Below are 56,839 nucleotides of genomic sequence, written 5' to 3'. Positions count from 1 at the left end.
CGCCGCCTGCCGCGCCGCGCCGATCGCCGCGTAGTCCGCGGGCTGCGGCACCACGACCTGCGTCCCGAACAGCATCGGCGCCACGGCCTGCACCGTGTGCAGCTCGGCGGCGGCGCCGAGCAGGAAGACCCGCCGGATCTCGACGCCCCGCCCGCGCAGCACGTCCATGGCGTCGGCCAGAGCGCACACCATGCCCTCGAAGGCGGCCCGCGCGAGATGCTCGGGCCGCATGGACTCCCGGCGCAGCCCGCTCAGCGTCCCGGCGGTATGAGGCAGATTGGGCGTCTTCTCGCCCTCCAGATACGGCAGGAGTACGAGTCCGTGGGCGCCCGGCGTCGACTTCATGGCCAGTTCGGACAGCTCCTCGAGACCGCCGTCCAGCCCCAGCATCTCGGCGGTGCCGCGCAGCGCCCGCACGGCGTTCGACGTATGGACCACCGGCAGATGCAGGCCCGTCGCGTCGGCGAGCGAGGTGATGGCACCACTGGAATCGACGAGCGCCTCGTGGTGCACGGCCATCACGGACCCGGAGGCGCCGAGCGACACCACGGCGTCCCCGGCCCGCATCCCGAGCCCGAACGCGGCGGCCATCGTCTCGCCGGTCCCGGCCGAGATGATCAGCCCCTCCGGCGTCGTCCCCGCCGCGTCACCCGGGCCGAGGACCTCGGGCAGCATCGCCTGGCGGCCGAGGGCCAGCTCCACGAGGTCGGGCCGCCAGGAACCGGTGGCGGCGGACCAGTACCCGGTCCCGGAGGCGCCGCCCCGGTCCGTCGTCCGCCGCGCGGGGCGCCCGAGAAGCTGCCACACCAGCCAGTCGTGGGCCTGCATGAGCAGCGCCACCCGCTGGGCGTTCTCCGGCTCGGTGCGCGCCAGCCACCGCAACTTGGCCACCGGCTGCGCCGCCTGCGGTACGCATCCGACGGCGTCGGCCCACGCCTCGCGCGAGCCGAGCCGGTCGATCAGGTCCGCGGCGGCGGCCTGCGCCCGCTTGTCGCCGCCGACCAGGGCGGGGCGCACCGTGTTGCCCTGGTGGTCCAGTGGCACGAGCGCGTTCTGCTGCGCGGAGACCCCGATGGCCTGCACGCCTTCGAGCAGCCCGCCGCCCGCGGCCTCGCCCAGCGACAGCAGCCAGGCCTGGGGGTCGACGTCGGAAGGGCGCCCGCCGCCCTCCACCGGGTCCAGCGGATGCGGGGCGTACCCCTGCCGCAGTACGGCCCCGGTGTCGGAGTCACAAACCACAATGCGCGTGAAATCGGGCGAACTGTCCAGCCCGGCGACTATCCCCATGCCGGAAATTCTGCCGCACCGCCGGCCCCACCCGTACCGCGGCGTCCGCCACGGCGGGTGGGGCCGGCTTCGTCACGTGTTGCTGGTGCCCCAGTCGTCGCTCCCGCCCGTGCCGCCGCGCTCGCGCAGCGAGCGGACCCGGCCGGCCACCGACTCCGGCACCCGGTGCTCGACCTTCTCGCTCACCGTGTGGAGGGCCTTGCCCGCGTAGGTCCGCGTCTGCTGCGCCGCGGACTCCGCGGTGTTGCGCACGGCGGGGTTCTGGGCAACCTCACGAGCGGCCTTCTTCAGCTTCTCGTACCTCTCGCGCCCGGCGCGCGTTCCCAGCACGTAACCGAGGGCCAGACCGGCGATGAATGTGAGCCGGTAGCGCATGACGGCCACCCTTCCGTAGCTAGTCGTGATCACTGAGGGGATACCGATTGGCGGAGCACCCCCCTGCTTGCGCTAATGTATGTGTCGCAGCGAGCGCCCGCCGCCTGGCAAGTACCCAGGTGGGTTCGTTCGAAGCAAACGAAGCAATCCCCTGTAGCTCAATTGGCAGAGCAGCCGGCTGTTAACCGGCAGGTTACTGGTTCGAGTCCAGTCGGGGGAGCTCGATCTCCTGTAGCTCAATTGGCAGAGCAGCCGGCTGTTAACCGGCAGGTTACTGGTTCGAGTCCAGTCGGGAGAGCCACGGAACAAGCCCTTCGGAGACCCCTCCGGAGGGCTTTTTCGTACGGGGTTCGTGCCTGGTGGAACCGCGTGCGCGCCCGCGGAGTCCTCAAGGTCGTGCAGAGCCGGACCATTCGAGGCAGGAGATCGTATGAGCGGCTATGCTGCGGCAGAAGGCGCGCACATTTGTGCGCGGCACGCCGTACGGGGCGGTAGCTCAGCCGGTTAGAGCAGCGGACTCATAATCCGTCGGCCGTGGGTTCGAGTCCCACCCGCCCCACCACAGCAGAAACGTCGTGACCTGCGGAAACGCCATTTTGAAGCTAGCTGGACACTACCCTTCGCTGCACGAACGCTGCACCGACTCGTCGTAGTCTCCTTCATATGGCTTACGTCAGGGCCAACGAACGGCTCAGCGGCGACCCCTCCTACACGGTGATGTGGCGGACTGGTGGCTCCCGAAAGGGACAGACCCAGCGCGAGACCTTCGACGACGAAGAGGCGGCGAAACGTTTCCGCGACCTGGTGAACGGTCACGGACAGCAATGGCCGCCGGGGTGGTTCAAGGGCGAGGGCTTCGTCAAGCCGGGCGAGCCTGAGATGCCGGACTCAGAGAAGTTCTCTGTCTACGCGCACGCCTACGTGGGGCTGCTGACAGACGGCCGCGCGGAGGGCGACGATGACGGCGCGGATCGCGCACGCCACCGCCATCGCCCCCAGACCAACGGCGGCCATCCAAAGACCAGTGGAGTGCGGACACCGCGACATACGGGCGTAGCGGCGAGTCCATCGGCACGCCATGCCGAGCGCGTACATGAGGTACAGGCCCGCGCCGCCGTAGAAGAACGCGATCTGCGGCGTTGTCATGTCGGCCGTGCTGAAGGAGCCGGCGAACGTCTCGTGAGGCACCGATTCGGCCGCCACGGTGATCGCCACCGCGACGACCGCGACCAGGAGGCCTTCCTTGCGGGCCCTGCGCCGACCGGCTTCCTCGTCCGCGGCGGAGTAGAGGTAGAAGCACATCAAGAAGTACACCGCGAGAAGCAGCAGCACGTTCTGGATCAGCTTCGCCGTCCCGTGGCCGGCGACAGTGTCGACGCCCGATGCGCCGCCGGGCATCGCTACGGGGTACGAGAGCGCAGCGCAGAGCAGGCAGAGGGTGACGGAGCGAAGAGGTCCGTCGTGCGGGCTTCGCTTCCACTGGTAGAGCTTCCAGACCAGAGCGGCCAGGAGCCCCAGAAGCAGGAGTTCCACGTTCTACAGCCATCCTCGCCGGTCGCCGAGAGCTGCCTCGACCCGCCGCAGAGCGGGATCATCGGCCGGAGGAGTGGAAGACGCGAGCAGAGCCGACCATTCCAGGATGATGGTGGCCACGAGCTCGACGGAGCACTCTTCGCCGTCGTCGTATGAGCAGCGGTGAGCGATGCGCTTGACCGCCTCGGTGCCGAAGACCGGCATCATGGCGGCCCACCCCTCGACGTCGACGGCCCCCGCGTCATCTACATCTGGCGTCCGCGTCTCCACCTGGTGGGCGGTGTCCTCGGCTGCCCTCTCGTTCTCCGCCACGAGGATGTGCCCGACCTCGTGCAGGATGATCCCGTCCTGATGCAGGTCTGTGTCGTCTCCTGCTGGTACAGGATCACGTCGTAGGTGTCGTACTCCGCCCACATGCCCGAGGGGCCGGGCTTAGGCAGCGGGGCCGCGCGCAGAAACAGGGGGCGCCGGCGCCGTCGGCTCAGCCTCTCGCAGAGGTCGTGAACGTCGAGCGGGGGAGTGACCCCGAGATCTTGCAGCTCACGCCGAATCAGTCGGTGCAGATCCTTCTCCACCGTCCGGGCCGCGGCTGAGCGCCAGCGCCCAAGACGTCGGCGATCGGCTCCGCCTTGAACAGGAATCTCAGCCTCCGCCGCGTTTCGACCACTCTTATCCGACCACACTGAGTAATCCCTCCAACCGGCAGGTGATGGCTCCCCCGGCGAATCCCGGGTAGCGGTGTGCCAGGTTGACGGTGGCCGCTGGGCCACGCTCGAAGGCGTGGCGGAGGTGCACACGGATGACGTTGCCGTGCAGGATGCGGTTGTCCGTTACGGAGCGCGATATGGGCGCACGCCTGCCCCGGACCCCGAGCGGGTGGTCATCTGGATCTCGGTCGACCGGGCCCTTGGCCAGACCGTGGGGAGCCGACCGCGAACGGCGCAGGCCGCTGCGTAGTCGCAGGCGCTACGGGTGGGCAGCGGTCCCCGCGGGTGCGGGGTGCAGATCCTTTACGCGTCAGGTCTGTCGTAGTCGTCGGGACCATCCCCGCGGGTGCGGGGAGCAGCCTGACAGGTAGCGGCGGCGGCTCGCGGTGCCGGGACCATCCCCGCGGGTGCGGGGAGCAGACGTCGACGTTCGCCGTCCGCCCATCCAGGGCGGGACCATCCCCGCGGGTGCGGGGAGCAGGGCGCGCACGTTGAGGGCGAGTGCGCGGAGGAGGGACCATCCCCGCGGGTGCGGGGAGCAGGACCACGCCACGCGCGCAGGCTTTCACGCCGCGGGACCATCCCCGCGGGTGCGGGGAGCAGCGCGCGAGGATCGCCTTGATCGCGTCGATGATGGGACCATCCCCGCGGGTGCGGGGAGCAGACGCGCTGACATTCCGGTCCGGGAACAGCTGAGGGACCATCCCCGCGGGTGCGGGGAGCAGGTTCTTGAACAACTCGCGCGCGGCGCCCCGGGGGGACCATCCCCGCGGGTGCGGGGAGCAGAACGGCCGCCTGCGCCTGGAAGCAGCCGCCGCGGGACCATCCCCGCGGGTGCGGGGAGCAGGCGGGACTCCTTCGGTTAAGCGGCGTCGGCGAGGGACCATCCCCGCGGGTGCGGGGAGCAGCTGCCGCTTGTCGTTGTAGACGCGCCGGACCAGGGACCATCCTCGCGGGTGCGGGGAGCAGTCGTCGGCCGGGCTGTCCTCGTCGGGCTGGTGGGGACCATCCCCGCGGGTGCGGGGAGCAGGACTTCACCCAACGCCCGGTCGGCAACGCCCCGGGACCATCCCCGCGGGTGCGGGGAGCAGGCTGCGCCCGGTCATGCCGCCTGCTGTTCGGGGGGACCATCCCCGCGGGTGCGGGGAGCAGTCCCGCTACATCTCCGGGCCCCTCGGCCGGTCGGGACCATCCCCGCGGGTGCGGGGAGCAGGCCGTCTTGTTCCAGACGGGGACGATGCCCTTGGGACCATCCCCGCGGGTGCGGGGAGCAGGCGGCGAGGTAGAGGGCGACGCGCTGGCTGGAGGGACCATCCCCGCGGGTGCGGGGAGCAGGACCGTGGGGATCGCCGCAGTGAGCGGCTGCGGGGACCATCCCCGCGGGTGCGGGGAGCAGAAGAACGGCATCGGCCACGGAGCCGTGTCCATGGGACCATCCCCGCGGGTGCGGGGAGCAGACGGACCCGTACGGGGCGGCCTCGACGCTGCGGGGGCCATCCCCGCGGGTGCGGGGAGCAGGCCGAGCCGCGTGCGCCCGACCACGTGACGCCGGGACCATCCCCGCGGGTGCGGGGAGCAGGGCGCGGATGCGGCAAATCACGAGACCTTCTTGGGACCATCCCCGCGGGTGCGGGGAGCAGCGACGAGGTCACCGCGAAACTTGCTGCGATCGAGGGACCATCCCCGCGGGTGCGGGGAGCAGACGGGAAGGGAGCCATGCCCCGCTCAGGCACCGGGACCATCCCCGCGGGTGCGGGGAGCAGGGTGACCTCCGCGCACATCACCTGAGCCATGCGGGACCATCCCCGCGGGTGCGGGGAGCAGAATTCCCGGCTGAGGGCGAGATCCGCGCGGACGGGACCATCCCCGCGGGTGCGGGGAGCAGCCGGATCAACTCCATGGAGTTGCCCCGGAGTTGGGACCATCCCCGCGGGTGCGGGGAGCAGTACCTGGCCGATCCCCGCATCGCGGCCAGCGAGGGACCATCCCCGCGGGTGCGGGGAGCAGGCTGGGGAAGAACAGGGCGGCCGGCATCGCGGGGGACCACCCCCGCGGGTGCGGGGAGCAGCCTTGGCAGTGTGGGTAACACTGTCGGGCGCCGGGACCATCCCCGCGGGTGCGGGGAGCAGAATTCCCGGCTGAGGGCGAGATCCGCGCGGACGGGACCATCCCCGCGGGTGCGGGGAGCAGCTCTGGGCCCTGCTGTGCGTCATGGCGGGCCCGGGACCATCCCCGCGGGTGCGGGGAGCAGCTGACGCATGACACAGAAGAGTACTGATCTCTGGGACCATCCCCGCGGGTGCGGGGAGCAGGCCGCCTGTGCGCACCCCGGGGTGTCGGACCCGGGACCATCCCCGCGGGTGCGGGGAGCAGAGTCGGCGTCAACTGCCGTAGCAGTAAGGCCAGGGACCATCCCCGCGGGTGCGGGGAGCAGGCCCTGCCGGGGCCTTCGCGCCCCGGCACCCGGGGACCATCCCCGCGGGTGCGGGGAGCAGACTCGCCACCGCCACCACGGCCTCCGCCGCGAGGGACCATCCCCGCGGGTGCGGGGAGCAGACTGCGTGAGCTGCGGGTTTAGGCGGCGCGGGACGGAGTTTCGCGCGCTTTCCTAGATTCGGTCATAGCTCCCATAAGCCCACGTTATTCCGTTCCGAGCGACGTGAATGCGTGGATCCCCGCACCTTAGCGTTGCGCCGGATAGGCCGTGTGGGAGCAAAGCCGAGCGAGGATGGGGCTGTTTAGTCGTTTTGGTCTGGCAGGCGCGGTTGCCGTGATAGTTACTCTGCATGATCGGTGGGGGTGCCGGGCAGACACTGCTGTCACGGCTGAGTGGCTTAGCACGGTCGGTGTGGGCGAAGCATGACCGCGACAGTGACGGCTGGATGCCGTTGTGGCGGCACATGGAGGACAGTGCCGCTGTCGCGGGTCTGCTGTGGGATGAATGGCTGCCTGCGAGTGTGCGTCGAGTAATTGCCGCTGCTTTGCCGGGTGGTGAGGCGGACGGGCGAGCGTTGGTGGTGTGGCTGGCGGGGGTGCATGACATCGGTAAGGCCACGCCGGCGTTCGCCTGCCAGGTGGAGCTGTTGGCCGATGCGATGCGGGCTGCAGGGCTGGAGATGCGCTCGCGGCAGGCGATGGGGTCCGACAGGCGAGTGGCGCCGCATGGGCTGGCCGGACAGCTGTTGCTGGGGGAGTGGTTGGAGGAGCGGTGCGGCTGGCCGGCGCGGCAGGCGGGACAGTTTGCGGTGGTGGTGGGCGGCCATCACGGGGTGCCGCCGGAGCCTGGTCAGGTCAAGGCACTGTTCGAGCATGAGGAGTTGCTGCGGACACCAGGTGCGAGCAGCGAGTTGTGGCGGCGGGTGCAGACGGAGCTACTGGATGCGTGCGCGGAGCGGTTCGAGGTCGGAAGACGGCTGGCCGAGTGGCAGGGGGTCAGGCTGTCGCAGCCAGCGCAAGTGCTGCTGATGTCGGTGGTGATCGTTGCGGACTGGATCGCCAGCAACCCGGAGCTGTTCCCGTACTTTCCTGAGGCTGCGGCGCAGAGCGGCCAGCAACGGTTGTCGGCGGCCTGGCGGGGGCTGGATCTACCGGCGCCTTGGTCGGCGCGGGAGCCGGCCGAGCCGGTGAAGGAGCTGTTCGCAGCCCGATTCCATCTGCCTGAGGGGGCTGCAGTGAGGCCCGTACAGGCGGCCGCGCTGGAGCTGGCCCGGCAGATGCCGGTGCCGGGACTGATGATCGTCGAGGCGCCTATGGGGGAGGGGAAGACGGAGGCGGCGCTGGCAGTGGCAGAGGTGTTCGCGGCGCGCTCGGGTGCGGGCGGGGTGTTCTTCGCGCTACCGACGATGGCCACAGGCAACGCGATGTGGCCGCGTCTATTGGACTGGATCAAGCAGCTCCCCGGCGCGGACCAGGCACGTCATTCGGTGCAGCTGGCGCATTCCAAGGCCGCGTTGAACGAGGAGTTCGCACCGCTGCTGGCCCGCAGCGGATCTATCGCTGCCATCGAGGTGGATGGTGCCGTCGCCGCGCCGAGCCGATCACGCGGTGCCGCGGTGGGCGCGGGCGAGATGGTGGCCCATGCGTGGCTGCGCGGCCGAAAGCGGGCGATGCTGGCCTCGTTCGTCGCAGGAACCATTGATCAACTGCTGTTCGCCGGGCTGAAGAGTCGGCATCTGGCGCTGCGCCACCTGGCAGTGGCGGGCAAGGTGATCGTGATCGACGAGGCGCACGCCTACGACACCTACATGAGTGCGTATCTGGACCGGGTGTTGGGCTGGCTGGGCGCCTACCAGGTGCCGGTGATCGTGTTGTCGGCGACGCTGCCCGCCGGGCGGCGTCGGGAGTTGCTAACGGCGTACGCGGGCGGTGAGGTCGTGCACAGCGGCGACGAGGTGGTGCACGCGGGCGCGTACCCGGTGTTGACGGCCGTCGTGCCGGGCGGCACCCCGGTGGTGCGGTGCCCCGAGCCTTCGGGCCGGGGCACGGACGTGTACGTGGAGCAGCTCGCCGACGACGTCGATTGTCTCGCCCGGCGGCTGGAGCGGGAGGGTGCGGACGGCGGCTGCATTTTGGTGGTCCGCAACACGGTCCGGCGGGTGCTGGAAACCGCTCGGGTGCTGCGCGCGCGGTTTGGCAACGACGCTGTCACGGTGGCGCATTCCGCGTTCGTCGATGTGGACCGCGCGGCGAAGGACCGCGATCTGCTGCGCCGCTTCGGGCCGCCCGGCAAAGCGACGGACCGCCCGGATGGTTTGCACATTGTGGTGGCCAGCCAGGTGGCCGAGCAGTCCCTGGACGTGGACTTCGACCTGCTGATCAGCGATGTGTGCCCGATCGACTTGCTCCTGCAGCGAATGGGCCGACTGCACCGACACCAACGCGGCACGGGTCAGGAGATGCGGCCGAAGCGACTGCGGCGTGCGCGGTGCCTGCTGACCGGAATGGACTGGGAGGCACCGGTGCCCCTCCCGGTGCGGGGGTCAGTCGCCGTCTATGGGACGTACGCGCTGCTGCGGTCGGCGGCGGTCCTGCTGCCGCACCTGGAGGGCGGGCGGCGGCCGGTGCGACTGCCGGCCGACATCAGCCCGCTGGTCCAGGGCGCCTACAACGCGGACCCAGTGGGGCCTGCGTCTTGGCAGTCGGCGATCGAGGAGGCGAAGGGACGGTTTGAGGCGTATCAGGCGGACCAGGCCGAGCGGGCGGCGGCATTCCGACTAGGCGAAGTGGGCCGCGCGGGTAGGCCGTTGCTCGGGTGGGTGGCGGCTGGAATCGGCGACGTGGACGACACCCGGGTGGGGCGGGCGCAGGTCCGCGACAGCCGGGAGGGCCTGGAGGTCGTGGTCGTGCAACGGCGCGCGGACGGTGTGCTAGTGACCCTGCCGTGGCTGCCCAAGGACCAAAAGGGCCGCCAGCGCGGCGGCCTCGTCCTGCCCCAGGACCAGCCGCCGCCACCGTTCACGGGCCGGGTGGCGGTCAGTTGCGGGCTGCGACTGCCGCTGCAGTTCTCCTACGCCAAGACGCTGGACGCAGCGATCGCGGAACTGGAGCAACTGTATGTGCCCGCCTGGCAAGGCAAGAACAGCCCTTGGCTGTCCGACCAGCTCATTCTCGCGCTCGATGAGGACTGTCAGACCCAACTGGCAGGCTACGGACTTCACTACAGCCCCGAGAACGGCTTGGAGGTGACTCGTGGCGAAGAACGTCCCTGACGGGGCATTGAATGCCCCGTCAGGTGTGTCCCCGCAGGAGCGGGGAGCAAGGTGCTACGTCCCGTCAAATCGGGACCATCCCCGCAGTCGCGGGGAGAAGGACCTCGGTCTCGCTGCACTTATCTTGCACATCGCTGATCCGGCCCGTGAACGTAGCCGAGTCGCTTCGCAGTTACTCAGTCTGCAGCATCGTGTGGATCCCTGGGCGGGTGAGGCTCCCTGCTCGCCCAGCGAGCCATCGGCAGGCACACAAAGGCGGAGACCGAGCCCGCCAGAGTCGCGCTGTCCTCCGGGCCCACCAGTGGCAGCCATCGCCCCATCAAGAGGACCAACGCGAACGTCGCTACAACGGCGACGGTCCCTAACGCCCATCGTAACCATCCAGACACTCAACTCGCGCCCCGTTAAATCGTTTCGGCGTCCTAGAAGGTACTCTGGAGACGTCAGGGAAGGGTGTCAAACGCTGCTGCTCACAGCGAAGTTGACCTTGCGCGGCCGGGCTGGAGGAGCCAGCTGCCGTCGTGGGGCGCAGGTGTCTACGAGCCCGGGGAGACCGTGTGACTGAATTGGATGAGAACCACAACCCCGGGTCCTTCGATCTGACACGCCAGCGTTGGATCGGCGCTATGGCGTGCGACGGCGCGCAGAAGAACCTGTCCTTGGCCGAAGTATTCGTGCAGGCAGGCGGATTGCGCCGGATCGTCGGAGATTTGCCGACGCAGGAGTTCGCGCTGCTGCGCCTGTTGCTGGCCGTCGCCCATGACGCGCTGGACGGGCCCGGGGACATTGACGACTGGGTGGACTTGTGGGAAGACCCGGAGTGCTTCGCGCCGGTAGGCCGTTACTTGGAAGCCCATCGTGAGCGCTTCAACTTGCTGCACCCGGTTACCCCGTTTCTCCAGACGGCGGGGCTGCGGACGGCACGGGACGAGGTGTTCTCGTTGAACCGGATCGTGGCTGATGTGCCCAATGGGGAGGCGTTCTTCACTGCGCGGATGCCGGAGGTGGAGCGGCTGTCGTTCGCGGAGGCGGCCCGATGGGTGGTGCACGCACACGCCTATGACACCTCCGGGATCAAGACCGGCATGGTGGGTGATGCCCGGGTCAAGGGCGGCAAGGTGTATCCGCTGGGTACCGGCTGGGCCGGGGCGCTCGGCGGGGTGTTCGTGGAGGGGCATACCCTGCGCGAGACATTGCTGCTGAACCTGATCGCAGCCGACACGGACAGCCTGGACTTTCCGGCTGCCGACCGGCCGGCTTGGCGGCGTGAGCCGTGCGGACCGCAGGGCGGCGAGCGCACCCCGGATGGAGTGCGGGATCTGTACACCTGGCAGACGCGGCGGCTGCGGCTGCAACACGACGGTGAGGGCGTCACCGGCGTCGTGCTGGGCTATGGGGATCCGCTTCCGGCCCGCAACCAGCACCGCCGCGAGCCGATGACTGCCTGGCGACGCAGCCAGGCGCAGGAGAAGAAGCTAGGCCGCTCACCCGTCTATCTGCCGCTCGAACATGATCCGGCGCGGGCGGCCTGGCGCGGGGCAGAGTCACTGCTGGCCGATAGGCCGGTGCCCGGCCAAGGAGCGGAGGCGGCCGCGCGGCTGCGACCCGGGGTGCTGGAGTGGATCGCCCGGCTAGTCACCGACGGCGCGTTGCCGCGCCATTTCCTCGTCCGGGCACGGGTGATCGGCGCGGTGTACGGCACGCAGCAGTCCGTCATCGACGACGTAGTCGACGACCACCTGGCGATGCCGGTGGTGCTGCTGCACCGACGAGAGCGTGCCTATGGCCAGCAGGCGATCGATGCGGCCAGGGATGCCGACGAAGCCGTGCGCGCGCTGGGCGATCTCGCCACCGACCTGGCCCGGGCATCCGGCTCGGACGGGGCTGGGGCGCGCACCGCTGCACGGGAGACGGGCTTCACCGCTCTGGAGAATCCCTACCGGCTATGGCTCGCGAGTCTGGCAGAGACCGGGGATCCGTTCGCGCAGCGCGAAGCCTGGCAGACGGACGTGCACCACCTGGTCGTGCGGCTCGGACAGCATCTGATCGCGCAGGCGGGCCCGGCCGCATGGCAGGGCCGTACCGTGACCGCGAAGACAGGCACGCTGTGGCTCAACGCCGGCCTGGCCGAACGATGGTTCCGCGCCCGTCTGGCCACCGCGCTGGGTCAGACCACCGAAGCAGTCCCACAGCAACAGGCCGTCAGCGGCGCACCGGCAGAGCCGGACTCCCCACCATCCGTCACCGATCTGGAGGTGCCCGCATGACGAGTGCCACCGACACCCCGAAGGTTCGCGAGCAGGTGGCCAGCCTCGCGGCTTCTCACATCGTCTCCTGGCAGTGGGGCTACCTGCAGGACAAGTCCAAGGACGTGGCGGCGCTGGCCCGGCTGCGCCGTGGCGCGGGCCGCAGCGCCGGAGCCCTGCCGGACCTGTGGACGCTGATCGACACCAGCGTGCTGCACACCCAGCCGGAGGGCGCTCGCCCGTTGCGCGAAGGCGAACTAGTGCGCGCGGAAGACGCGTTGCACACGGCGATCACCTTGTGGGCGTTGCACCAGCAGTCCCGGCCCTCCGGCATGCACCGCCGCACAGAAGCCCGCCGCCCCACCGGCCTGGGCGCTGCGGTACGGCGACTGATGCCGCCCGGTGAGATCGACGACGCCGTGCGCAAGCGCTTGGTGCGCGCGGGCAGTGCGCCCGACCTGACCGCCCTCGCCCAGCGGTTGCGGGACCTGGTCGTGCTGTTGCGCCGCAAGGATGTCCCGCTCGACTACGGCCAGCTCGCCGGGCAGTTGTATGCCTGGCAATGGCCCGGTGGCGCGGATCAGGTCCGCACCGAGTGGGGCCGTTCCTTCCACGCCTGGCAGGAGCCCGCCGCCAACGCCACTATTCCCGCCGGCCCGACCGCGGAACCCACCTCCGCCGCCCCTACCGCCCTCGCCCCCTCGGACAGCGACAAGGACATGCTGTGAGCCGCATCTTTCTGGACGTGCACGCCCTGCAGACCGTCCCGCCCAGCAACCTCAACCGGGACGACACCGGCGCCCCTAAGACGGCCGTTTACGGCGGCGTCCCCCGCGCCCGGGTCTCCAGCCAAGCGTGGAAGCGGGCCACCCGCACCTACTTCAGCGACGAGGAACTGCTGAGCCCCAGCGAACTTGGTGTACGCACAAAAAAGATCGTCGAGCTGATCGCCGGGCAGATCACCGCCCTCGACAACACGGTCGCTGAGGAGCAGGCCCTGGTGCTGGCGGATGAGACGGTCAAGGCCGCCGGGCTGAAGACCGAGGTGCCCAAGCGGAAGGCGGACGCTGCCAAGGAGACCGGCACCGCGGCCGCTCCCGAGGCGAAATACCTGGTCTTCCTCAGCGCCCGACAGATTGACGGCCTGGCCCGCCTCGCCCTGGAAGGCGCCGACGACATCACCGCCTATCTCAAAGACAAGAAGCACAAGGAGCAGGTCAAGGAGATCGCCGACAGCCGGCACTCGGTCGACATCGCCCTGTTCGGCCGGATGGTCGCGGACGCCGCGGATTTCAACGTCGACGCGGCCGTCCAAGTCGCACATGCCCTCAGCGTGCACCGGGCGGACAACGAATCCGATTACTACACGGCTGTTGACGACGAGAACCGGGAGGAGGAGACCGGCGCCGGAATGATCGGCACCATCGACTTCAACTCCGCCACCCTCTACCGCTACGCCGCCTTGGGAGTGCACCAGCTCGCCGCCAACCTCGGCCACGGCCTGCGCGAGGACGAACCCGCCAGCCAGCCGGTGCGCCGGGCGGTAGAGGCGTTCCTGCACGGCTTCATCGCCTCCCTGCCCACCGGAAAGATCAACACGTTCGGGCACCACACCCTGCCCGACGCCGTCATCGTCAAGCTGCGCACCACCCGCCCCATCAGCTTCGTCGCCGCCTTCGAAGACCCGGTCCGCGCCGAGGACGGCGGCCACCTGCGCGAGGCCGCCGACCGGCTCGCCGCCTACGTCCCCGACCTCGAACGCGCCTACGGCCAGCCGGACACCACCCAGACCTGGGTACTGCGTGTGGGCCCGCACACCCGGCCGCTGGCGGACCTGGGTTCCGAGTCCGACACTCTGGCCGGCCTCGTCACCGCGGTCGGGCAGGCGGTGGCCGACCGGATGGAGCGGGGCGCATGAGCGTACTCGCCCTGCGGCTGGCCGGCCCCCTGCAGTCCTGGGGAGCCTCCTCCCGCTTCACCCGCCGTACCACTGAGTCCGCCCCCACCAAGAGTGGTGTCGTCGGCCTGCTCGCCGCCGCCTGTGGTATCGACCGCGGCGACGATTCCCGCCTGGCGCCGCTCGCCGCGCTGCGCTTCGGGGTGCGCGTTGACCAGCCTGGCACCCGCATCCGTGACTTCCACACCGCTCACCACGCCGTCAGCGGCAAGTCGATGCCCCTCTCGGAGCGCTTCTACCTCGCCGACGCAGTCTTCGTCGCCGCCCTCGAAGGCCCGCCCGCGCTGTTGGCCGAGGTCGACCAGGCGGTGCGCACCCCGGTGTATCCGCCGTTCCTGGGACGCCGCTCGTGCCCGCCCGCCCTCCCGCTCGAACTGGGCATACACGAGGGAACGTTGACGTCCGTCCTGGAGCAGTTGCCCTGGCAGGCGGCCGCCTGGTTCCGCAGGCAGCAAAACACCGGCCGGTCGCAGGAGCAGGGGCGGCTGACCGTGCTGCACGAAGCAACCGCCGGTGAGCAGCACTCCTCCGACAGTTTGCGCGACCAGCCGGTCAGCTTCAGCGCGGCCCACCGCCGCCACGCGCTGCGCACCGTCGTCACCACCACGGTGCCCCGGCCCCCGCAAACGGCCTCCGTACATGACCCGTTCGAGGCGCTGGCCGCCGACCCCAACGACGAGAGCGCTTGATGTACCTCACCCGCTTCCGCCTCAACACCGCCCGCCCCGGGTCCCGCCGTTTGCTGGCCTCACCGCAGGCCATGCACGCGGCTGTCCTGTCCGCCTATCCCGACCTCATGCCCGGCGACAGCCCGGCTCCGGGCGCACCCCGGGTGCTATGGCGGCTGGATCAGCAGGCCCGCGCCCAGGTTCTTCTGTACGTTGTCAGCCCCACCGCACCGGACTTCACTCACCTGGTGGAGCAGGCCGGCTGGCCAGCCGCGGCCGCCGCAGATCCAGACAACCCCGGCTGGCAGACCCGCCTCTACACGCCTCTCCTCGAGCGCCTGACCGCCGGGCAGCAGTGGTCCTTCCGGCTCACCGCCAACCCCGTGCACACCATCCGCCGCACTAAGGACGAGCCCCGCAAGATCACCGCCCACCTCACCCCCGTGCACCAGAAGGGCTGGTTGCTCGACGAGCAGCGTCAGCAACGCGGCGGTTTTCGGATCATCGAAAAGCCCGCAGAGGCCCGCCTCCTGCCCGACGGCACTACTCATCAAGGCCGCCCGCACTCGGGGGACCGCTACGAGCTCGCGGTCACCGACACCCGTACCCTCTCCTTCGCCAAATCCCGCGAGGCGAAAGGCAGTCGCCAGGGCAAACCCGTAACGGTAGTGACCGCCACCTTCGACGGACGCTTGGAGGTCACCGACCCCACGGCGTTGCGCCGCACCCTCACCCAGGGGATCGGCAAAGCCCGGGCCTACGGTTGCGGCTTGCTCACTCTGGCTCCGCTCGCCCCCGCCCGTGAGGCGACGGCATGACGTCGGTCGCCAAGCGAGCGGCCCTCACCCCGCGCCAGCTCACCCGCGCCAGCGACCGCCTGTCCTTCCTCTATCTGGAGCGCTGCCTGGTGCACCGCGACGCCAACGCCATCACGGCCCAGGACGCGGATGGCACCACTCACATCCCGGCGGCCACCATCGGCACCCTCTTGCTCGGCCCCGGCACCCGCGTCACCCACCAGGCCATGTCCGTGCTGGGCGAAGTGGGCGCTGCCGTTTGCTGGGTCGGCGAACACGGCGTGCGCTACTACGCCTCCGGCCGGGCCCTCAGCCGCTCCTCGGCGCTGATGGAGGCACAGGCGAGGCAGTGGGTCAACCCCCGCAGCCGCCTGGGAGTGGCCCGCGCGATGTACCGACTGCGCTTTCCCGACGAGGACCCCGACGGGCTCACCCGCCAGGAACTCCTGGGCCGGGAGGGGCGACGCGTCAAGGACTGCTATCGGGCCCAGGCCGCCCGCACCGGCCTTCGCTGGCGCGGCCGCCGCTACACGCCCGGCGACTTCGCCAGCGGCGACGCCGTAAACCAGGCCATCACCGCCGCCGCCCAGTGCATGTACGGCATCGCCCACGCCGTTGTCACCTCCCTGGGCTGCAGTCCGGCCCTCGGCTTCGTCCACTCCGGCCACGAACTCTCCTTCGTGTTGGACATCGCCGATCTCTACAAGACTGAGGTCGGCATTCCCCTTGCGTTTGACGTAGCCGCCGAAAGCGAAGAGGACACCGGGCCCCGCACCCGGCGGGCCCTACGCGACCGCATCACCGAACTGTCCCTGCTCGACCGGTGTGTGGGCGACATCCAACGCCTGCTCCTGCCATCCGACACGGCCAGCAGCACTGCCACTTCTTCTTCAGTCGTCGACCAGGACGTGGTCACCCTCCACAGCGACGGCGGCCACCAAGTCCCCTCCGGCATCAACTACGGCGGCGACGGAACCGAGGATTATGGAGACGAACTCTGGTGACCGTCATCGTCCTCACCAACTGCCCCGCCGGCCTGCGCGGCTTCCTCACTCGCTGGCTGCTGGAAATCTCCGCGGGCGTCTTCGTCGGCAACCCCTCCGCGCGCATCCGCGACGCCCTCTGGTACGAAGTCGAACAGTACGTCGGCCAGGGCCGGGCCCTGCTCGCCCACACCACCGACAACGAACAGGGCTTCACCTTCCGCACCCACGACCACGCCTGGCACCCGACCGACCACGAGGGCCTCACCCTCATCCACCGTCCCGCTCCGAACCCCCCGGCCCTAAGCACACCTCCCCAGTCCGTCCCGCCGACAGGCTGGAGTAGGGCCTCCAAGCGTCGGCGCTTCGGACACAAATAACACGGAAATGTTCCTTCTGGCGTGTATGTCGTGGTCGAAGAAAGTACTCAAAAACAGGGGTCGTGGTTAGAAAACCCCCAGGTCATTCAGCCTGCTCCCCGCGCCTGCGGGGATGGTCCCCCGGGCTACCGAGAGGGTTTCCGTCCTCATCCCTGCTCCCCGCGCCTGCGGGGATGGTCCCCGTACCTCGGTCTACGTCCACGAGGGCACCTGCTGCTCCCCGCGCCTGCGGGGATGGTCCCGTGGCCGCGATGTTGGCCGCGTACTTTTCGGGCTGCTCCCCGCGCCTGCGGGGATGGTCCCCCGTTGACGGCAAGGCGTACATCGAACTGGGCCTGCTCCCCGCGCCTGCGGGGATGGTCCCGCCGTACGGGGTGGGCGTCACCTCCTTGATCTCTGCTCCCCGCGCCTGCGGGGATGGTCCCTGCTGGACCGCGCCTGGCTCACCCAGGCCATCCTGCTCCCCGCGCCTGCGGGGATGGTCCCAGAAGCCCCGCTACCGCGATGCCAAGGAAGCCCTGCTCCCCGCGCCTGCGGGGATGGTCCCGGTTGCGGGTCGCACCCCGTTCGGCGGGGCGGCTGCTCCCCGCGCCTGCGGGGATGGTCCCGCCTGGCAGCACGCCCTGCCGTCATGGGGCAGCTGCTCCCCGCGCCTGCGGGGATGGTCCCTTGTTCTTGATCGCCACGAGGATGCCGAAAACCTGCTCCCCGCGCCTGCGGGGATGGTCCCAGGCCCTCGACGGTGATGTCCCGCTGTGTGGTCTGCTCCCCGCGCCTGCGGGGATGGTCCCTCCCGCGCCATGCTCCGCAGTCCGTTCGCCAGCTGCTCCCCGCGCCTGCGGGGATGGTCCCTCGCGGGAGTTCACCGGCACCATGTCTTCCCCCTGCTCCCCGCGCCTGCGGGGATGGTCCCAGCATCGGCCTGGGCGAATTGGGCAGCGGCAACTGCTCCCCGCGCCTGCGGGGATGGTCCCGTGTAGCTGGTCCCGGGCTGGAGCCCGTCCACCTGCTCCCCGCGCCTGCGGGGATGGTCCCGTCCTCTCGACCAGGCGGACGGTGCACACGAGCTGCTCCCCGCGCCTGCGGGGATGGTCCCACCACGGACGGCACGGTGTGGCTGCGCAGCGACTGCTCCCCGCGCCTGCGGGGATGGTCCCATGCCGTACTGGCTGTCGGCGGTCAGCGTCATCTGCTCCCCGCGCCTGCGGGGATGGTCCCGGGCCGTTAACGGGTGTGGCGGCGGGCCTGTTCTGCTCCCCGCGCCTGCGGGGATGGTCCCTCCGACGCCGGCCACTCCCACGGCCGCCTGCCCTGCTCCCCGCGCCTGCGGGGATGGTCCCCGCCAGTCGCTACCGAGCCTGACCATGGTGGCCTGCTCCCCGCGCCTGCGGGGATGGTCCCAAGCGGGCGACCACCACCGACGATCAGGCCGGCTGCTCCCCGCGCCTGCGGGGATGGTCCCTCGACGGCGGTCGCAACGGCCTGAATCTCGACCTGCTCCCCGCGCCTGCGGGGATGGTCCCCAGCCGTGGATGGGGCCACTGGTGCGCTGGTACTGCTCCCCGCGCCTGCGGGGATGGTCCCCGCGCCCCGGCCGAGGCGGTGCAGCGGTGATCCTGCTCCCCGCGCCTGCGGGGATGGTCCCTACCAGGGCAGTCGCGGAGGATGGCTCAAGCCCTGCTCCCCGCGCCTGCGGCGATGGTCCCTTCGGCACCCCCGTGACCTACGGCACCCGCAACTGCTCCCCGCGCCTGCGGGGATGGTCCCCAGGGCGACGACGCCGTCACCCGCGCCGTGTGGCTGCTCCCCGCGCCTGCGGGGATGGTCCCAACCCCGACTTCGCCCACATGACCCGCCACCGCTGCTCCCCGCGCCTGCGGGGATGGTCCCGGCACCAGATCCACACGCCCGATCACCTCGAGCTGCTCCCCGCGCCTGCGGGGATGGTCCCGTCCGGTACTTGAGGTCCGCGTACGTCTGGCGCTGCTCCCCGCGCCTGCGGGGATGGTCCCAGCGTGCAGATGGATCTTGGTGGGGCGCTTAACTGCTCCCCGCGCCTGCGGGGATGGTCCCTCGGCGGCGACGACCCACTTGGTCCGCTTGTGCTGCTCCCCGCGCCTGCGGGGATGGTCCCGATCCACGCCGCGCTCGCGAGCGCAACCGGGTCTGCTCCCCGCGCCTGCGGGGATGGTCCCGGGTCCGGCAGATCCGGCTCACGCTCAATGCGCTGCTCCCCGCGCCTGCGGGGATGGTCCCCAGGCGGGGATCTTCATTCGAGACCCACCATCCTGCTCCCCGCGCCTGCGGGGATGGTCCCGGCCTCGGGCACGCCAGGAACTGCCCCCGTTCCCGTGCTCCCCGTGCCTGCGGGGACCCGAGATGGCCGACCGGTGCCTGGGCGTCCACGGGGGCAGAAGCCCCAGTGACGCCCAGGTGGTGTCACGGAAAGCGATTTTCTGCGGCCAGTTTGGTCAACCTTCTCCAGGTAATACGGCCACACCCGCGGATGATCGTTTGCGGCTCTTCCGCGAAGGCCGTTGTCGTCTGTGTCACGGAGGGTAACTGCGGCCGAGGACTTCGCCAACGCGTTCTGGGCGGGTACGAGGTTTACAGCTCGGGCCGTTCTCGCGGCACTGAGGTGGCTCTATTGGGCGGGCCGGTGCAGAGTCTTTCGCTCCATACAGGCCTTCAGGATGTGGTGCAGCGAACGCTGCACCACTCCCGGTCGAGGGAGGATCGAGCGGGGTGCAGCCGGGTGGAAACGGATGGATTTGCCCGTTCGAATGAGAAAGCTGCAGGTGAGAGCCGTCACTCTTATGGGTTCGAGTCCCACCCGCCCCACCATGGAAAAACCTTTTGACCTGCGGAAACGTTGCGAAGGGTGGTTTCCGGTGCGGCGTTCGCTTCCCACGGGTGTGGTGGAGCGGGCGCCATCGCTGCGCCTCATTCCGCAGCGGCCCTGCTGAGCTGCGGTATTCGGCTCATCTTCGGTGCGACGCCCTTGGATCGTCCCATGGTGCTCCCACGTCTCTCCCGCGCGACACGCCGCATATTATCTCGGATTGCATGAATATGCCGCCTTCTGTCCGATGTGCCCGCATTTAGTCGTTACCCAGATCGATCTCGATGACGAGGCGCTGGCCGAGGCGATGCGTCTCATGGGTGCCTCGACGAAGAAGGAAACGGTCAACGGGGCCCTACGGGACTACGTGGCGCGCATCAAGCGGCTGGAGGCTGCCGAGAAACTGGCCGCGCGGGGTGAGCGGGGCGAGTTCGAGGTTGCGGCCGCGGCGCATGCGGCTGCCAAGCGTGCGCGGGAAACCTTCGAGTGATCACGTATCTCCTCGACACCTCCGGTCTCTGGCATCTCTTCCACACGCCGGGGGCGTTGCGGCCCTGGGAAGGGCACATCGCAGCCGGCGTGTTCCAACTCTGTGAGCCATCGCGGACGGAGTTCCTCTACTCGGCCACCAGTCCGGCCCACCGCGACGAGTTGGCCGAAGAGGTGGACGCGCTCTGCCAGTCCTCGCCGGTTCCCAAGAACGCGTGGCGCTGGGTCGATACCGCGCAGCACAAACTCACCCAGCAGGGACAGCACCGCGCCACCGGGCCCATCGATCTTCTGGTGTGCGCGACCGCGGTTCATCACGGCCACACCGTGCTCCATGTCGACAACGACTTCGCCACGGTGGCGGCGGTCCTCAAGGAAGTGCAGCAGCGGGATGTACGCCGCTGACTGCTGGCGGGAGCATTCGGGATGATCCCCGCACCCGCGGGGACAATCCCGTCAGCCTCGGCCGCCGGGTCGGTGGCCGCAGGTGATGTGGCGAGTCCCAGCGCTTCTGGCGAACGACTTGACGGAGTCCTGGCGAAGCTGGCCAGCCGTTCTCTTTGCGTAGCGCTCTGAGAGGCTGTCCGCTCTCGTTCCAGTGGCTGGTCAGAGCCCCCGTGGATCAAAATCCAAGTGCGTATGAGCTGGTTCGCACTCGTATACTCGTGCGAGCTCATGGAGGGGGAGGTGGAGACAGTGAAGCTTGCTGAGGCACTGGCAGAACGTGCGGAAGCGACGCGCCGTGTAGAACAGTTGCGAGCGCGCGTCGTCAGCAGTGCGCGGTACCAGGAGGGGGAGACGCCCGCCGAGGATGCCGCCCAGTTGCTGGCTGAGGCCGGTGAGGTGCTGAGCGCTCTGGAAACGTTGATCCGACGGATCAACCGGACCAATGCCACCGTGGAGATGGGTTCGGACGGCACGCTCACCGATGCCCTCGCGCGCCGGGATGTCCTGCGGTTGCGTCACTCCGTGGTCACCGCGGCGGCGGACGCGGCAGCGGGCAGCGGCGAGCGGGGATACGGCCGACAGCTTCGGTCCGAGCTGATGATGCTTTCCGCGCTTCCGGTGGCGGAACTGCGCGGTCAGGCGGATGTTCTCGCGCGGGAGATCCGCGAGGTCGATGTGCGGATCCAGCGGATGAACTGGGAGGTGGATCTGCTGGACTGAGTAGTCCAGCAGGCGGGGACGATGTGGAGCAGGTAGCAGCTTCGGAGGCGTGCACACACCGAGGGCCGGCGGTTTTCCAGCCCACTCCTGGCGCGTGAAGAGCAACGCGGGGGTTCGACTCCCCATTAACACCGCAGCTCAGCACGGCGTACAGGTAAAGGTGCACATCGCACAGCACATCACCACGTGCAGATCCGAAGCGGTGAGGGCGGGTTCGGGGTTTTCCACATCGCAGCACTATGGACAACGGCGGTTCGAGCGCAACGGGAGCGTGCGAATGGCTGATCCGTACATCACTCTCAACGAGCTCGCCCAGGAGCTTCGGCCGATGTCACAGGGCATCGAGTGGTTCGAGAGCCTCTCCGCTGAAGAGCAGTCCAACACTCTGCGCCTCTTGTCACATTTCTGCATCCAGGCCCGCGCCACCGCCGAGGACGGCCCGGAAAGTATCCGACGCGCCGGACTTCGCGCCACGCACACACCGGCAGTTCTGATCACACGAGGGCGGATCGACCAGCAACTCGGAAAGATCGCCAGTCTCACCCCGCACGACGAGCGCCTCAAGTCATTCCGGCTACTGATCGCGGTGCTGGCCGTCGCCGACGAACGCCGACGAGAGCGCTTCTGCTCCGACGGTTGCGGCCACGCGTGGCATCGCCTGTCTGTCGACACCCCCGAAGCCTCGGCCTGATCCCTCGCGCTTTCGCGCCTACCGGACCAGTGGCCGGAGGGGAAACAACGCGCTCAGTCTCGGCAGTTTGCGCATCGCCTCATCTTCGCATCGCACGTCCCACTGCCCGCCGCGCGGCCCCCGATTGCCGCCTACAGCGCCCTCCTCGGCAGGCGAACCTGGAACTGCACGATCTCTGTCAGCGGCCTCCGCGACAACTCGTCACGCAACCCCGCCAGCCGTTCGTCCCGGCCCCGCGTCTGCCGTCGGCACTCTTCGATGAGCTTCCAGAAGGAATCGACTCGCCCACCGAAGCTCGTGGCGCAGAAACGATGCGACCAGGACGTACGTAACCTGATGGGTCGTCACGCAAACAGTGGCGGCCCTCTTGTTCACCCGTTCGGCGCGGGCCACCGCCGCGAGGCCCGTCACAGCGGGGCGTGCCAGGTCGCCGGGGCCGCTGCCTCGTCGGTTCGGCGGGTGCCGTCGTCCGTGACCGTCAGGCGTACTCCAGGGCGGCCGTCCGGCAGTGGTGCCCGGGTGTCGATCACGATGTCGATGCGGGAGATCGCCGGGCGGCGGGACGCCGTCGCCAGGGCGCGGCGCAGGTTCGCCAGGAGCCGGGACTCGGCCGGGTCGTCCAGGGCCGTCTCGACCGGGCCCGTGAAGTGGACCGACGGGGCGAAACCGAGGAGCGCGGCGGCGCCCGCCGTCTCGCGCAGGACCTTGCCGCGGAAGGTGGTGGGGGCGTCGGCGGGCGGCTGCTGGAGCGCGAAGATCGTGGTGCGGACCTCCTGGATCGTCGACTCCAGTTCGTCCACCGCCCCGGCCAGCGTCTCCCGTACGTCCTCCTCCTCGGTGCGGCGCTGGGTCGATTCGAGCATCATGCCCGTCGCGAACAGGCGCTGGACGACCAGATCGTGCAGGTCCCGGGCGATGCGGTCGCGGTCCTCGAAGACGGCGAGCCGCTCACGGCCCGTCTGCGCCTCGGCCAGCACCAGGGCGAGCGCCGCCTGCGTGGCGAACTGGGTGGCCAGAAGGTGGTCCACGGAGGTGTAGGGGCGCGCGCCGGGGCCGCGCGGCAGGGCCAGGGTGCCGATCAGCCGGCCGCCCGCCTGGAGCGGCAGCATCATGCTGGGGCCGAACCGGGACCGTACCTCGGTCGTCATCCGCGGGTCCGTCGCCGAGTCGTCGATGAACACCGGCTCCCCGGTGAGGAGTTGGGCCAGGACCGCGCTGCCGGGCAGGATCGTCGTGCCGATCAGGGTCTCCGGGTCGTCCGTGGTGGCCGCCGCCACGATCTCCATGCCGCCCGCCTCCGTGGGCTGCAGGACGACCCCGGCGGCGGCGTCGGCGAGCAGCCTGGCCCGCTCCGCGACCGTCGTCAGCGCGGAGCCGGGGCGGCCGGTGAGCAGCGCCGTGGTCACCGCCGCCGCGCCCTCGATCCAGCGTTCGCGCTGCCTGGTGGTCTCGTACAGGCGTGCGTTGCCGATGGCGATGCCTGCCTGGGTGGCGAGGATCCGCACCAGGTCCAGGTCGTCGTCGGTGAAACCGCCGGGGCGCTCGCCGCTCGGCTGCCCGGTCAGGCGCAGGCGGCCGAAGAGGCTCTGCTGTACGTGGATGGGGACGGCGAGGAGGTCCGGCGCGTGGACCACGGTGCCGGGCGCCTCGTCCGGCGGCAGCGCCGGGGGAGCGTCCCCGGTGCCCACCGCCTCGACCAGGCCGCCGTGGCCCGGGTCGAGGACGCCGAGGACACCGTGCCCGGCGCCGGTCAGGGCGACCGCGCTGTCCACGAGGTGCTGGAGGGTGGGGCGCAGTTCGAGCTCCGAGCCGACGTTCAGGACCGCCTCCAGGAGGACGGACAGGCCGGACGGGGCGCTCGGCTCGCGCACTGTCCCGGCCATCGTGTCCGCCTCCGTGGGTCGCCGCCGTGTCCCGGTCAGTCGGCCACCGGGTCCGGGATCCGCATGGGCTGGACCCTGCCCTCCATCATCGCGCCGAGGCCCTGCACCGCGCACACGTCGGGACGCTCGGCGATGCGTACCGGCATGCCCGTCGCGTCGCTCATCATCTGGTCGAGGCCGGGCAGCCGGGCCGAGCCGCCGACCATCGTGATCCCGCGGTCCGCGAGGTCGGCGACCAGGTCGGGCGGGCAGTTCCGGAGCACCTTGCCGATGCCGTCGAGCACAGCGGTCAGCGGGGTGTGGATCGCGTCGCGGACCGCCGCCGTGTCGACGTGCACCGAGCGGGCCCGGCCCGTCGTCACGTCGCGGCCGTGGATCTCGGTGCGCTCCGGGCCCCGCGTGGTGAGGCCGTTGCCGCTCAGGGCGAGATGGAGGGGGCGTACGGTCTGCGAGGGCAGCATCAGCTCGTGCTGCTGGCGCAGGTGCTGGACCACCGCCTGGTCGATGGCCTCACCGCCGACCGGGACCCGGACGGCCGTCACGATCGCGCCCATGGAGAGCACGGCGATCTGCGTCGTGGCCGTACCGCACACGATGACCATCGTGGCTTCGGGCTGCTCGACCGGCAGTCCGCAGCCGACGGCCGCCGCGATGAGGGTGTCGACCAGTTCGACGCGGCGCGCCCCGAGGCCGACCAGCGTCTCGATCGCCGCGCGCCGGGCGAGCGGATCCGCGTCGTGCGGGGCGCAGATCGCCGCGCGCAGGCGGGGCTTGCGGCGCAGGGTGCGGCGGAGCTTGTCGCCGATCAGGTGGCGCAGCATCCGCTGGGCCATCTCGATGTCGACGACGCTGCCGCCGCAGACGGGGCGCACGACGCGGATGTGGTCGGGGGTGCGGCCGGTCATCTTCTCCGCGAGTTCGCCGACCGCGATCAGGGCACCGGTGCGCGTGTTGACCGCCGCCGCGCTCGCCTCGTCGACGACGAGGCCGACGCCCTTGATGTAGACGCGGGTGCGGGCGGCACCGAGGTCGACGGCGAAGTGGCAGCGCTGCAACTGCTCCAGACTGACGGTCATGGCATTTCCTCCCGAGAGCGCAGACCGTGGGCGGGCCGCGGCCGCGGCCCTGTTCGCATCGTGCGGGCGCCATCCCGATCCCGCGCGCTGGGATGGGCCGAGCGGGGATGGGCCGGACAGGTGAAAGTTCCCTACGGCTGACCGCCCGTCAGCTCGGGCTGCCGTAAGGTCATCTGACGCCGCGTCGGGAGCGCAGGTGGCCGTGTCAGGGCTCGCCCGTCCCGGGCCCGGCGGCCTCGCCGCCGCGGACCGGCTGCCGGTGGCGGGAACGTGCCAGGGCAGCTTCCCGCCAGCACCAGTCAACTTCCCTGCAACAAAAGCACCTTGAGACTCTTCACAGCACTCGGGTGACCCCCGACCCGAGGCCGACGAGGAGAGGCGACGATGACCAGAGGACCTGCCGCGAGACGTGGCGCGGCCCTGCTGTCGGCCGGCATCGCGTTCGCGCTGCTGCCCGGCGGCGGCGCCCAGGCCGCCCCGACGGCCGCGCCGAAGGCGACGAAGGCAGCGGCCGCCGCGCACACCGTGACCCTGGTGACCGGCGACAAGGTGACCGTGACGGAGCTCGGCGGCGACAAGAGGACCGTCACCGTGGACCGGGCGCGGGGCGCGACCGGCGCCGTCCGCACCCAGGTGGCGCACGGCGACATCAGCGTCGTGCCCGACGAGGCCCGGCCCTACCTGGCCGCGGGCACCCTCGACGCGCGCCTGTTCGACGTCAGCGAACTGATACGGCAGGGCCTCGCGGACGGCAAGGCCGACGCGACGCCCCTCATCGTGACCTACGGCGGCAAGGCCGCCCGCGGCGCGCGCGCCGCCCCGAAGGGCGCCGAACGGACCCGGGCGCTCCCCAGCATCGGCGGCGCCGCCGTCGCCGCGGGCAAGGGGCGGACCTTCTGGGACGCCGCCACGAGCGCCGCCACGCCTCGCGGCGGATTCGCCGGCGGCGTCAGCAAGGTGTGGCTCGACGGGCGGGTCAAGGCCGACATGGCCGAGAGCAACGAGCAGATCGGCACCCCGAAGGCGTGGGAGGCGGGGCTCACCGGCAAGGGCGTGAAGGTCGCCGTCCTCGACACCGGGTACGACGCCTCCCACCCCGACCTCTCCTCGCGGGTCACCGAGTCCAAGTCGTTCATCGAGGGCGAGGAGGTCGCCGACCGCAACGGCCACGGCACCCACGTGACCTCGACCGTCGGCGGCTCCGGCGCGGCCTCCGACGGCAAGGAGAAGGGCGTCGCCCCGGACGCCACCCTCGCGGTCGGCAAGGTGCTCGACAACGCGGGCTCCGGCACCGAGTCGCAGATCATCGCCGGTATGGAGTGGGCCGCCAAGGACATCAAGGCCAAGGTCATCTCCATGAGCCTCGGCTCGCAGGAGGCCAGCGACGGCACCGATCCGATGGCCGCCGCCGTCAACTCCCTGACCGCGGAGACCGGCACGCTCTTCGTCATCGCCGCCGGGAACACCGGCGCGCCCACCTCCATCGGCTCGCCCGGCGCCGCCGACTCCGCGCTGACCGTCGGCGCCGTCGACTCCGCCGACCAGGCCGCCTACTTCACCAGCCAGGGCCCGCGCCTCGGCGACAACGCCCTCAAGCCCGACGTCTCCGCCCCGGGCGTGGACATCCTGGCCGCACGCTCCTCACTGGTCGAGGGCGACGGGTCGTACACCGAGATGAGCGGTACGTCGATGGCGACGCCGCACGTCGCCGGTGTCGCCGCGCTGCTCGCCCAGGAACACCCGGAGTGGAAGGGCCCGCAGCTCAAGGACGCCCTGATGTCCAGCAGCACGGAACTGGACGCCTCCGCCTACGCGTTGGGCGCCGGACGCGTGAGCGTGCCCGACGCCGTCGACGCGCGGGTCACCGCCACCGGCAGCGCCGACCTCGGCTACTACAAGTGGCCGTACGAGGAGAACAAGGCGGTGACGAAGACCGTCACCTACACCAACACCTCTGACGCGGCGGTGGAGTTGGACCTCGCGCTGCGGGGGGCGGCCGACGGTGTCGCCACGCTCTCCGACAGCACGCTGAGCATTCCGGCGCACGGCAGCGCCTCCACCACCGTCACCGGTGACGGCGCGAAGGCCCCCGTCGGCAACACCAGCGGGCAGATCGTCGCCAGTGCCGGGGGCAGGGCCGTCGCGCACACGGTGTTCGGGCTGGTGAAGGAGGAGGAGCGGTACACGCTGACCGTCCATGTGAAGGACCGGTCCGGCGCTCCGACCGCCGCCTCCCTCGGTGTGCAGCAACTCACGGCGAACACCGACCCGTTCCCGGCTGCCGTCGGCGACTCCGGCACGCTGGAGCTGCGCCTCAAGCCCGGCTCCTACTACCTGGAGTCCTATCTCGACGTGCGCGGCAGCCACGGCAAGGACTCGCTCGGGCTCGGCTACCTCGCCGACCCCGAGATCACGCTCGACCGGGACCGCGAGATCACCCTGGACGGACGGCAGTTGAAGGAGATCACCGCCGACGTCGGACGCACCACCCAGACCCGCCAGCTCGTCATGGAGGCCGACCGCGAGGCCGGCGGCGCCGCCTACTCCAGCGCCGTGCAGCTGCCCGTCCTGTACGACAGCGTCTTCGCCGCGCCCACCCACAAGGTCGGCGACGGCACCTTCGAGTACCGCACCGTATGGCGTCTGGGCAAGCCGACGCTCCAGGTCGACGGGGTGCGCGAGGCCACCGTGCAGGCGGGCGGCACGCTGATCGAGGGGCACCGCCGCCTCGGCCTCGTCGACGCGGGCGACGGCGCCCCCGCCGACTACACGGGCAAGAACGTGCGCGGCAAGGCCGTCCTGGTGCGCCGGAGCGCGGCGCTCACCCCGGCCGAGCTCGCCCAGGCCGCGCAGGACGCGGGCGCGAAGGCGCTGTTCGTGACCGACGACACGGCGGGCCGGCTCAGCGCCTGGTTCGGCCCCGACGACGGCACCGACCGGCCGCTGCAGATCGCCTCCGTCGACGCGGCGGGCGGCGCCACGCTCGCCGCGCTCGCCAAGGCGAGGCGGACCGTCTCGATGACCGGCACGCAGTACACGCCGTGGGTGTACGACCTCACCGACGAGCACAAGGGCGGCGTGCCGAGGGGGAGCCTCGGGTACCAGCCGTCCAAGCGTGAACTGGCCGTCCTGGACGCCAAGTTCCACGCCGTGAAGCCGCAGGACGGCGGCGAGTTCCGGTACTCGATCACCGACACGTTCCCGATCGGTATCGGCTTCCTGGAGAAGATCGCCTACCCGGCCGAGCGCACCGACTACGTCTCCACCGGCCCCGGCCAGACGTGGCACGAGTCCGTCCAGACCGGCCCGACCGACCTGGAGCAGCGCAGCGGCCTCGTCACGTACAAGGGCGGCACGCACCAGGAGCTGGACTGGTTCAAGCCGGTGTGGCACCCGTGGCTGGGCAGCGGTCTCGGCTGGGGCCAGACGCGCTCCGGCTCCACCCTCCAGTTCAACACGCCCGGCTGGGGCGACTCCGGGCCCGACCACACCGGCTTCGGCGACGCGTGGAGCGGCGACACCAACGGCATGGACCAGTACACGTCGGTCTTCGTGGACGGGGTGCAGGTCGACCGGAGGAAGAGTTCCGGGGCGTACGTGTGGGACGCCGACCCGGCCGAGCACACGTACAAGGTCGCCACGGACACCACGCTCGACCCGGCGCGCTGGGAGCTGTCGACCAGGGGCCACGCCGAGTGGACCTTCAAGTCGGCGCAGACACCGGCCGACCGGTGGACGTACCTGCCGCTGATCAACCTCGGCTTCGACGTCGACACCGACCTCGCGGGCGACGTCCGCGGCGGCTCGCGCGTCCCGGTCGGGGTGTACGGCCAGTACGTGAAGGACGCGTCCGGCACCGGCACCATCGGCGGCGGCAGGCTCGACGTGTCGTACGACGACGGCAAGACCTGGAAGCCGGTGGCGCTGGGCGGCCACGGCGCCTCCTGGAAGGGCAGCCTGAGCGTGCCGCGCGGCGCCGAGTACCTCTCGCTCCGCGCCTCGGCCAAGGACGACAAGGGCGGTTCTGTCTCCCAGGAGATCATCAGGGCGGTCGGCGTCTCGTAGGGGAACACCCTGCTGAGCAGGGGCTTTACGGCCGGGCCCGGTGCGGAGCGCTTCCGTGCCGGGCCTCGGCGTGTCAAGGCGTGATACGCGGTCGTCCGGGATGCGGACCATGGGTTGTGGCGGTGACCGTCGCCCGGACAGGATGCGGGCATGGCCCCGGTACTCGTCTCACGTCGTCACGTGGATCTGCTGCGTGTCGCGACGATGCTGTGTCGGGCCTCCGCGCGTCGCCGCACGGCTGGTCGCTGAAGCCCCTCCCGCCGATCTCCGGAGCGCCCCCGCCGGACGCCGAGGACTTCCGCCCGCCGTGACGGCGTTCCCGCCGCTCGCACCCCCGCCGCTCCCGGCCGCCCGGGGTGCTGTCCCGCCCCTGCCACCCCGTCGTAGGCCCGAGGTGCCCATGCCCGAGAACCGCCCGCTGTTGCACTGGTTCCTGCCCACCGGAGGGGACCGGGCCGATACCGGCCGGCCCGCGCGGGTCGCCCGCGCCGCCGAACAGGCCGGATTCACCTCGCTGTTCGCGCCCGTCGGGCCCGGCAGCGTCGACCCGTGGCGCCTCGCCTCCGTGCTCGCCGGGCAGACCGGGCGCATCGGTTTCCTCATCGGCGTCCGCGCCGGGTCCGTCAGCCCCACCCTCCTCGCCCAACAGGCCGACGCCTTCCGACGGTTCACCGGCGGGCGGCTGCGGCTGAACGTCGTCACCGGCGGCGAGTCCGCCGAACACCGCCCGACGGGCGATCAGTTGGCGCACGACCAGCGCTATGGCCGCACCGATGAGGTCATGGCCGTCCTGCGGAGCCTCCTCGACGGCGGGCGCGTCGACTTCCAGGGCCAGCACGTCCAGGTCGAGGGCGCGCGGCTGACCGAACCGGCCGTCGAGCACAAGGTGCCGCTGTACCTGGGCGGCGTCTCGGAGGCCGCCGCGAACCTCGCCGCGCGCCGCGCCGACGTCCACCTCCTCTGGAGCGAGCCGGAGGAGCCCCCGGCCGTCGTCGCCGCCCGCGTGGCCCGGCTGCGCGACCGGAACCCGGCCCTGCGCTTCGCGCTGCGGCTGCCCGCCGACGGCCGTGACCACGACGAGGTCGCCCGCCGCCTGTACGCGTACTGTCGCTCGGGCGTCGACGAGTTCGTGCTCTCGGGGCGCCCGGACCCGGACGACGCCCTGCGGGTGGGCGGGGAGGTGGCGCCGCGACTGTGGGCGCTGCTGGCCGACACGGAAGACACGGAAGACACAGCCGACACAGAAGGCGCGAGCGGTACGGGGGGCACGGTCGGCGCGGACGCCACGGTCTGCCGGGGAAACGCGACGGCGCCGCCTCCCCGTGGGACCGGGGGAGACGGCGCCGCTCTGGCGTCCGACGGGGTTACACCAGCCAGCCGACGAAGTGGACGAGACCGGCGAGGATGTCGGTGAGCAGGTTCATGGTGACGCGTTCTCCTTGCGATGGTGCATGTGTCTGGGACCAACACCCCGGCCCTGTATGGGACATGGGCCGGGAGCGCGGCAACTACGGTCTGCAGCCCGTTGCTTGCGCCCCGTAAGCATCGTTGGTCATTCGTGCCTCATGCAATCTCTGGCGCCACGATCACCTGTTCGCGGGAACAACTGCTCGCTTGTTCGTTTAAGGGATCTTGTCGGCGGCGCCGGACGCGATGCCCCGCACCACGCCGAGCTCCACCAAGTCCTGAGGCCGGATGCGCAGTTGGTCGGCCGTGTACGCGCTCTGGTCGGGCGGGCGCTTGAGGATGGCGGCGGCCAGCTCGGGCGCGATCACCGAGAAGTACGCGTCCGGGGTCACCCAGGTGTTGCCGGGCGCCGCCAGCGCCAGCGCGCCGCCCGAACCGCCCTCGCCGATGACCAGCGTGGTGACCGGCACCCGTGCCTCGGCGACCGCGAGGAACAACTCGGCGATGGCCGCGCCCGCACCCGCCCGCTCGGCCGCCGCGCCGCTCGCGGCCCCCGGGGTGTCGACGAGGGTGAGCACCGGGACGGAGAGCCGGTCCGCGAGCCGCAGCAGCCGGGCCGCGGTGCGGTAGCCGGCCGGTGTGGTGGCGGTGCCGCACTGCGCCGCGTACGCGATCGTCCGCCCCTCGCGCGCGCCGAAACCGCAGAGCATCCCGTCGTCGGTGCCGCCCGCGCGGTCCCCGCGGATCTCCTCCCGGTACGCGAAGTAGGCGCCCAAGTAGGCCCGTGCGCGCGGACGTTCGGGGGCCCGGGCCCGCTGGACCGCGTCCCGCCCGGTGGCCGGCAGATCGGTGCGGCCCAGGGCGCGGGGGACGGGCGCCGGGCCCCGGGCCGGCCGGGTCAGCAGCCGCAGCCGGCGCCCGAGCGCGGCGCGCAGCGCGTCCGGCGCCACGACCGCGTCGACCGCGCCCGCCCGCACCTGCGCCTGTGCCGTGTACGCCGCCGGGTCCGCGTCCGGTGGGCGTACGCGGGAACCGGCGAAGCCGATCTGCGCCCCCGGCAGGGCGAGCGTCACGTCGGCGCCGGCGCCCAGGGTGGCCCAGCCGCCGCCCGTCGTCGGATCGCGCACGACGGCGATCTGCGGCAGGCCCGCGGCGCGGGTCAGCGCCGACTGCCCGGCCACGCGCTGGAGCTGGACCAGCGCGATCATGCCCTCCTGCATCCGGCTGCCGCCCGTGGCGACGAGGGAGACGACCGGGAGGCGGTGCGCGCGGGCGTGGACGTGGGCCGCCTCGATCCGGTCGCCCGTCTCCCGGCCGAGCGAGCCGCCCAGATAGCCGAAGTCGAAGGCGATGACGACGGTGGCCGTGCCGTCGATCTCCGCGGCGCCGGTGACCACGGACTCCGCCTCGCCGGTCCGCTCCGCCGCGCGCGCCCGCGCCGCGCCGTAGCCCGGCCAGCCGAGCGGGTCGGGGCGCTCCGGCGGGGCGGGCGGCGGGAGTTCGCGGAAGGTGCCCGGGTCGCAGACCGAGTCCAGGACGCCGCGCGCGCCCGTGCCGTCAACCATCGGGCAGCGACCGCTTCAGGATCTTGCCCATGTCGTTGCGGGGCAGCGCGTCGAGGTAGCGGACCGTGCGGGGGCGCTTGTGCGGGGCCAGCCGGGCGGCCACGTGGTCGGCCAGCTCGTCGGCGCCCGGCGGGTTGTCGGCGTCGGCGGGGACGATCCAGGCCACCACCCGCTCGCCCAGGTCGGCGTCGGGGGCGCCGGTGACCGCGGCCTCCCTGACGCCGGGGTGCTCCAGGAGGGCGTTCTCGATCTCGCCCGCGCCGATCTTGTAGCCGCCGCTCTTGATCAGGTCGGTGGCCTTGCGGCCGATGATGCGGACCGAGCCGTCGGGGTCGCGCACGGCCATGTCGCCCGTGCGGAACCAGCCGCCCGGCGCGAACGCGGTCGCCGTGGCGTCGGGCCGGTTCAGGTACTCCAGGAACAGGTTGGGCCCGCGCACCTGGATCTCGCCGACGGCCGCGGGGTCCTCCGCGGGGACCTCGGTGGTGCCGTCGTCCTCGGTGAGGCGCAGCTCCACGCCGGGCAGCGGCAGCCCGACGGTGCCGGGGCGCGGCTCGCCCTCGGCCGGGGCGCCGGACCGCGGGCCCGGGGGCGTCCACCGGGACGAACACAGCATGAGCGTCTCCGTCATGCCGTACCGCTCCACGACCCGCTGCCCGGTGGCGGCAGTGATCCGCTCGTGGTCGTGGACCGGCAGCGCCGCCGAACCGGACACCAGCAGCCGCGCCGAGGAGAGCGCCTTGGCGAGTGCCGGGTCGCCAGGCAGCGCCTCCGCGACGCGGTGGTACATCGTGGGCACGCCGAACAGCATCGTCGCCCCGGAGGTCAGCTCGCGCGTGACGCCGGCCGTGTCGAAGCGGCCCAGGTGGCGCACCGCGCCGCCCCGGCGCAGCGGTCCGACGATCCCGAGGATCAGGCCGTGGACGTGGAACAGCGGCAGCCCGTGCACCAGGGTGTCCCGGTCCGTCCACTGCCAGGCGTCCCGCAGGGCGTCCAGCGTCGAGGAGACGGCGCGGCGCGGCAGTACGGCCCCCTTGGGCGGGCCGGTGGTGCCGGAGGTGTAGACGACGAAGGCGGGCGTGTCCGGGTCGCCGGGCTCGTCGGGCAGCGCCGCGGGCTCTCCCGGAGCGACGGGTACGTCGATGTCGACGCGGTCCAACGCGGCGAGCGCGGGCGGGAGTTCGGTGCCCGGCGCGGCCAGGACCATGTCCGGGGCGCTGTCCGCCACGATGTGCCCCAGCTCGCTCGCGCCCGACTTCGGGTTGACCGGGACGGCGGCGGCCCCCGCGAGCAGCGCCGCGACCACGCCGACCGCGGTCTCCAGGGTCGGCGTCGCCCACAGCGCGACCCGGGAGGCGCCCTTGATCCGGGAGGCGAGCGGCGCGGCCGCGGCGGCCAGTTCGCCGTAGGTCAGGGCGCGGTCGCCGAAGCGCAGCGCCGGGCGGTCGGGGGTGTCGGCCAGGGCCGGGAGGAGTCGGGACACGTGGACGCTCCAGATAGGATTGGTTCAGTGGCTGAGCCAATCCGAGCGTGCCGCCTGGCAGCCGTCCGCGTCAAGCACGTACGCTGCCGGGCACACGACGAGCCATGACCAGGGCGAGAAGACCAGGGCGAGAAAGGGCCGGCATGACCGACGCACTGCGGCCGATGACGGCGCGCCCGCGCCTGTACGAGCAGGTGCTCGACCGGCTGCGCGCGTACGTCGCCGAGGGCGGGCTGCGCGCGGGCGACCGGCTGCCGACCGAGCGCGACCTCGCGGCGCGGCTCGGGGTGAGCCGGGCCTCGGTGAAGCAGGCCATCGTCGTCCTGGAGGTGCAGGGCCTGGTGGAGGCGCGGCACGGCGGCGGCACGTACCTCATGCGCGACAGCCTGGACAGCGCCGTCGTCGAGCCGGTCGAGAGCCTCGTCGCACGCAAGAAGCGGCTGCCGGACGTCCTGGAGGCGCGAGAGGCGCTGGAGACCAAGCTCGCGGAGCTGGCGGCCGAGCGCCGCACGGAGGCCGACCTGGCGGCGCTGCGCTCGGCCCTCGGCCGGATGGAGCGGGAGATCGCGGAGGGCGGGCTCGGCGTCGAGGGGGACCGGCTGTTCCACGCGGCGGTGACCGAGGCGGCGCACAGCGCGCTCCTCGCGGCGTTCATGCGGGAGATCGACGAGCCCATCGCGGAGTCCCGTACGGAGTCGCTGCGCCAGCCCCGCAGGCCGGGCCGGTCGCTCGCCCAGCACCGGGCGATCCTCGACGCGATCGAGGCGGGGCAGGGGCGCGGCGCGGCGGCCGCGATGCGCAGGCACGTCCGTTCGGTGGCCAAGGTGCGGCTCCTGGAGTGGGACCCGGACGCCACCGGCGCCTGAGGCGAATCAGGAATTCCGCTTAATGTCGATTCCCCGGCTGACTGTGCGCCGCATTCCGGGGCACACGGAGCTGCACAAAGAAGTCCTGTAAAGCGACTTGCAAGGGGTGTGGACCATGTCGGCTTACGGTAATCGGCCTGCCGCTTCTACCGGTTCCCGGACGAATGGGCTCGCAGTAGCCGGACTTGTCTGCGGCATCGTCGGACTGTTCTTCCTCAGCTTCGTCCTGGGACCGCTCGCGATCATCTTCGGCGCTCTCGCGCTGCGTCAGAAGGCCGGCGGTGGCGGCGGAATGGCGAAGGCGGGCCTGATCCTGGGCATCGTCGACGTCATTCTCTTCATCGTGCTGATCGCGCTCGCGGCCAACGGCGGATTCAGCTGGTACGTCGGCGGATGACCGTGGTGCGGTAAGCGGGTGGGAAAGCACGGCGGGGGGGGGGGGGGGGGGGGGGGGGGGGGGGGGGGGGGGGGGGGGGGGGGTGGGGGGGGGGGTGGGGGGGGGGGAGGGGGAGGAGAGGGGGGGGAACCCACCCCCCCCCCCCCCCCCCCCCCCCCCCCGCCGCTTTTTCGTACCGGCACCCTCGGCCGGGGCGGACCCGCCGCTTCAGGGCCGGTTGAAGACCGAGATCCGTGTCCGGTGATGCCGGGGCCGCTCCGCCTCGTCGAGCACCGCCACCGCCAGATCCGCGTAGGAGAGCGTCGCGTCGTCCGGCGGCGCCGTGTCGTCGCCGGTCCGGTAGCGGCCGGTGCGCGGCAGCGCCGCGTCGAGCGCCGCGGGCGGCGTGAGCATCAGCCAGTCCGGCGCCGGGTGCGCGGCCCGCAGCCGCTCCAGGCCCGCCGTGTGCGCGCGGGCGAACGGCACGATGTGCGCGGGGAAACGGGACGGATCCGCCAGGACGGGGCGGCCCCCGGCGTCGAGGAGGTTCGCGAACAGGCCGACGAAGAGAGGCCGGGGCACGCCCGAGCCGAGCAGCGCGTCGGCCGCCTTCACGAAGAACCCCGGGTCGAGACCGGCGAACCCCCGCTCGGGGCCGGAGAACGGGGAGACCGCGTGCACCGCCGCCCGGTGGCCCGGCGCCAGCTCCGCCATCCGGCGCGCGTCCGTGACGTCGCCTGTGACCAGGTCGACGCCGTCGCCCGCGAGATCACCGTGGCGGGCCACATCCCGTACGACAGCCGTCACGTGGAGCCCGCGGGCCCGCGCCTCCGCGGTCACCGCGCGGCCCGCCCGGCCGCCGGCGCCCACGACCAGAATTCTGAAGTCAGTGGTCATGGCCGGGACCGTAGCCCCGGCTGCCCCGGTTACCGCAACGGAACCGGGGGACGCCGCGTGGACCCGCCGCGTTAGCCTCGGGGCATGGCCGCGCCACTGGACCCGGAGATGTTCGACCCGCTGTGCCCGTCCACCGCGATGCCGGTCCGGATCGGCGACAAGTGGACCGGCATGATCGTGCGGTGCCTGGAGGGCGGCCCGCGCCGCTTCGGCGAACTGCGGGGGGCGCTGCGCTCCATCACGCCCAAGGTGCTCGCCGAGACGCTGCGCGCGATGGAGCGCGACGGGCTCGTCACCAGGACCGCGTACGACGAGAACCCGCCGCGCGTCGACTACGCCCTCACCCCGCTCGGCCACAGTCTGACCGCGCTGATCGACGCCGCCAGGACCTGGAGCGAGGAGCACCTGCCACAGCTGCTCGCGGCCCGGCGGGCGGCGACACCACGTTCCCCGGAGGAGTAACCCCGTATGTCCCGCATAGCCCTCGTCACCTGCCGGCCCGGCCCCGACATCAGCGTCGACCGTGATCTGCCGCTGCTCGCCGCCGAGCTGGAGCGGTCGGGGGCGCAGGCCGCCGTCGCGTACTGGGACGACGCCGACGTCGACTGGGCCTCGTTCGATCTCGCTGTCATCCGGTCCACCTGGGACTACAGCTGGCGGCGCGAGGAGTTCCTGGAGTGGGCGGCGCACTGCGCGTCCCTCACCCGGCTCGCCAACCCCGTCGACGTGCTCCGCTGGAACACCGACAAGCGCTACCTCGGCGACCTGGCCCGCGCGGGCGTGCCCACCGTGCCGACCTCGTACGTCGCGCCCGGCGAGGTCCCCGCGCTGCCCGCCGACGCGGAGTACGTGATCAAGCCGGCCTCGGGCGCCGGGTCCCGGTACGCCGCCCGCTACACCCCCGCCGAACGGGACGTCGCCCTGCGGCACCTGGCCCGGATGCACACCGAGGGGCTGACCGCGATGGTGCAGCCGTACCTCGCGGGGATCGACGTGAGCGGGGAGCGGGCCGTGCTGTTCTGCGGCGGCTCCTTCCTGCACGCCATCCGCAAGGGTGCCGTGCTCGCCCCCGGTGTCGCCTACGACGAGCGGAAGGTCGCCCACCCGGCGCTGGCGCCGTGGCAGCCGACCGAGGACGAACTCGCCGTCGCGCGGGCGGCGTTGGCCGTCGTGCCGGGCGGCCCCGACCAACTGCTGTACGCCCGGGTCGACCTCGTCGACGGCGCGGACGGGCGGCCTTGCGTGATGGAGCTGGAGCTCGTCGAGCCGAACCTGTTCCTGAACACCGTGCACCCGGGGTCCGTACGCGTCGTCGCCGAGGCGATCATCAAAGCCGCCTGAGCCAGGGCCCGGGGTCTCAGACCTCGGTCCAGCGCTGCAACAGCCCCCAGGTGAACTCCGCCCGCACCCGGCGCGGCTCGCCCGCCACCTCGTCCGGCGCCGTGAACGCCAGGCCCCAGCGGGTGGGCGCCGAGCCCTCCAGGGGGCGGGCCGGGGCGAAGGCGCGGGCCGCCTCGTCGACCGTGCAGGACCACGGGGTCAGGTCGGCGAGGGTGCGCAGCGGTGGGGCCGGGGTGCCGGGGGCGCGGATCAGCCACTCGTTCCAGACCGCGCCCGTGGGCGAGAGCAGGACCTCGAAGCGCAGGCCGGGCCAGAGCGGGACCGGCCACAGCAGGGCCTCGCAGGCGAGACCGCCCACCTTGCGGGTGAGCCGCGTCTGCGGCGCGCCGAGGATCGAGCGGTAGCGGGTGACGGCCGAGCGCCCGCCGCGCGCGTGCAGCATCGCCTGCCAGCGGCGGTTCGCCTCCCGCATGTCGGCCACGGAGACACCGAGGTCGGCGCGGGCGCTCTCCACCAGCTCCGGGTTGTGGTCGGCCATGCGCCGCAGCAGCACCAGCTGGAAGTGGAGCGGCGTGAAGGGTTCAGCGGGTCCGGTGGGCGTGGGGCGTGGCATGTCTCCCATGGTCGCGCACCGGCCCGGGCAGCCGCCCGTCCGGCAGGAACAGCACCGAGTTCACATAGCGCGGCCGGCGCCCGGCCGGGGTGAGGGCGCGGCGCAGCAGCCCCTGCGAGGCGATGTGCTCCGTGGTGTGCTGGTGCGCGGGCAGGTCGAAGTCGGCCAGCGGCAGCCAGGTGTCGGCGGGCAGGACCCAGCCCCGGTAGCCCCGCGCGTGGAGGTGGCCGACGACGGGGGCGATGGGCTGGATCCTGGTCTCCAGCTCGATGAAGAGGGCCGGGCGGTCCCGGGTGAGCAGCGCCTGGGCGCCGCGCAGCACCGGCAGCTCGGCCCCGTCCACGTCGATCTTGATGAAGTCGACGTCGCGCAGGGCGAGGGCGTCGAGGGTGACACAGGGCACGGGGTGCGGGGTCGGCGCGTGCAGGTCCTCGCGGCGGACCAGGGAGGAGACGCCGCGCTCACCGCGTTCGTCGTGCGGGGGCTGCCACAGCGGCGCCGCCCCCGGCCGGTCGCTGGCCGCGGCCTGCACCACCCGCACGTTCGGCGGGGCGGCGGCGGCGAGGGTCCGGGCCAGGTGCGGCACCGGTTCCAGGGTGACCACGCGCCGGGCGCGGGCCGCGAGGCGGTGCGTCCAGGGCCCGTACCAGCCGCCGACGTCGACCGCCGTGCCGCACCGGCCGCCCGGCGCGGGCAGCATGTCGGCGAGCCGGGCCAGTTCGGGCTCGAAGCGCGGGTACAGGGCTCTGGCCGTCGCGGCGGTCAGCCGCGCCGGGAGGTAGGGGCCGACACGGGCGGCGAGAGTGGTCACGGCGCCGTCCGCCCCGTCTCCTCCAGCTGTTTGAGGACGCGCTCGTGCTCGTCCTCGGGGAGCTGTTCGCCGGAGGACGGCAGCAGCTGCGGGATGCCGTCGACGATGGGGTAGCGCCGGTGCAGACGCGGGTTGTAGAGCGCGGCGCCGTCCGTCAGGAGCAGCAGCGGCCCTTTGTCGAGGGGGCAGGCGAGGATGCGCAGCAGCGGGTCGTCAGGGCTCATGGGGTGCATGGGGGAGCAACTCCCTGGGGGGTGGGGTGGGCGGGGGCGGAGAGGGGGCCGGAGCCGGGTCGTGCTTCGGCATCAGCAGGAGTACGACGACGGCGAGCGCGGTGCCCGTCACGCGCAGGCCCAGGCGCAGCGGCTCGGACGGCAGCGACTCGCCGAACGCCACGGTCCCGAGCACCGCGGTGAACAGGCAGGTCACCGTCGTGCACACCGGCACGATCAAGGAGGCCCGGCAGCGCTGCAACGCCGCCTGCGACATCACGAGCCCGCACGCGCCCGTGCACAGCAGCAGATACGGGTACGGGGATCTGAACAGCGCCGGGACGTCCGGGAGTACACCGGACACCCCCTTGATCGCCAGGGAGCTGACCCCGTACAGCAGCCCCACCGCCACGCCGTACTCGACGCCGGTGGTGGGCATCCGGTGCCGGTGCCGGGCCCTGCGTTCGGCCGCCGCGTAGAGGTACAGGCCCGCGGCGAGCGAGGGGACGCAGACCGTGAGGATGAGCGGGGCAGGGGCGCCGCCGCCGACCGCGTCCTGGTCCCGCCCGCTCTCGCGCAGCGACAGCACCACCATCAGCAGCGCGAGCAGGATCGCGGCGATGGCGTACCGCTCGCGGCCCGACGTGCGTTCCCCGAGCAGCCGGGAGGAGAGCAGGAGCAGCAGGACGAGCCCGGAGACGAAGATGCCCTGCGCCGCGGCGATCGGCAGGGTGCGGTAGACGGCCAGTTGGGCGCCGAACCCGGAGGCCAGGGCGGTGGAGCCGGCGAGCCACAGCGGGCTCGTCACGACCTGGCGCAGCAGGTGCGCCGGGCGGCGGACGCTGATCTCGGGCAACCCGGTGAGGGCACGTTTCTCCAGGACGAAGCCGACGGAGTAGAGCGTGTTGGCGAGCAGTGCCGCGCCGACTCCCCATGCCACGGCGGGCATCGCGCGTCACGTCCTTCGGGCGTGCAGGAGGAGGATCGAGGCGAGCGACGGCGCCGCGCACGCGAGGCGGTCCAGGGGCCGCAGCGGGCGGGGCACCCCGTGGAAGGGCGCCCCCGTGACCCGTACGACGTCGAAACCGGCGGCCGCGACGAACTCGCGCAGCGCCCGCCGCGTGTACAGGCGCAGATGGCCCACCACTTCGGTGCCGGGGCGGCCGTGGACCGCGCGCAGGCTCACCTCCGAGAAGACGGGCTGCACCCCGGCGAGGAGCAGGGCCCGGTTGTACCAGGCGGCCAGGTTCGGGGTGGACAGCATGAGATGGCCGCCCGGGCGCAGGACCCGGCGCAGCTCGTCGAGGGCGGCGTCCGGGTCCACCAGGTGCTCGATCACCTCGGACAGCAGCACCGCGTCGGCGGCGGCGTCCCCGAACGGCAGTCCGTGGCCGCTCAGTTCACCCCGTACGACGTCGGGTACGCGGCCCGCGGCGCGGCGCAGCGCGTCCTGCGACCAGTCGACGCCGATCAGCCGGTGGCCCGGCAGCAGGCGGGCCGCGACGGCCGCGGCGCTGCCGTCGCCGCACCCCACGTCGAGGACGGTGGCCCGCCGGGTCCCGGCGAGCGCGGCGGCCAGGACGCGGGACTGGCGCAGGGTGCGCGGGGTGCCGGAGGCCACCGGGACGGCGGGGTTCTCGTAGAAGTCCCGCAGGCCGGGCCGGGTGGGCAGGGTGGACGAAGTGGGGGTCATGACGCCTCCTCCTGTGTCGCGTGGAGGTGGTGCTCGAACAGGTCGCGCAGGTGCGCCCCGTCGCCGTGGCTCAGGAGCGTGCGGGACCAGCGCAGGGCCAGGTGCAGCCGGCCCGCCGTGGACGCGGTGGTGACGGTGAGACCGCGCGGCATCCGGGCCGGCGCCGAGAACCAGACGGCGCCCGCCCGGCCGCCGTCGCCGAAGTCCAGCGGGTAGGGGACGCGGCCGATGTTGCTGAGCAGCGTCGTGGAGGTCCAGGGGCCTGCGGCCGTACGCAGCGCGCGGGTCGCGGCGGCCCGCCAGGCCACCGGCGCGTACGGGGTGGTCAACAGGGAGGCACCGTGGCCGAGTTGGGGTCGCACGAGGGATTTGAGGGCGGTGGTGCGGGTGGCGGTCAGGCGCAGGAGGGCGGGCAGCGGCTGTCGCAACTCGGCCGGCAGGAAGGGGACTTCGACGAGCCGGGTGCCGTTGCCGATGGGCATGGACGTGTCCCGGGGGCGGTCGTCCACCGGCATCGTGATGCGCAGGGGGCGCCGGCCGCGGTCTGCGCCGTGCTCCTCGTTCCAGTCCGCGATCGTGCGGGCCGTGGCCACCATCAGCTGGTCGTTCACCGTGTACGGGGAGCCTTTGGGGCGGCGCGGGACCGCCAGTTCGCAGACGAGGAGCCCGTTGCCGGGGCGGGACTCGGGGCTGCCCGGCGCCACGCGTGCGGGACGCGCCCAGGAGGAGGGCAGATCGGCCGGGGCCGGCCGGGGCGGTGCGGCGGCCGGGGCGGGCGGCGGCGCGTTGTCCCGGCCGCCGTAGAGGTCCGCCGCGGTGGCCAGGACGCGGAGGCAGGCCGGGCCGTCGAGCGCCGTGTGGTTGATGGTCAGGAAGAGGACGGTGTTGCCGGTCTCCGGGTGGGCGACCGACTCCAGGCGCACCGGGGGCGCGGCGGTGAGCGGCGGGGCCTCGGTGAGGGAGCGGGCGCGGGCCCGCTTCAGGGCGTCGGGTCCCGGCTCGGGGAACGAGACGGGGGACACGTCGGGGGCGTCCGCCAGCTCCCAGGCGTAACGGCTGGTGTACCAGCGGCGGCGGGCCTCCCGCACGAGGATGCGGGGGTGGCGGCGCAGGGCGCGGTCGAACGCCGTGCTCAGCCGGGCCGGGTCCAGGCGGCCGGAGAGGTGCACCTCGATGTGGACCGTCTCCGGCTCGTCGTCCTGGAGGCAGTGGCGGGAGATCTCGTCGACCGTCGGGAAGGGCAGGCGGTTCCCGCCGGGGGGCCGGGTGGGGCCGGTGCCCAGAGTGGTCATGGCTGGGGCCCCTTGTCCGTGGTCGTGCCCCGGGCCGGGGTGCGGGACTCGGGGCTCCGCCCCTGCCCCCGCTCCTCGGTCGCCGGAGGGGCTTGGTCGGGCAGGGTCGTCACCAGCGCCGCGAAGAGCGCCAGCAGCGCGAGGAGCTGGGCCGCCGCGCCGAACGCCCCCGCTCCGTCGTGGACCGGCCGGCCCGCCGCCGTCGCCGCCGTGATGCCCGCCGCCGCCATCGCCAGGAACGCGATCGGTACGAGGACGGCGTGGCGTTTCCAGGAGAGCAGCGCCAGGGCCGGTACGAGGGCCGCCCAGGGGCCCGCGATCACGACGCCGACGAGGGTGAGGGCCACCGTGCCGAGGATCAGGCCGGGGGGCGGCGCCGGAGCCGGTTCCTCCATCGGGTCCGGTGGCCTGCGGCGCCACACGGCCAGGGCGAGGAGCGCGACGAGGGCCGCGCCGCCGGTGATCAGGCCCACGTCGTAGCTGGTGGCGGGCTGGTAGGAGAGCTTGACGGGGCCGGCGGCGCCCTCCGGGATCAGCCATGCCTGCTGCCAGCCGTCCAGGCGCAGCGCGGTGAGCTTCTTGCCGTTGAGGCTGGCCCGCCAGCCGTCGCCCGCGTTCTCGTACGTCGTCAGATATGTGGCCTCGCCCGCGCCCACCCGCACCTCGCGGCGGTCGCCGAGCCAGTCCCGGACGGTGAGGTCGCGGGTGGTCGCGTCCGGGGTCGCCGGGGCGGCTGCCGCGGCCGCTTCCTCGCGGGTGAGGGTGAGCGTGGTGAGGGCCAGCGGGCCGTCGGAGCCCGTCCTGAGCGTGTGCGGGCCCGCCGGGAGGTTGAGCGTGTCGCAGAGGGTGATGTCGACCGGGCGGCGCTCGGTCAGGTCCGCCAGGGTGCCCCGCGCCGAGGTGCGGTGGCGGGTGCCGTCGATCGTGACCGTCGGGCCCTTGCCGCAGGGGAGGCTGAACTTCCGCTCCGGGGCGGGCTGTTCGACCCGGTACTGGTCGAGCGTGGGGATGTACGCCTCGGTCAGGCCGACGGGAAGCCGGAGGTCCTCGTCGGCTATCGGGTTGTGGACGGTGAGCGGTGCGGTCGCGGTGACGGTGATGTCCAGGCGGTCCGTGGTGATCGGGTCGAAGCGGGCCACACCGTTCTCGTCCACGTTCGCGACCGCGGCCCCGTCGGGCGAGCTGATCTCGATCTTCTCCGGGCGGGCGGAGAGCCCGCCGGCCGCGGGGAGCACGAGCGTGGAGACGGGCTGCTTGTCCGGCCAGCGCAGGTGGATCGTCGGCTCGCCGCTCGCGACCCAGGCCGTGGTCAGGTCCCCGTCGGTGAGGTTGCGGGCCGAGGTGTTGGGGCCGAGGCGGGCCGTCGAGTCGGCGGTGGCCGTGATCGCGCGTTGCTGGTCGGGCGCGACGGAGTAGAGGAGCTTGTCGAGGGCGGTGGTGGGCATCGGGGTCGCCGTCGCCTCGAACGTGAAGCGGGACGAGCCGTCGGTGGTGAAGGCGCGGTGGAGCGCCGGTTCGCCGTCGGTGAGGGTGAGCGAGCCGTCGCCGGTCGCCCGGTGGAAGGTGAACCGGTCCGCCTGCGGGGAGTCGGTGGGCAGCTGCAGGGCGCGGCTCGCCCGGACGCCGGGGACGCCGATGTCGGAGAAGCCCGCGCCGGTGAGCGAGGGGCGGGCGGCCTGGGTGTCCAGGATCGTCACCCGCAGCCAGCGCGCCGCGCCTTCGGGGGCCTTGACGCGCTGCCGGGTTCCGTCCGGCTGGAGGTCGGCGGTGGTGCTGCCCTGGTCCGTCTCGATCCGGATGCGGGTGGGCGCCGCCCGGACCTGGTCCTGGGGGAGCGGTGTCACCTGGAGCGTCGCGGGGATCGACGTGGGGCGGGTGAAGTCGATCCGCGCCCATTCGCCCTTCGCCGAGTCCGGGTCGCCCTCGGCCCAGGCGGTGTCCGGGTCGCCGTCGAAGGCGTTCACGGGGTCGAACTGCGGCAGGTAGAGCAGCCAGTTGCCGCTGGAGGAGGCGGAGACCGCGCGGGCCCCCTCGATCCGGGCGGTGCTCTGGTGGGCGAGGCCGCGGCTGGGCAGGAGCTGTTTCGGCTTCTCGCCCGGGTTCTGGTCGGCGCCGGGGCTGTTGCGTTCCGTCGGCGTGTACGGGTACGAGGTGTTGGTGTTGACCAGGCCGAACCGGGTGTCCGCGCGGCGCAGTCCGTCGACCGCCGCGCGCAGTGCGGGTGTTCCGATGCCCGGATGGTTGTCACCGGTCAGGACGGCGGGGCGGTCGCGGAACGCCGGGTCGGCGGAGAGCGGCAGCAGGGACTCGGGGCCGCCGCTGACCTCCGCGGTGGAGCGGACGGGGAGCAGCCCCGCCTGCCCGGGGCGGTGGGTGCCGGCGGCGGGCGCGTAGATCTCGACCGACCGCGAGCGCGGGTAGAGGCCCTCGACCTGGACCGGGGTGTCCTCGGCGATCCGGCCGCCCGTGACGGCGGGGCCGAAGCCGGTGACGCGGTGGAAGCCGGACTGGGTCAGCGTGCGCTTGACCGTGGCCGTGGGGACGTAACCGAACTGGTCCGGGTCGAGGTCGTTGCGGACCACCACGTAGTAGAGGCCGCTGCGGCTCAAGTAGTCCTGGAGGCCCGGGACTTGGCCGCCCGACATGAGGGCCTGCTCGATCGCGTCCAGGGTGCGGCGGTTGCCCGCCGTGCCGAACGGGACGTAGTCGCGCTGCGCCCAGCGGGACTCGGCGAGGACGTCCAGCGGCTGGTCGATGGGGGAGCCCCACGTGTAGATGCCGTGGGCGGTGGCGGGGACCACGAGCGCGCGGGAATCGGGGGAGTACGTGTGCAGCCAGTCCGCCGTCGCCTGCCAGTACGCCGGCAGTTTCTGGAAGGAGCCCGGCTGGAGGATCGAGCCGTTGAGGTAGGGCCAGGCGAGTCCCGGCAGGATCAGGACCGCGGCCAGCAGCGGCGCGTACCGGCGCCCGCGCAGCGGCCGGGTGCCGCGGGACTCGGTGGCGATGCCGACGACGTGCGCGATGCCGAGGGCCAGCGCGAGGGCGAGGCCCGTCTCGAACTTGTAGACGTTGCGGAACGGGGCCAGCGGGCCGTCCAGCCACGATCGCACCGTGTCGTGGAAGGGGGCGCCGAGCGCTCCTCCGTACCCGGCGAGGGTGATGAGGGCCGCCGCCATGACGGTGAGCAGCAGCCAGCGGCGCTCCGGCAGATCGCGGCGGGCCAGGCCGGCGAGGCCGAGCGCCGCGGCGAGGGCGGAGCAGACGATGACGACGCCGCTGGTCGCCACGGTCCAGCCGGCCGGCAGCCAGGCGTCCCCGAGGTGCAGATAGGCGACCCAGTTGCCGGCGCCGCGCAGGGTCTCCGTCGCCGCCATCGTGTCGGTCGTGGTCCGCGCGCTCTCCACGTAGGGCAGGAAGTTCTCGCCGTACGCGCCGAGGAGGAGGAGCGGGATCGTCCACCACAGCGTGGCGAGCGCCACCGAGGGGAACCACCAGGCGATCTGCCGGCGCTTGCGCGGCGACGACGGGCGGGAGAGGAGGTAGAGGCCGACCGGGAGCAGCGAGGCCAGCGTCGCCGCCGCGTTCACGCCGCCCATGAACGGGACGAGCAGCGCCGAGCGGACCGCCGAGATCCGCGGCGAGGTCAGCGGGTCGGCCAGGGGGAGCAGCACCCAGGGCAGGAACGCGCCGGGGAGCGCCGCCGCCGACGTCGAGCCGATGACGATCGTGAACGTCGGCCACAGCGCGTAGGCCACCGCGCCGAGAAGGCGGCTGCGCGGGGTGCCGACGCCGAGCCGCTCCATCAGGCGCAGCGCGCCCCAGAACGCCACCGTCACCACGATCGACAGCCACAGCCGCTCGGCCAGCCAGACCGGCACCCGCAGCAGATCGGCGAGCCCGTAGTAGGGCAGCATCGGGAACGCGTAGCCGATGTACTGGTCCGCGATCCCGCCGAACCCGGCGCGGTCGTGCCACAGCTGCCCGAGGTCCGCGAGGAACTGCCACGGGTCGAGCGCGACACCGAGCTTCGTCTCGAACGTCATCCGGCCGGGACGCACCGCGCAGAACGCGACGAACAGCACGGCCCAGAAGGCAAACAGCCGGCGACGGGAGCACCGGCCCGGTTCGGGGTCCGGGCTCGTCGCCGCGGCGGGTGGGGCCTGGACCATGGTCGTCATCGGGGGCACCGCCTGAGGATGAGGAGGAGGTTCCAGGTGGCGAACTCGCGTACGCCCGGCACCCGCGCGACGGCCGCCGGGAGGAACGGCCAGTAGCGGGAGCGCGCCGAGACGAGCGCCACGTCGTCCCGGGAGCGGACGTGGCGCAGCGTCGGACCGATGTGGTGGGCGAAGAGGTTCTCGCCGAGGGTGTGCTTGGGCGCCCTGCCGGTGCGTCGCCGGTAGCGGGCCTGCGCCCGGCGGGCGCCCAGGTAGTGCCAGGGCGCCCACTCGTGACCGCCCCACGGGGAGAGCCAGTTGGTGAACGAGAGGTAGATGAGGCCGCCGGGCCGGGTGACCCGGACGAGTTCGCTGAGGAACGTGTCGCGGTCGGCGACGTGCTCCAGGACGTTCGAGGAGAACGTGACGTCCGCCGACGCGTCGGCGAGCGGCAGCAGATATCCGTCGGCCAGCACGGTGGCGGCCGGCGGAGCGGGGCCGAGCTCCCGGGTGTCCGGCTCGAAGAGGATGCCGTGGGCGCCGCGCGCCCGGAACTCACGGGTGAAGTGACCGCTGCCGCCGCCGACATCGACGACGACCTTCCCCGCGACCTTCCCGTACGCCTCGACCTGGTCGGCGGCGTCCCGGGCGAGCAGCGCGTAGCACCCGACGGGGTCGCGCTGTTCGCGCAGGAACGCCCGCAGGAGCGCGAGCGACCTGGCCGGTGACGGGTCCCTGAACCCGGTCGCGGTCACGGCGCCCGGCCTCCGGCCGGCTCAGACACGGCCGCTCACCGCCTCCGCCGCGACCGCGCCGAACTGCCGCACGGTCCGCGCCCACCGGTAGCCGGCGGCCCGTTCCTCGGCGGCCTTGCCCATCAGCTCGCGGCGTTGTGTGGACAGGGCGAGCGTGCACCAGGCCGCCGCGAACGACGACGCCCCGCGGGCCAGCAGACCGGTGACGCCGTCCTCGACGGAGTCGCGGACGCCGGGCACGTCGAAGCCGACCGTGGGCGTGCCGCGCGCCGCCGCCTCCGTGACGACCAGGCCCCAGCCCTCGACGGCCGAGGGGTGCAGCAGCAGCCATGCCTCGCAGAGCAGCCGGTGCTTCTCGGCCTCCGTGACCCGGCCGGTGAACTCGACGCCGTCGCCCGCGAGGTGGCGCAGGCGCTGGCCCTCCGGGCCGTCCCCGACGATCATCAGGCGGCCGCCCGTCACCGGACGCACCCGCTCCCACAGGCGCAGCAGCAGGTCGATCCGCTTGTACTCGACGAGCCGGCCCACCGCCAGGAACAGCGGCTCGGACGAGCGGTCGGCGCGCGGGCCGGGCTCCTCGACGCCGTTCGGGACGAGCCGGATCCGGGCCGGGTCGACACCGATGGCGCGCAGGGCGTTCGCCGTGGACGGGGAGACGGCGACCAGCAGGTTGCGGCGCTGGGCGCCGGACAGTGCCCAGTGTTCGAGTCTTCGGCCGACGTGGGCCGCGGGCGCCAGCGGACCGCGCAGCCGCATCCGCCACAGGTCCGTGTGGACGTGGTTGACCAGGCAGAGGGTGGGGCCGTGGTGCCAGAGCGGCGCGAGGTAGGGCATGCCGTTGCAGACCTCGACCAGCAGGTCGCAGGCGCCGACCTGGCGGGCGAGGGCGGAGCGGGCGCGCAGGTAGTGGGCGGCCTGTCCGCCCGCGGAGACGACGCGGTAGTCCCGGAAGGCACCGTGCGCGGCCGGTCCGCCGCACAACAGCGTCACCTGGTGGCCCAGCTCCGTCAGCCCGTCGGCCAGCCGGTCGACGAGGAGTTCGGAGCCGCCCGCGGCCGGGTTGCCGAGGTCGCGGTGGGCGAGGAAGACGATGCGGCGCGGCGGTGGCCGGCCTGCCGGGTGAGGCCCCGCGCCGCGCGAGGACGCGGTGCGCAGCGACGGGGGCACGTGCTGGGGCATGAGCGCTCCAACTCGTCTGGGGTGCGTGCGGTGAGGGCGGCTCGGCAGGGGGCGGGCTGCCGAGACGGTCCGGCGGGTAACTGCGCCGGGGCTGTGCTTGGGCTGTGCTTGGGCTGTGCACAAGGTGGGGTGGGACAGTTTTCGCCGCGCCGTCGGCCGCGGCTACTCACCTGGGTGACAAGTTTGGGGCCGAGTTCACCTGACGTACCGTCACATCGTGGATGTTTCCAGGGTCGTCGGGGACGAATCGGGATCCGGCCGCCCCCGCCCGCCGGAGGTGCGCCGGCCACCTCCGCCCCGCACGACGGACAGCGCCCCGGCCGCCACCAGGAGCGCGCCCAGCGCGGCCGCCCCGATGGGCAGCGTCGCGCCGAGCAGGGTGAGGCGGTCGTTGTCGTCCCGGGCCAGCGCGACCTGCGCGCGCTGAGTGGCCGGGGTGAACGCGATCCTCCGGCTGTCCAGGAGCACGGCCGCGTCCTTCGCCGTACCCGGCGCGCGCAGCGTCTTGCGGGGCCCCACCGCCGCGTACAGGACCCGGCCCGTGCGCTGGTCCGCGATGAGCTCGACGCGGTGGTTGGCGTACCACTCCTCGGCCAGCACCTGGCCCTTGTCCGGCTGCCCGACGAGGCGTCCCGGCACCTGCCGCGAGCCGGTCCTGGCGGGCGCGACGGTGCCGGTGAACCGGTAGCCCTCGTACCCCTGGACCTTCGTCGTACCGCTGAAGCGGAGCGGGACCGTCGCACCGAGCGTGTTGTCCCACCAGGTGTACGTGCGCTTCTGTACGTCGAAGGGGAACTTCAGGTACGCCTCGCCCTCGAACGCCGGCTGTTCGCCGCAGCAGTGCACCGGGGCGTTGGTCGCGCGGTCGGTGACCCAGCGCTCCACGGTCCACTGGAGGGCGTCGTGCGGATCGGCCGCGGGCAGCGAGCGGTCCGTGTCGACGGAGGTCGTCACGTCCCACACCGCCCGGCCGCTGCGCTCGCTCTCGGCGACGTCGCCGCGGACCTGCCGGGTGATCGTCAGGTGCCGGCCGCGGACCGTTCTGATCTTGTCCGTGTCGAAATAGCTGCCCGTTCCCGTGAACACGGTCGTCGCGTCCACGTCGGTGCTGGTGCGCTCGGCGCGCGGCTCCACGTACCAGGCGAGCAGGCCCGCGAGGACGAGCAGGAACGTGCCGAGACCTACGCAGACGAAGGGAGTCTTCGGGGGAAGGATCTTCGATGGACGGCGCATCCGGCACTCCTCGATGGAAGGGCACCACGGCGTGCCCGTGGTCGGCCGGTCATGGGCCGGGAACCGTAGACGCACTCTTGACGAGGTGTCAATCCACTGTCGACACTGGGGACTTGACGGTACGCACAGGGTGGGGACCGACCTCAGTACTCCGCACGCAGCACGGACGAGAGGCTGACCCTGCGATGAACCGACTGCTCGCCGCCGCGCTCTGCGCGGCCGCCGGGGCGGCGCTCGCCGTCGCCGCGTCCTTCGGCGTGCTCGCGCTGGTCAACGCCACACCGGACCAGCCCAACACGCCGCTCGTCACGTACGAGACGCCGGGGCAGGGGCGCTGAGCCGTGCCCGCCGCCACCCGCTCCGCCTGGTGCGACGTGCCACCTCTCCAGGTCAAGCAGTTCGCCGCGCTCGCCATGGACGAGGCGCCCCGGCTCGCCCAGGACATCCTCGACGAGATCCGCCGCGAATTCCCCCACCTGCCGCTGGTCCTCGACGAGTCCGGCGAGCCCATGGCCCTGGTCGGCATCCGCCGCGCCATCGAGGGGTTCGTGCGGCGGCTGACCGAGGTCTCCACCGACACCGCTCCCGAGGAGCAACCGCCCTCCGTCTTCCAGGAGTTCGGCCGCGGCCAGAGCCTGCACGGCCGCAGCCTCGACTCCCTCCAGGCGATGTACCGGCTCGGGGTGAAACTGGCCTGGCGCCGCCTCGCCGCCCTCGGGCACCGCCTGCGCATCCCGCCCCCGGCCATGTACGAACTCGCCGAATCCGGCTACGAGTACCTCGACGGCCTCGTCGACCAGTCGGTCCGCGGCTACGCCGAGGCCGCCGCCAGGCAGGCCGGTGAACGGCTGCGCCTGCAACGGAAGGTGATGGACCTGCTGCTCGAAGGGCGGGCCACCGCACCGCCCGACCCCGTGAAGGCGCTCACCGAACGCGCCGCCCGCATCGGCTGGCCCGTGCCCGAGCGGGTCGCCGTCGGCGTGCTGCTGCGGCCCGCCCGCGACGCGGTCGCCCCCGCCGTCGGCCCCGACGTGCTGCTCGACATGGAGACGGAACGGCCCCGCCTCGTCGTCCCCGACCCCGACGCGGCGGGCCGCCCCGACCTGCTGCGCCGCGCCCTGTCCGGCTGGAGCGGCGCGATCGGGCCGCCCGTCGCCCCGCCGCACGCCGCGAAATCGCTGCGCTGGGCCGAGTCCGCGGTGGCGCTGATGGAGCGCGGCCTGCTCCCCGCCGACGGCGTCCTGCACTGCACCGAGCACACCCAGGCCCTCGTCCTGCTCCAGCCCGAGGAGCTCCTCGACGACCTCACCCGGCGCGCCCTCGCCCCCCTCACCCACTGCGGGCCCACCCACGCCCGGCGCCTGGCCGAGACGCTGCTCGCCTGGCTGGAGACCCGCGGCGGCGCCCCCGAGGTCGCCGCCCGGCTCGGCGTCCACCCGCAGACGGTGCGCTACCGCCTGCGGCAGATCCGCGAGCTGTGGGGCGCCGAGGTCGACGACCCGGACCGCCGCTTCGAGCTGGAGCTGGTGCTGCGCGCCCGTCGGCTGCGCGGCGAACTCGGACCGTAGCGGCGAAGGCCCCCACCTGCGCTTTCCCCGGGACCATTGCCCGGCCAACCCCACTGTGCGTAGCCTATGTTCGCGATACCGACCGTCTGTTGAAATACCGAACATAGGAGGGGGCCGGTCGTGGGACGCCTCGTACCCGCCGTGACCCGGGCTCTGGACATTCTGGAGCTCTTCCTGGACGGGGACGGCACGCTGTCCGCCCCCGACATCGTCCGCAAGCTACAGCTGCCCCGCACCACGGTCCATGAGCTGGTCACCACGCTGGCCGCCCGCTCGTACATCGTGCAGGTCCCGGCCCAGCCCGGCCGCTACCGGCTCGGCGTGCGCCCCTACCAGCTCGGCAGCCGGTACGCGGAGCAGCTCGACCTCGCCGCCGAGGGCCAGCAGGTCGCCCGTACCGTCGCGGAGACCTGTGACGAGACGGTCCACGTGGCGATCCTGGAGGGCGCCGACGTCATCTACATCGCCAAGGTCGACTCCACGCACGCGGTGCGCATGGTCTCCGCCGCGGGCCGCCGGCTGCCCGCGCACTGCACCTCGGTCGGCAAGATGCTCCTCGCCTCCCTGTCCGAGAGCGAGCTGGCGGCCCGCGTCCCCGCCGGCGCCGAGCTGACCGGCATGACGGAGAACAGCATCACGGACCCGGACGCCCTGCACGCGCACCTGGCCGAGATCCGCAGGCGCGGCATCGCCGTCGAGAGCCGCGAGTCGAACCCGGACGTGTCGTGCGTCGCCGCCCCCGTCCGCGACCGCACCAACCGGGTCGTCGCCGCGCTCTCCATCTCCGTACCGATGATCCGCTGGACCGACACCCGCGAGGACGAGCTGGCGGAGCTCGCCGTGAAGGGCGCGGCCGATCTGTCGGAGCGGCTCGGCCACCGGGGTGTGGCATGAGCGTCGAGATCGCGGTGCGGGAGTCGGCGACGCTGGGTGAGGGCCCGACCTGGGACCCGGCCGCGAGCCGGCTCATCTGGGTGGACATCCTCGGCTCCCGCGTCCACACCTACGAGCCGGACAGCGGCCGCCGTACGGTCCTCGCCACCGAGCAGCACGTGGGCGCCGCCACACCGCGGGTGGACGGCGGGCTGGTCGTCAACCTCCGGGACGGAGTGGGCAGTTACTCGGCGCAGGGCTCTTTCTCCTGGCTGCACCGCGAGCCGGTGCCGGGCCGCCGCGGCAACGACGCGGCCGTCGCCCCCGACGGCGCGCTGTGGGCGGGCTCGATGGCGTACGACGAGACGCCCGGCGGCGGCGATCTGATCCGCCTTGCGCCGGACGGTTCGGCGGCGACCGTCCTGGACGACGTCACCGTCTCCAACGGCACCGGCTGGAGCCCCGACGGCACGCTCATGTACTACGTCGACACGCCGACGCGGCGCATCGACGTCTTCGACGTGGACGGCGAGCGGGTCACCGGGCGCCGTGAGCTGGCGAGCGTCGAAGCGGGCGCCGGGTACCCCGACGGCCTCACCGTCGACGCCGACGGCTGTGTCTGGGTGGCCCTGTGGGACGGCGCGGCCCTGCGCCGCTACACGCCGTCCGGCGCGCTGGACCGCACCGTCCCGCTGCCGGTCCGGCGCCCCACGGCGTGCGCGTTCGGCGGCCGGGACCTGAGCGACCTGTACGTCTCGACGGCCCGGGTGGGGCTCGACTCGCCCACGCCGCTCGAGGGTTCGCTGCTGGTGCTGCCGGGCGCGGGACAGGGCCTGGAGCAGCCCGCCTTCGGGTAGACGCCGCCGTCCGAGAGCGGCTTTTCGATGGGTCGCGCCGATATTTCGGCGCGACCCATTGACGTTGAAGCGCTTCGAAAATACGGTCCCGTTCGAAGTTACGAGCAGCAGCCGAAATCTCGAACAACGAACAGTAAGGGCAGGGCATGGGACGACCTGGCCTGAGTCGCAGGCAACTCCTCGCCGGAATCGGCGGGGCGACCGTCGCCGGAAGCTTCGGCTTCGCGGCGCTCGGGACCGGGGCCGACGCGCTCGCCTCCGGAGCCGACACCCGCGTGCGCTACTGGAACCTCTTCAGCGGCGGCGACGGCTACAACATGATCGCGATGCTGGACGCCTTCCGGAAGGCGAACCCGGGCATCGACGTGAAGGACTCCACCCTCCAGTGGGGCAGCCCCTTCTACACCAAGCTCGCCATGGCGGCGGCCGGTAACCGCGCCCCCGACCTCGGCGTCATGCACCTGGGCCGGGTCACCGGGTTCTCCCCGGGCCGGCTGCTCGACCCCTGGGACGTGGACCTGCTCGCCAAGTACGGCGTGCGGGAGGCGGACTTCAACCCCGCGCTGTGGAAACGCGCCGTCATCGACGGCAAGCTCTACGCCCTGCCCCTCGACATCCACGTCCAGCTCAGCTTCTACCGCAAGGACGTACTGAGGAAGGCCGGCCTGCTCGGCGACGACGGCCGGATCGTGCCGGTGACGTCGACCGACGACTGGTTCGACCTGCTGAAGAAGGCGAAGAAGGCCACGAAGAAGGGGCTCCAGACCCTCGGCCTGCACGCCAACGACCAGAACTTCATGTGGTGGTTCTTCGTCGCGTTCTACACCCAGCTCGGCGGCGCCTGCTTCGACGCCGCCAACACCGAGGTCACCTTCGACACCGACAAGGCGACCCAGGTCCTGGAGTTCCTGCGCCGGCACGTCACCGACGGCTACTCCATCGAAGGCGCCGCCGACGGCGAGCAGTTCCTCAACGGCGCACCCTTCACCTGGGAGGGCAACTGGTCGGTGCCCGTCTTCTCCGGCGCGAAACTGGAGTACGGCGCGACCCCGCTGCCGCCCGTCTTCGGCAAGCAGGCCACGCACGCCGAATCGCACTCCTTCGTGCTGCCGCACCAGTCCGGCCGCGGCGGCGCCGCCAACGAGGCCGCGCACCAACTCGCCGCCTACGTCGTCCAACACGCCCAGCAGTGGGCGGCCGGCGGCCACATACCCGCGTACACGCCGACCCTCTCCACGGACGCGTACCAGAAGCTCACCCCGCAGAACGAGTACGTGTCGGCCATGGACCACCAGGCCACCGAGCCGAAGGTGTGGTTCGCCGGCTCCACCGGCATCCTCGCCCAGCGCGTCGGCCCGATCGTCGTCTCCTCGACGATGGGCTCCGCGAAACCGGAGGCGGCGGCCCGCCGCATGAAGGGCGCCCTCACCCAGCTCCTCGCCATGAAGAACCCCATGGACGGCAGGACCGCCGCGCAAGGAGGTGCCGTCGCATGACGACGACCAGCGCCGAGACCGTCATCGCCCCACCACGGGCACGCACCGCCGCACCGAGCGCCACCGTCCGCCGCAGGCAGGGCTTCCAGCACGGCGGCTGGTTCGTGGCCCCGTTCCTCGCCCTCTTCGCCCTCTTCGTGATCTGGCCGCTGCTGCGCGGCGTCTACCTCAGCTTCACCGACGCCAACATCTCCGGCGACAGCCCCGGCTTCGTCGGGCTCGACAACTACCGCGAGGCCCTCGACGACCCGCTGGTGTGGGACTCGCTCGGCCACAGCGCCTTCTTCACGCTGCTCGTCGTGCCCTGCATCACCGTCGTCGCCCTCCTCCTCGCGATGCTCGCCCACCACATCGAGCGCGGGAAGTGGCTGTGGCGGCTCTGCTTCTTCCTGCCGTTCCTGCTGCCGTCCACCGTCGCGGGCAACCTGTGGCAGTGGTTGTTCAACCCCGGCACCGGAATGATCAACTACGTCTTCGGCATCGAGACACCCTGGCTGACCGACAAGTCGTACGCGATGCTCGCCATCGTCATCACCACCCTGTGGTGGACCGTCGGCTTCAGCTTCCTGCTCTACCTCGCCGCGCTCCAGGGCATCCCCGGCCACCTCTACGAGGCCGCCGAGCTGGACGGCGCGAACGCCTGGCACCGCATGGTCCACATCACGCTGCCCATGCTGCGCAACATCACGGGCCTCGTCATCGCCCTCCAGATCCTCGCCTCGCTCCAGGTCTTCGACCAGGCCGTGGTGATGATGGACTTCGGCACAGGACCCGAGGAATCGACCCGCACCTTCGTGCAGTACACCCTCGAAGAGGGCTTCACCAGTTACCGCGTGGGCTACGCCTCCGCCATCTCCGTCATCTTCTTCGTGATCATCGCGGCCGTCGCCCTCGGGCGGATGTGGCTGCTGCGCAACCGTGAGGAGGGCGCGCGATGAGCGGCACGCAGGCACCACCGCGGCCGAAGGCCCGCAGCACCTGGACACCGAGCCAGATCGTTCTGACCCTGACCGGGGTCGTCGTCTCCCTCCTCTTCCTGGCACCGCTCGCCTGGGCGCTGTTCACCTCGCTCAAGTCGGAGACCGAGGCCGTCGAGGTGCCGCCGCACTGGTTGCCGAAGGACTGGACCGGCCAGGCATGGAAGGCCCTCTTCGAGAGCGGCAACATCACCAACTGGTTCGTCAACTCGCTGGTCGTCTCGGTGTGCGTGACGGCCGTGGTGCTGTGCGTCGCCGCGCTCGCCGGATACGGCTTCGCCCGCACCGAGTTCCGCGGCAAGGGCGCCCTGATGGGCGTCGTCATGGCGGGCCTGATGATCTCCCCCGCGGTCCTCGGCGTCCCCCTGTTCACCACGGTCCAGCAGATGGGCATGGTCGACACCTACTGGGGCATGATCCTGCCCCAGTGCGCCCCCGCGGCGATGGTCTACATCCTCTACAAGTTCTTCCAGAGCATCCCCAAAGAGCTGGAGGAGGCCGCCTTCATCGACGGCGCGGGCCGCTGGCGGATCTTCTTCACCATCGTGGTGCCGCTCGCCCGGCCCTCGCTCGCGGCGGTCGGCATCTTCACCTTCATCGCGTCGTGGAACAACTTCCTGTGGCCGTACATGGTCACCAACAACCCCGACCTGATGACCATGCCCAACGGCATCGCGACCGTCATGAACTCCTACGGCATCCAGTGGGCCCAGCTCATGGCCGGCGGCCTGATGGCGGGCCTGCCGCTGATCGTCGTCTTCGTCTTCTTCCAGCGCCAGATCGTGGCGGGCGTGGCACACACCGGGCTGGCGGGCCAGTGACCCCGCGCGGACCGCTCGCGGCCCTCGCCGCCGCCTTCCTCCTCGCCCTGCTCCCTAGCACGGCTCAGGCGGTGCCGGGCTACCCCGACCCGCAGCCGGTCACCGGCCAGCAGATCATCCACGACCCGACCGTCATCAAGCTCAAGGGCGGCCGCTACGCCGCCTACTCGACCGGCGGCGTCATCGGCGCCCGCCTCTCCGAGGACCGCAAGCGCTGGGACGACGCGGGCAACGCCTTCACCACGCCCCCGGCCTGGTGGTACGAGTACAACGACACCGGCGACCCCTGGGCCCCCGACATCAGCTACCGCGCGGGCCGCTACTGGCTGTACTACGCGGTCTCCTCCTGGGGCACGAACCACTCGGCGATCGGCGTCGCGACCTCCCCGTCCGGCCTGCCCGGCACCTGGACCGACCACGGCAAAGTCTTCTCGTCCGAGACCACGGACACCTACAACGCCATCGACCCGGCGGTCGTCCGCGCCCACGGCAGGCTGTGGATGGCGTTCGGCTCCTACTGGACCGGCATCCGCATGGTCGCACTGAACCCGCGCACGGGCAGGGCGATTTCCGGCGCCCCGGTCCACCACCTGGCGACCCGCCCCGACGCCCCGTACGCGGTCGAGGGCCCGGCGATCGTCAAGCACGGCCGCCACTACTACCTCCTCGCCTCCTACGACGCCTGCTGCCAGGGCGCGGAGTCGACGTACAAGATCCGGGTCGGCCGCGCGACATCGGTGACCGGCCCGTACACCGACAAGGACGGAAAGCCGCTCCTGGAAGGCGGCGGCACGCTGCTCCTTGCCGGCCACGGCCGGTTCGCCGGCACCGGCGGTGAATCGGTCTTCCGCGACAGGGGCCGGGACGTCCTCGCGTACCACTACTACGACGCCGAGGACTCCGGGACGCCCAAGTTGGGCCTGAACGAACTGAGTTGGGGCCGCGACGGCTGGCCCCGCCTCAAGGAAAGGGAAAAATGAGCACCGCACGCTTCACCCTCGACCCGGCCTTCACCGTCGGTGAGGTCAACCCCCGCCTCTTCGGCTCCTTCGTGGAGCACCTGGGCCGCTGCGTCTACACCGGCATCTTCGAGCCGGGCCACCCCGCGGCGGACGAGGCGGGCCTGCGCACCGACGTCCTGGACCTGATCCGGGAGCTGGGCGCCACGGCGATCCGCTACCCCGGCGGCAACTTCGTCTCCGGCTACAAGTGGGAGGACTCGGTCGGCCCGGCCGAGGAGCGACCGCGCCGCCTGGACCTGGCCTGGCGCACCACGGAGTCGAACCGCTTCGGCCTCTCCGAGTACATCGCGTTCCTGAAGAAGATCGGCCCGCAGGCCGAGCCGATGATGGCGGTGAACCTGGGCACGCGCGGCGTGGCCGAGGCCATCGAACTCCAGGAGTACGCCAACCACCCGCAGGGCACGGCCCTCTCCGACCTGCGGGTCGCGCACGGCGACAAGGAGCCCTTCGGCATCCGGCTCTGGTGCCTGGGCAACGAGATGGACGGCCCC

The 56,839-nt window shown here is 72.2% G+C and carries 47 protein-coding genes, 3 tRNA genes, 1 pseudogene and 2 CRISPR repeat arrays (2 of these 53 cut by a window edge); of the genes and pseudogenes, 31 read left to right on the top strand and 20 right to left on the bottom strand.

What is annotated here, in order from left to right; translation table 11 throughout:
- Positions 1–1,287 carry the 5' portion of an FGGY family carbohydrate kinase gene (locus tag ACZ45E_RS07280; protein ID WP_468217605.1) on the bottom strand. 144 nt of this gene lie to the left of the window's left edge, so 1,287 of the gene's 1,431 nt are visible here — the first part of the coding sequence; it begins with the start codon at positions 1,285–1,287; its stop codon lies beyond the left edge, outside the window.
- Positions 1,288–1,359: 72 nt separating this feature from the next.
- On the bottom strand, positions 1,360–1,662 hold the full coding sequence (locus ACZ45E_RS07275) for a YtxH domain-containing protein (protein ID WP_468217602.1): 303 nt from the start codon (positions 1,660–1,662) through the stop codon (positions 1,360–1,362).
- Positions 1,663–1,809: 147 nt separating this feature from the next.
- On the opposite strand from ACZ45E_RS07275, the gene ACZ45E_RS07270 reads away from it, so the two are divergent.
- From ACZ45E_RS07270 to ACZ45E_RS07260, 3 genes are all read left to right on the top strand, one after another.
- Positions 1,810–1,882 (top strand) — tRNA-Asn (locus tag ACZ45E_RS07270).
- A gap of 5 nt (positions 1,883–1,887) precedes the next feature.
- Positions 1,888–1,963: transfer RNA gene (locus tag ACZ45E_RS07265), tRNA-Asn, on the top strand.
- A gap of 184 nt (positions 1,964–2,147) precedes the next feature.
- A tRNA-Ile gene (locus ACZ45E_RS07260) sits at positions 2,148–2,224 on the top strand.
- 326 nt (positions 2,225–2,550) lie between these two features.
- On the opposite strand, the gene ACZ45E_RS07255 is transcribed toward ACZ45E_RS07260, so the two are convergent.
- Both ACZ45E_RS07255 and ACZ45E_RS07250 read right to left on the bottom strand, forming a co-directional pair.
- The gene (locus ACZ45E_RS07255; RefSeq protein ID WP_468217600.1) at positions 2,551–3,195 is read right to left on the bottom strand and encodes an MAB_1171c family putative transporter; all 645 of its coding nucleotides are present in this window, start codon (positions 3,193–3,195) and stop codon (positions 2,551–2,553) included.
- Positions 3,196–3,198: 3 nt separating this feature from the next.
- Entirely contained in the window at positions 3,199–3,507 is a 309-nt protein-coding gene (locus ACZ45E_RS07250; RefSeq protein WP_468217597.1) for a hypothetical protein, read from the bottom strand.
- Positions 3,508–3,912: 405 nt separating this feature from the next.
- Between ACZ45E_RS07250 and ACZ45E_RS07245 the strand changes: the two are divergent.
- The 13 genes and pseudogenes from ACZ45E_RS07245 to ACZ45E_RS07185 all read left to right on the top strand — a co-directional run.
- A pseudogene (locus ACZ45E_RS07245) lies at positions 3,913–4,152 on the top strand (pyridoxamine 5'-phosphate oxidase family protein); the annotation flags it as partial.
- A gap of 80 nt (positions 4,153–4,232) precedes the next feature.
- A CRISPR array of direct repeats spans positions 4,233–6,458; the repeat unit is 29 nt; unit sequence GGGACCATCCCCGCGGGTGCGGGGAGCAG.
- 230 nt (positions 6,459–6,688) lie between these two features.
- Positions 6,689–9,610 (top strand): CRISPR-associated helicase Cas3', encoded by a 2,922-nt coding sequence (gene cas3 / locus ACZ45E_RS07240; protein WP_468217596.1) that lies wholly within the window; start codon positions 6,689–6,691, stop codon positions 9,608–9,610.
- 626 nt (positions 9,611–10,236) lie between these two features.
- Positions 10,237–11,877, top strand: a complete 1,641-nt coding sequence (gene casA, locus ACZ45E_RS07235; RefSeq protein WP_468218259.1) for a type I-E CRISPR-associated protein Cse1/CasA — start codon at positions 10,237–10,239, stop codon at positions 11,875–11,877.
- On the top strand, positions 11,874–12,584 hold the full coding sequence (gene casB / locus ACZ45E_RS07230) for a type I-E CRISPR-associated protein Cse2/CasB (RefSeq protein WP_468217594.1): 711 nt from the start codon (positions 11,874–11,876) through the stop codon (positions 12,582–12,584). Before casA ends, casB begins: the two co-directional genes overlap by 4 nt.
- Complete coding sequence (cas7e, locus tag ACZ45E_RS07225; protein WP_468217592.1) at positions 12,581–13,774, top strand: type I-E CRISPR-associated protein Cas7/Cse4/CasC; 1,194 nt, start codon at positions 12,581–12,583, stop codon at positions 13,772–13,774. Before casB ends, cas7e begins: the two co-directional genes overlap by 4 nt.
- On the top strand, positions 13,771–14,502 hold the full coding sequence (gene cas5e / locus ACZ45E_RS07220) for a type I-E CRISPR-associated protein Cas5/CasD (protein WP_468217591.1): 732 nt from the start codon (positions 13,771–13,773) through the stop codon (positions 14,500–14,502). Before cas7e ends, cas5e begins: the two co-directional genes overlap by 4 nt.
- On the top strand, positions 14,502–15,299 hold the full coding sequence (cas6e, locus tag ACZ45E_RS07215) for a type I-E CRISPR-associated protein Cas6/Cse3/CasE (protein ID WP_468217589.1): 798 nt from the start codon (positions 14,502–14,504) through the stop codon (positions 15,297–15,299). Before cas5e ends, cas6e begins: the two co-directional genes overlap by 1 nt.
- Positions 15,296–16,282, top strand: coding sequence for a type I-E CRISPR-associated endonuclease Cas1e (gene cas1e / locus ACZ45E_RS07210; protein ID WP_468217586.1), 987 nt, complete (start codon positions 15,296–15,298; stop codon positions 16,280–16,282). Before cas6e ends, cas1e begins: the two co-directional genes overlap by 4 nt.
- Positions 16,279–16,641, top strand: a complete 363-nt coding sequence (cas2e, locus tag ACZ45E_RS07205; protein WP_468217584.1) for a type I-E CRISPR-associated endoribonuclease Cas2e — start codon at positions 16,279–16,281, stop codon at positions 16,639–16,641. The genes cas1e and cas2e overlap by 4 nt, the downstream gene beginning before the upstream one ends.
- 91 nt (positions 16,642–16,732) lie before the next feature.
- Positions 16,733–18,958: direct repeats of the CRISPR family, unit length 29 nt; unit sequence CTGCTCCCCGCGCCTGCGGGGATGGTCCC.
- Positions 18,959–19,730: 772 nt separating this feature from the next.
- On the top strand, positions 19,731–19,973 hold the full coding sequence (locus ACZ45E_RS07200; protein WP_468218257.1) for a type II toxin-antitoxin system VapB family antitoxin: 243 nt from the start codon (positions 19,731–19,733) through the stop codon (positions 19,971–19,973).
- On the top strand, positions 19,970–20,377 hold the full coding sequence (locus tag ACZ45E_RS07195; RefSeq protein WP_468217583.1) for a PIN domain-containing protein: 408 nt from the start codon (positions 19,970–19,972) through the stop codon (positions 20,375–20,377). Before ACZ45E_RS07200 ends, ACZ45E_RS07195 begins: the two co-directional genes overlap by 4 nt.
- A gap of 291 nt (positions 20,378–20,668) precedes the next feature.
- The gene (locus ACZ45E_RS07190; RefSeq protein ID WP_468218256.1) at positions 20,669–21,139 is read left to right on the top strand and encodes a DIP1984 family protein; all 471 of its coding nucleotides are present in this window, start codon (positions 20,669–20,671) and stop codon (positions 21,137–21,139) included.
- Between the two features lie 277 nt (positions 21,140–21,416).
- Positions 21,417–21,830 (top strand): DUF5958 family protein, encoded by a 414-nt coding sequence (locus tag ACZ45E_RS07185; protein ID WP_403646094.1) that lies wholly within the window; start codon positions 21,417–21,419, stop codon positions 21,828–21,830.
- A gap of 131 nt (positions 21,831–21,961) precedes the next feature.
- Here the strand turns inward: ACZ45E_RS07185 and ACZ45E_RS07180 are convergent, their stop codons facing one another.
- The 3 genes from ACZ45E_RS07180 to ACZ45E_RS07170 all read right to left on the bottom strand — a co-directional run bounded on the left by ACZ45E_RS07180 (position 21,962) and on the right by ACZ45E_RS07170 (position 24,789).
- Positions 21,962–22,090, bottom strand: coding sequence for a hypothetical protein (locus ACZ45E_RS07180; RefSeq protein ID WP_468218254.1), 129 nt, complete (start codon positions 22,088–22,090; stop codon positions 21,962–21,964).
- Positions 22,091–22,237: 147 nt separating this feature from the next.
- On the bottom strand, positions 22,238–23,713 hold the full coding sequence (locus ACZ45E_RS07175; RefSeq protein WP_468217580.1) for a sensor histidine kinase: 1,476 nt from the start codon (positions 23,711–23,713) through the stop codon (positions 22,238–22,240).
- 35 nt (positions 23,714–23,748) lie between these two features.
- Entirely contained in the window at positions 23,749–24,789 is a 1,041-nt protein-coding gene (locus tag ACZ45E_RS07170; protein WP_468217578.1) for a rod shape-determining protein, read from the bottom strand.
- 384 nt (positions 24,790–25,173) lie between these two features.
- Here ACZ45E_RS07170 and ACZ45E_RS07165 point away from each other — a divergent pair, with 384 nt between their 5' ends.
- Positions 25,174–28,854, top strand: coding sequence for a S8 family serine peptidase (locus ACZ45E_RS07165; RefSeq protein WP_468217575.1), 3,681 nt, complete (start codon positions 25,174–25,176; stop codon positions 28,852–28,854).
- A gap of 400 nt (positions 28,855–29,254) precedes the next feature.
- On the top strand, positions 29,255–30,268 hold the full coding sequence (locus tag ACZ45E_RS07160) for an LLM class flavin-dependent oxidoreductase (RefSeq protein WP_468217574.1): 1,014 nt from the start codon (positions 29,255–29,257) through the stop codon (positions 30,266–30,268).
- Between the two features lie 208 nt (positions 30,269–30,476).
- On the opposite strand, the gene ACZ45E_RS07155 is transcribed toward ACZ45E_RS07160, so the two are convergent.
- Entirely contained in the window at positions 30,477–31,826 is a 1,350-nt protein-coding gene (locus ACZ45E_RS07155; protein ID WP_468217572.1) for a carboxyl transferase domain-containing protein, read from the bottom strand.
- Positions 31,819–33,309: an acyl-CoA synthetase gene (locus tag ACZ45E_RS07150; protein WP_468217570.1), complete on the bottom strand. Its 1,491-nt coding sequence runs from the start codon at positions 33,307–33,309 to the stop codon at positions 31,819–31,821. The genes ACZ45E_RS07155 and ACZ45E_RS07150 overlap by 8 nt, the downstream gene beginning before the upstream one ends.
- Positions 33,310–33,452: 143 nt before the next feature.
- Between ACZ45E_RS07150 and ACZ45E_RS07145 the strand changes: the two genes are divergently transcribed.
- Together ACZ45E_RS07145 and ACZ45E_RS07140 are read left to right on the top strand one after the other, a co-directional pair.
- A complete protein-coding gene (locus tag ACZ45E_RS07145; protein WP_468217568.1) occupies positions 33,453–34,175 on the top strand; it encodes a FadR/GntR family transcriptional regulator in 723 nt (240 codons plus the stop codon).
- Positions 34,176–34,290: 115 nt separating this feature from the next.
- The gene (locus ACZ45E_RS07140) at positions 34,291–34,572 is read left to right on the top strand and encodes a DUF4190 domain-containing protein (RefSeq protein WP_468217566.1); all 282 of its coding nucleotides are present in this window, start codon (positions 34,291–34,293) and stop codon (positions 34,570–34,572) included.
- Positions 34,573–34,779: 207 nt separating this feature from the next.
- Here the strand turns inward: ACZ45E_RS07140 and ACZ45E_RS07135 are convergent, their stop codons facing one another.
- A complete protein-coding gene (locus ACZ45E_RS07135) occupies positions 34,780–35,448 on the bottom strand; it encodes an NAD(P)-dependent oxidoreductase (RefSeq protein WP_468217563.1) in 669 nt (222 codons plus the stop codon).
- Between the two features lie 84 nt (positions 35,449–35,532).
- Here ACZ45E_RS07135 and ACZ45E_RS07130 point away from each other — a divergent pair, with 84 nt between their 5' ends.
- Both ACZ45E_RS07130 and ACZ45E_RS07125 read left to right on the top strand, forming a co-directional pair.
- Entirely contained in the window at positions 35,533–35,910 is a 378-nt protein-coding gene (locus ACZ45E_RS07130; protein WP_468217562.1) for a winged helix-turn-helix transcriptional regulator, read from the top strand.
- Between the two features lie 6 nt (positions 35,911–35,916).
- A complete protein-coding gene (locus ACZ45E_RS07125) occupies positions 35,917–36,789 on the top strand; it encodes an ATP-grasp domain-containing protein (RefSeq protein ID WP_468217561.1) in 873 nt (290 codons plus the stop codon).
- A 16-nt stretch (positions 36,790–36,805) separates the two neighbouring features.
- On the opposite strand, the gene ACZ45E_RS07120 is transcribed toward ACZ45E_RS07125, so the two are convergent.
- From ACZ45E_RS07120 to pgfA, 10 genes are all read right to left on the bottom strand, one after another.
- Positions 36,806–37,402 (bottom strand): hypothetical protein, encoded by a 597-nt coding sequence (locus tag ACZ45E_RS07120; RefSeq protein WP_468217559.1) that lies wholly within the window; start codon positions 37,400–37,402, stop codon positions 36,806–36,808.
- A complete protein-coding gene (locus ACZ45E_RS07115; RefSeq protein ID WP_468217556.1) occupies positions 37,371–38,213 on the bottom strand; it encodes an FkbM family methyltransferase in 843 nt (280 codons plus the stop codon). The genes ACZ45E_RS07120 and ACZ45E_RS07115 overlap by 32 nt, the downstream gene beginning before the upstream one ends.
- Entirely contained in the window at positions 38,210–38,437 is a 228-nt protein-coding gene (locus tag ACZ45E_RS07110; protein ID WP_468217554.1) for a Trm112 family protein, read from the bottom strand. Before ACZ45E_RS07110 ends, ACZ45E_RS07115 begins: the two co-directional genes overlap by 4 nt.
- On the bottom strand, positions 38,427–39,374 hold the full coding sequence (locus ACZ45E_RS07105) for a DMT family protein (RefSeq protein ID WP_468217551.1): 948 nt from the start codon (positions 39,372–39,374) through the stop codon (positions 38,427–38,429). The genes ACZ45E_RS07110 and ACZ45E_RS07105 overlap by 11 nt, the downstream gene beginning before the upstream one ends.
- 6 nt (positions 39,375–39,380) lie before the next feature.
- On the bottom strand, positions 39,381–40,118 hold the full coding sequence (locus ACZ45E_RS07100; RefSeq protein ID WP_468217548.1) for a class I SAM-dependent methyltransferase: 738 nt from the start codon (positions 40,116–40,118) through the stop codon (positions 39,381–39,383).
- The gene (locus ACZ45E_RS07095; RefSeq protein ID WP_468217547.1) at positions 40,115–41,410 is read right to left on the bottom strand and encodes a condensation protein; all 1,296 of its coding nucleotides are present in this window, start codon (positions 41,408–41,410) and stop codon (positions 40,115–40,117) included. Before ACZ45E_RS07095 ends, ACZ45E_RS07100 begins: the two co-directional genes overlap by 4 nt.
- On the bottom strand, positions 41,407–45,588 hold the full coding sequence (locus ACZ45E_RS07090) for an alpha-(1->3)-arabinofuranosyltransferase (protein ID WP_468217544.1): 4,182 nt from the start codon (positions 45,586–45,588) through the stop codon (positions 41,407–41,409). Before ACZ45E_RS07090 ends, ACZ45E_RS07095 begins: the two co-directional genes overlap by 4 nt.
- Positions 45,585–46,322 carry a class I SAM-dependent methyltransferase gene (locus tag ACZ45E_RS07085; protein WP_468217541.1) on the bottom strand — a complete coding sequence of 246 codons (738 nt, stop codon included), beginning with the start codon at positions 46,320–46,322 and terminating at the stop codon, positions 45,585–45,587. Before ACZ45E_RS07085 ends, ACZ45E_RS07090 begins: the two co-directional genes overlap by 4 nt.
- Positions 46,323–46,343: 21 nt before the next feature.
- Complete coding sequence (locus tag ACZ45E_RS07080) at positions 46,344–47,501, bottom strand: glycosyltransferase family 4 protein (RefSeq protein WP_468217539.1); 1,158 nt, start codon at positions 47,499–47,501, stop codon at positions 46,344–46,346.
- A 210-nt stretch (positions 47,502–47,711) separates the two neighbouring features.
- Positions 47,712–48,734, bottom strand: coding sequence for a cell envelope lipid trafficking protein PgfA (pgfA, locus tag ACZ45E_RS07075; protein WP_468217537.1), 1,023 nt, complete (start codon positions 48,732–48,734; stop codon positions 47,712–47,714).
- Positions 48,735–48,919: 185 nt separating this feature from the next.
- Here pgfA and ACZ45E_RS07070 point away from each other — a divergent pair, with 185 nt between their 5' ends.
- The 9 genes from ACZ45E_RS07070 to arfA all read left to right on the top strand — a co-directional run.
- Positions 48,920–49,072: a hypothetical protein gene (locus ACZ45E_RS07070; RefSeq protein WP_468217535.1), complete on the top strand. Its 153-nt coding sequence runs from the start codon at positions 48,920–48,922 to the stop codon at positions 49,070–49,072.
- 3 nt (positions 49,073–49,075) lie between these two features.
- Positions 49,076–50,302, top strand: a complete 1,227-nt coding sequence (locus ACZ45E_RS07065) for a PucR family transcriptional regulator (protein ID WP_468217532.1) — start codon at positions 49,076–49,078, stop codon at positions 50,300–50,302.
- Between the two features lie 120 nt (positions 50,303–50,422).
- Complete coding sequence (locus ACZ45E_RS07060; protein ID WP_468217531.1) at positions 50,423–51,196, top strand: IclR family transcriptional regulator; 774 nt, start codon at positions 50,423–50,425, stop codon at positions 51,194–51,196.
- Positions 51,193–52,032 (top strand): SMP-30/gluconolactonase/LRE family protein, encoded by an 840-nt coding sequence (locus ACZ45E_RS07055; protein WP_468217529.1) that lies wholly within the window; start codon positions 51,193–51,195, stop codon positions 52,030–52,032. The genes ACZ45E_RS07060 and ACZ45E_RS07055 overlap by 4 nt, the downstream gene beginning before the upstream one ends.
- Positions 52,033–52,178: 146 nt before the next feature.
- The gene (locus ACZ45E_RS07050; protein WP_468217526.1) at positions 52,179–53,528 is read left to right on the top strand and encodes an extracellular solute-binding protein; all 1,350 of its coding nucleotides are present in this window, start codon (positions 52,179–52,181) and stop codon (positions 53,526–53,528) included.
- On the top strand, positions 53,525–54,466 hold the full coding sequence (locus tag ACZ45E_RS07045; protein WP_468217523.1) for a carbohydrate ABC transporter permease: 942 nt from the start codon (positions 53,525–53,527) through the stop codon (positions 54,464–54,466). Before ACZ45E_RS07050 ends, ACZ45E_RS07045 begins: the two co-directional genes overlap by 4 nt.
- Entirely contained in the window at positions 54,463–55,326 is an 864-nt protein-coding gene (locus ACZ45E_RS07040; RefSeq protein ID WP_468217520.1) for a carbohydrate ABC transporter permease, read from the top strand. The genes ACZ45E_RS07045 and ACZ45E_RS07040 overlap by 4 nt, the downstream gene beginning before the upstream one ends.
- On the top strand, positions 55,323–56,306 hold the full coding sequence (locus ACZ45E_RS07035; RefSeq protein ID WP_468217518.1) for an arabinan endo-1,5-alpha-L-arabinosidase: 984 nt from the start codon (positions 55,323–55,325) through the stop codon (positions 56,304–56,306). Before ACZ45E_RS07040 ends, ACZ45E_RS07035 begins: the two co-directional genes overlap by 4 nt.
- On the top strand, positions 56,303–56,839 hold the 5' portion of the coding sequence (arfA, locus tag ACZ45E_RS07030; protein ID WP_468217515.1) for an arabinosylfuranosidase ArfA. The gene runs 969 nt beyond the window's last position; 537 of the gene's 1,506 nt are visible here — the first part of the coding sequence; the start codon lies at positions 56,303–56,305; the stop codon falls past the right edge of the window. Before ACZ45E_RS07035 ends, arfA begins: the two co-directional genes overlap by 4 nt.

Source organism: Streptomyces sp. NPDC030991, from assembly GCF_055571235.1.
Note: the sequence above shows the minus strand (reverse complement) of the source record. Positions and strands in the feature narration are given on the sequence as shown.

Excerpts from the sequence above, each read along its gene's own strand:
- ACZ45E_RS07165 (WP_468217575.1), top strand. The coding sequence starts at position 25,174 with ATGACCAGAGGACCTGCCGCGAGACGTGGCGCGGCCCTGCTGTCGGCC.
- ACZ45E_RS07055 (WP_468217529.1), top strand. The coding sequence starts at position 51,193 with ATGAGCGTCGAGATCGCGGTGCGGGAGTCGGCGACGCTGGGTGAGGGC.
- casA (WP_468218259.1), top strand. The coding sequence starts at position 10,237 with ATGGCGTGCGACGGCGCGCAGAAGAACCTGTCCTTGGCCGAAGTATTC.
- ACZ45E_RS07080 (WP_468217539.1), bottom strand. The coding sequence starts at position 47,501 with ATGCCCCAGCACGTGCCCCCGTCGCTGCGCACCGCGTCCTCGCGCGGC.
- ACZ45E_RS07145 (WP_468217568.1), top strand. The coding sequence starts at position 33,453 with ATGACCGACGCACTGCGGCCGATGACGGCGCGCCCGCGCCTGTACGAG.
- ACZ45E_RS07160 (WP_468217574.1), top strand. The coding sequence starts at position 29,255 with ATGCCCGAGAACCGCCCGCTGTTGCACTGGTTCCTGCCCACCGGAGGG.
- ACZ45E_RS07200 (WP_468218257.1), top strand. The coding sequence starts at position 19,731 with ATGTGCCCGCATTTAGTCGTTACCCAGATCGATCTCGATGACGAGGCG.
- cas6e (WP_468217589.1), top strand. The coding sequence starts at position 14,502 with ATGTACCTCACCCGCTTCCGCCTCAACACCGCCCGCCCCGGGTCCCGC.
- ACZ45E_RS07040 (WP_468217520.1), top strand. The coding sequence starts at position 54,463 with ATGAGCGGCACGCAGGCACCACCGCGGCCGAAGGCCCGCAGCACCTGG.
- ACZ45E_RS07090 (WP_468217544.1), bottom strand. The coding sequence starts at position 45,588 with ATGACGACCATGGTCCAGGCCCCACCCGCCGCGGCGACGAGCCCGGAC.
- ACZ45E_RS07175 (WP_468217580.1), bottom strand. The coding sequence starts at position 23,713 with ATGGCCGGGACAGTGCGCGAGCCGAGCGCCCCGTCCGGCCTGTCCGTC.
- ACZ45E_RS07070 (WP_468217535.1), top strand. The coding sequence starts at position 48,920 with ATGAACCGACTGCTCGCCGCCGCGCTCTGCGCGGCCGCCGGGGCGGCG.
- ACZ45E_RS07140 (WP_468217566.1), top strand. The coding sequence starts at position 34,291 with ATGTCGGCTTACGGTAATCGGCCTGCCGCTTCTACCGGTTCCCGGACG.
- ACZ45E_RS07045 (WP_468217523.1), top strand. The coding sequence starts at position 53,525 with ATGACGACGACCAGCGCCGAGACCGTCATCGCCCCACCACGGGCACGC.
- ACZ45E_RS07050 (WP_468217526.1), top strand. The coding sequence starts at position 52,179 with ATGGGACGACCTGGCCTGAGTCGCAGGCAACTCCTCGCCGGAATCGGC.
- ACZ45E_RS07110 (WP_468217554.1), bottom strand. The coding sequence starts at position 38,437 with ATGAGCCCTGACGACCCGCTGCTGCGCATCCTCGCCTGCCCCCTCGAC.
- pgfA (WP_468217537.1), bottom strand. The coding sequence starts at position 48,734 with ATGCGCCGTCCATCGAAGATCCTTCCCCCGAAGACTCCCTTCGTCTGC.
- ACZ45E_RS07275 (WP_468217602.1), bottom strand. The coding sequence starts at position 1,662 with ATGCGCTACCGGCTCACATTCATCGCCGGTCTGGCCCTCGGTTACGTG.
- ACZ45E_RS07130 (WP_468217562.1), top strand. The coding sequence starts at position 35,533 with ATGGCCGCGCCACTGGACCCGGAGATGTTCGACCCGCTGTGCCCGTCC.
- cas1e (WP_468217586.1), top strand. The coding sequence starts at position 15,296 with ATGACGTCGGTCGCCAAGCGAGCGGCCCTCACCCCGCGCCAGCTCACC.
- ACZ45E_RS07095 (WP_468217547.1), bottom strand. The coding sequence starts at position 41,410 with ATGACCACTCTGGGCACCGGCCCCACCCGGCCCCCCGGCGGGAACCGC.
- casB (WP_468217594.1), top strand. The coding sequence starts at position 11,874 with ATGACGAGTGCCACCGACACCCCGAAGGTTCGCGAGCAGGTGGCCAGC.
- cas3 (WP_468217596.1), top strand. The coding sequence starts at position 6,689 with ATGATCGGTGGGGGTGCCGGGCAGACACTGCTGTCACGGCTGAGTGGC.
- ACZ45E_RS07100 (WP_468217548.1), bottom strand. The coding sequence starts at position 40,118 with ATGACCCCCACTTCGTCCACCCTGCCCACCCGGCCCGGCCTGCGGGAC.
- ACZ45E_RS07155 (WP_468217572.1), bottom strand. The coding sequence starts at position 31,826 with ATGGTTGACGGCACGGGCGCGCGCGGCGTCCTGGACTCGGTCTGCGAC.
- ACZ45E_RS07120 (WP_468217559.1), bottom strand. The coding sequence starts at position 37,402 with ATGCCACGCCCCACGCCCACCGGACCCGCTGAACCCTTCACGCCGCTC.
- ACZ45E_RS07105 (WP_468217551.1), bottom strand. The coding sequence starts at position 39,374 with ATGCCCGCCGTGGCATGGGGAGTCGGCGCGGCACTGCTCGCCAACACG.
- ACZ45E_RS07185 (WP_403646094.1), top strand. The coding sequence starts at position 21,417 with ATGGCTGATCCGTACATCACTCTCAACGAGCTCGCCCAGGAGCTTCGG.
- ACZ45E_RS07170 (WP_468217578.1), bottom strand. The coding sequence starts at position 24,789 with ATGACCGTCAGTCTGGAGCAGTTGCAGCGCTGCCACTTCGCCGTCGAC.
- cas5e (WP_468217591.1), top strand. The coding sequence starts at position 13,771 with ATGAGCGTACTCGCCCTGCGGCTGGCCGGCCCCCTGCAGTCCTGGGGA.
- ACZ45E_RS07135 (WP_468217563.1), bottom strand. The coding sequence starts at position 35,448 with ATGACCACTGACTTCAGAATTCTGGTCGTGGGCGCCGGCGGCCGGGCG.
- ACZ45E_RS07125 (WP_468217561.1), top strand. The coding sequence starts at position 35,917 with ATGTCCCGCATAGCCCTCGTCACCTGCCGGCCCGGCCCCGACATCAGC.